This window comes from Bradyrhizobium sp. CSA112 (assembly GCF_029051645.1).
In the GTDB taxonomy this organism is placed as follows: domain Bacteria; phylum Pseudomonadota; class Alphaproteobacteria; order Rhizobiales; family Xanthobacteraceae; genus Bradyrhizobium.
In genome coordinates this window covers 77,020-132,597 of the sequence record NZ_JAACFS010000013.1, presented here as the reverse complement: position 1 = coordinate 132,597, position 55,578 = coordinate 77,020, and the positions used below count along the sequence as shown (strand labels likewise).

The 55,578-nt window shown below is 61.9% G+C and carries 56 protein-coding genes, 1 tRNA gene and 1 pseudogene (1 of these 58 only partly in view); 32 read left to right on the top strand and 26 right to left on the bottom strand.

Annotation, left to right across the window (positions count from 1 at the left end):
- Positions 1-634 precede the first annotated feature (634 nt).
- Complete coding sequence (locus tag GWE18_RS22080) at positions 635-1,306, bottom strand: helix-turn-helix domain-containing protein (protein WP_275187800.1); 672 nt, start codon at positions 1,304-1,306, stop codon at positions 635-637.
- 226 nt (positions 1,307-1,532) lie between these two features.
- Between GWE18_RS22080 and GWE18_RS22075 the strand changes: the two genes are divergently transcribed.
- The 4 genes from GWE18_RS22075 to GWE18_RS22060 all read left to right on the top strand — a co-directional run bounded on the left by GWE18_RS22075 (position 1,533) and on the right by GWE18_RS22060 (position 5,359).
- Entirely contained in the window at positions 1,533-3,443 is a 1,911-nt protein-coding gene (locus tag GWE18_RS22075) for an ABC transporter substrate binding protein (RefSeq protein ID WP_275187799.1), read from the top strand.
- A gap of 9 nt (positions 3,444-3,452) precedes the next feature.
- On the top strand, positions 3,453-4,091 hold the full coding sequence (locus GWE18_RS22070) for a response regulator (protein WP_275187798.1): 639 nt from the start codon (positions 3,453-3,455) through the stop codon (positions 4,089-4,091).
- A gap of 28 nt (positions 4,092-4,119) precedes the next feature.
- A complete protein-coding gene (locus GWE18_RS22065; protein ID WP_342804282.1) occupies positions 4,120-4,650 on the top strand; it encodes a response regulator in 531 nt (176 codons plus the stop codon).
- A 313-nt stretch (positions 4,651-4,963) separates the two neighbouring features.
- Positions 4,964-5,359 carry a hypothetical protein gene (locus tag GWE18_RS22060; RefSeq protein ID WP_275187854.1) on the top strand — a complete coding sequence of 132 codons (396 nt, stop codon included), beginning with the start codon at positions 4,964-4,966 and terminating at the stop codon, positions 5,357-5,359.
- Positions 5,360-5,464: 105 nt separating this feature from the next.
- On the opposite strand, the gene ppk2 is transcribed toward GWE18_RS22060, so the two are convergent.
- The gene (gene ppk2, locus GWE18_RS22055; RefSeq protein WP_275187797.1) at positions 5,465-6,268 is read right to left on the bottom strand and encodes a polyphosphate kinase 2; all 804 of its coding nucleotides are present in this window, start codon (positions 6,266-6,268) and stop codon (positions 5,465-5,467) included.
- Positions 6,269-6,300: 32 nt separating this feature from the next.
- Positions 6,301-6,756 carry a hypothetical protein gene (locus GWE18_RS22050; protein WP_275187796.1) on the bottom strand — a complete coding sequence of 152 codons (456 nt, stop codon included), beginning with the start codon at positions 6,754-6,756 and terminating at the stop codon, positions 6,301-6,303.
- 235 nt (positions 6,757-6,991) lie between these two features.
- Between GWE18_RS22050 and GWE18_RS22045 the strand changes: the two genes are divergently transcribed.
- The 16 genes from GWE18_RS22045 (at position 6,992) to GWE18_RS21965 (ending at position 23,085) form a co-directional block, all read left to right on the top strand.
- Positions 6,992-7,309, top strand: coding sequence for a hypothetical protein (locus tag GWE18_RS22045; protein ID WP_275187795.1), 318 nt, complete (start codon positions 6,992-6,994; stop codon positions 7,307-7,309).
- A gap of 146 nt (positions 7,310-7,455) precedes the next feature.
- Positions 7,456-7,905, top strand: a complete 450-nt coding sequence (locus GWE18_RS22040) for a hypothetical protein (protein WP_275187794.1) — start codon at positions 7,456-7,458, stop codon at positions 7,903-7,905.
- Positions 7,898-9,130 carry a biotin/lipoyl-binding protein gene (locus tag GWE18_RS22035; protein WP_275187793.1) on the top strand — a complete coding sequence of 411 codons (1,233 nt, stop codon included), beginning with the start codon at positions 7,898-7,900 and terminating at the stop codon, positions 9,128-9,130. Before GWE18_RS22040 ends, GWE18_RS22035 begins: the two co-directional genes overlap by 8 nt.
- 26 nt (positions 9,131-9,156) lie before the next feature.
- Positions 9,157-10,482: a TAXI family TRAP transporter solute-binding subunit gene (locus GWE18_RS22030; RefSeq protein WP_275187792.1), complete on the top strand. Its 1,326-nt coding sequence runs from the start codon at positions 9,157-9,159 to the stop codon at positions 10,480-10,482.
- Positions 10,483-10,605: 123 nt separating this feature from the next.
- A complete protein-coding gene (locus GWE18_RS22025) occupies positions 10,606-12,225 on the top strand; it encodes a DUF3300 domain-containing protein (protein ID WP_275187791.1) in 1,620 nt (539 codons plus the stop codon).
- Positions 12,226-12,305: 80 nt separating this feature from the next.
- Positions 12,306-13,163, top strand: coding sequence for a DUF2950 domain-containing protein (locus GWE18_RS22020; protein ID WP_342804281.1), 858 nt, complete (start codon positions 12,306-12,308; stop codon positions 13,161-13,163).
- A gap of 49 nt (positions 13,164-13,212) precedes the next feature.
- The gene (locus GWE18_RS22015; RefSeq protein ID WP_275187790.1) at positions 13,213-13,617 is read left to right on the top strand and encodes a hypothetical protein; all 405 of its coding nucleotides are present in this window, start codon (positions 13,213-13,215) and stop codon (positions 13,615-13,617) included.
- Positions 13,618-13,643: 26 nt separating this feature from the next.
- Positions 13,644-15,341 carry a SulP family inorganic anion transporter gene (locus GWE18_RS22010; protein ID WP_275187852.1) on the top strand — a complete coding sequence of 566 codons (1,698 nt, stop codon included), beginning with the start codon at positions 13,644-13,646 and terminating at the stop codon, positions 15,339-15,341.
- A 369-nt stretch (positions 15,342-15,710) separates the two neighbouring features.
- Positions 15,711-17,369, top strand: coding sequence for a cytochrome-c oxidase, cbb3-type subunit I (gene ccoN / locus GWE18_RS22005; protein WP_275187789.1), 1,659 nt, complete (start codon positions 15,711-15,713; stop codon positions 17,367-17,369).
- A 6-nt stretch (positions 17,370-17,375) separates the two neighbouring features.
- The gene (gene ccoO, locus GWE18_RS22000) at positions 17,376-18,107 is read left to right on the top strand and encodes a cytochrome-c oxidase, cbb3-type subunit II (RefSeq protein WP_275187788.1); all 732 of its coding nucleotides are present in this window, start codon (positions 17,376-17,378) and stop codon (positions 18,105-18,107) included.
- The gene (locus GWE18_RS21995; protein WP_275187787.1) at positions 18,104-18,289 is read left to right on the top strand and encodes a cbb3-type cytochrome c oxidase subunit 3; all 186 of its coding nucleotides are present in this window, start codon (positions 18,104-18,106) and stop codon (positions 18,287-18,289) included. Before ccoO ends, GWE18_RS21995 begins: the two co-directional genes overlap by 4 nt.
- Positions 18,280-19,161, top strand: a complete 882-nt coding sequence (gene ccoP, locus GWE18_RS21990; RefSeq protein ID WP_275187786.1) for a cytochrome-c oxidase, cbb3-type subunit III — start codon at positions 18,280-18,282, stop codon at positions 19,159-19,161. The genes GWE18_RS21995 and ccoP overlap by 10 nt, the downstream gene beginning before the upstream one ends.
- A 234-nt stretch (positions 19,162-19,395) precedes the next feature.
- Entirely contained in the window at positions 19,396-20,187 is a 792-nt protein-coding gene (locus tag GWE18_RS21980) for a DUF2189 domain-containing protein (RefSeq protein ID WP_275187784.1), read from the top strand.
- 25 nt (positions 20,188-20,212) lie between these two features.
- Positions 20,213-22,480, top strand: coding sequence for a heavy metal translocating P-type ATPase (locus GWE18_RS21975; RefSeq protein ID WP_275187783.1), 2,268 nt, complete (start codon positions 20,213-20,215; stop codon positions 22,478-22,480).
- Complete coding sequence (ccoS, locus tag GWE18_RS21970) at positions 22,477-22,650, top strand: cbb3-type cytochrome oxidase assembly protein CcoS (RefSeq protein ID WP_275187782.1); 174 nt, start codon at positions 22,477-22,479, stop codon at positions 22,648-22,650. Before GWE18_RS21975 ends, ccoS begins: the two co-directional genes overlap by 4 nt.
- 234 nt (positions 22,651-22,884) lie before the next feature.
- A complete protein-coding gene (locus tag GWE18_RS21965) occupies positions 22,885-23,085 on the top strand; it encodes a hypothetical protein (RefSeq protein ID WP_275187781.1) in 201 nt (66 codons plus the stop codon).
- Positions 23,086-23,227: 142 nt separating this feature from the next.
- Here the strand turns inward: GWE18_RS21965 and GWE18_RS42325 are convergent, their stop codons facing one another.
- Entirely contained in the window at positions 23,228-23,416 is a 189-nt protein-coding gene (locus GWE18_RS42325) for a transposase (protein ID WP_342804280.1), read from the bottom strand.
- A gap of 1,171 nt (positions 23,417-24,587) precedes the next feature.
- Positions 24,588-24,902: a hypothetical protein gene (locus tag GWE18_RS21955; RefSeq protein ID WP_275187779.1), complete on the bottom strand. Its 315-nt coding sequence runs from the start codon at positions 24,900-24,902 to the stop codon at positions 24,588-24,590.
- 71 nt (positions 24,903-24,973) lie between these two features.
- On the opposite strand from GWE18_RS21955, the gene GWE18_RS21950 reads away from it, so the two are divergent.
- On the top strand, positions 24,974-26,011 hold the full coding sequence (locus tag GWE18_RS21950; protein WP_275187851.1) for a DUF3363 domain-containing protein: 1,038 nt from the start codon (positions 24,974-24,976) through the stop codon (positions 26,009-26,011).
- A 765-nt stretch (positions 26,012-26,776) separates the two neighbouring features.
- On the opposite strand, the gene GWE18_RS21945 is transcribed toward GWE18_RS21950, so the two are convergent.
- Complete coding sequence (locus tag GWE18_RS21945; RefSeq protein WP_275187778.1) at positions 26,777-27,871, bottom strand: integrase arm-type DNA-binding domain-containing protein; 1,095 nt, start codon at positions 27,869-27,871, stop codon at positions 26,777-26,779.
- Positions 27,872-28,049: 178 nt separating this feature from the next.
- Positions 28,050-28,134: transfer RNA gene (locus GWE18_RS21940), tRNA-Leu, on the bottom strand.
- A 169-nt stretch (positions 28,135-28,303) separates the two neighbouring features.
- Between GWE18_RS21940 and GWE18_RS21935 the strand changes: the two genes are divergently transcribed.
- Positions 28,304-28,840: a disulfide bond formation protein B gene (locus tag GWE18_RS21935; protein WP_275187777.1), complete on the top strand. Its 537-nt coding sequence runs from the start codon at positions 28,304-28,306 to the stop codon at positions 28,838-28,840.
- A gap of 200 nt (positions 28,841-29,040) precedes the next feature.
- Here the strand turns inward: GWE18_RS21935 and GWE18_RS21930 are convergent, their stop codons facing one another.
- Positions 29,041-30,129: an AbrB family transcriptional regulator gene (locus GWE18_RS21930; RefSeq protein WP_275187776.1), complete on the bottom strand. Its 1,089-nt coding sequence runs from the start codon at positions 30,127-30,129 to the stop codon at positions 29,041-29,043.
- 247 nt (positions 30,130-30,376) lie between these two features.
- Between GWE18_RS21930 and GWE18_RS21925 the strand changes: the two genes are divergently transcribed.
- A complete protein-coding gene (locus GWE18_RS21925) occupies positions 30,377-30,871 on the top strand; it encodes a hypothetical protein (RefSeq protein WP_275187775.1) in 495 nt (164 codons plus the stop codon).
- Positions 30,872-30,912: 41 nt separating this feature from the next.
- Here GWE18_RS21925 and GWE18_RS21920 read toward each other — a convergent pair whose 3' ends face one another.
- Positions 30,913-31,503: a TetR/AcrR family transcriptional regulator gene (locus GWE18_RS21920; RefSeq protein WP_275187774.1), complete on the bottom strand. Its 591-nt coding sequence runs from the start codon at positions 31,501-31,503 to the stop codon at positions 30,913-30,915.
- A gap of 100 nt (positions 31,504-31,603) precedes the next feature.
- On the opposite strand from GWE18_RS21920, the gene GWE18_RS21915 reads away from it, so the two are divergent.
- The 3 genes from GWE18_RS21915 (at position 31,604) to GWE18_RS21905 (ending at position 33,649) form a co-directional block, all read left to right on the top strand.
- Complete coding sequence (locus tag GWE18_RS21915; RefSeq protein WP_275187773.1) at positions 31,604-32,080, top strand: PaaI family thioesterase; 477 nt, start codon at positions 31,604-31,606, stop codon at positions 32,078-32,080.
- A 90-nt stretch (positions 32,081-32,170) separates the two neighbouring features.
- Positions 32,171-32,956, top strand: coding sequence for a sulfite exporter TauE/SafE family protein (locus GWE18_RS21910; RefSeq protein ID WP_275187850.1), 786 nt, complete (start codon positions 32,171-32,173; stop codon positions 32,954-32,956).
- Positions 32,957-32,986: 30 nt separating this feature from the next.
- On the top strand, positions 32,987-33,649 hold the full coding sequence (locus GWE18_RS21905; RefSeq protein ID WP_275187772.1) for a DsbA family protein: 663 nt from the start codon (positions 32,987-32,989) through the stop codon (positions 33,647-33,649).
- A 65-nt stretch (positions 33,650-33,714) separates the two neighbouring features.
- Here GWE18_RS21905 and GWE18_RS21900 read toward each other — a convergent pair whose 3' ends face one another.
- From GWE18_RS21900 to GWE18_RS21865, 8 genes are all read right to left on the bottom strand, one after another.
- Positions 33,715-33,921: a hypothetical protein gene (locus GWE18_RS21900; RefSeq protein ID WP_057854639.1), complete on the bottom strand. Its 207-nt coding sequence runs from the start codon at positions 33,919-33,921 to the stop codon at positions 33,715-33,717.
- A gap of 55 nt (positions 33,922-33,976) precedes the next feature.
- Positions 33,977-34,831: a hypothetical protein gene (locus tag GWE18_RS21895; RefSeq protein WP_275187771.1), complete on the bottom strand. Its 855-nt coding sequence runs from the start codon at positions 34,829-34,831 to the stop codon at positions 33,977-33,979.
- Between the two features lie 8 nt (positions 34,832-34,839).
- The gene (locus tag GWE18_RS21890; protein ID WP_275187770.1) at positions 34,840-36,177 is read right to left on the bottom strand and encodes a hypothetical protein; all 1,338 of its coding nucleotides are present in this window, start codon (positions 36,175-36,177) and stop codon (positions 34,840-34,842) included.
- A 123-nt stretch (positions 36,178-36,300) separates the two neighbouring features.
- Complete coding sequence (locus GWE18_RS21885; protein WP_275187769.1) at positions 36,301-37,374, bottom strand: phospholipase; 1,074 nt, start codon at positions 37,372-37,374, stop codon at positions 36,301-36,303.
- Positions 37,375-37,469: 95 nt separating this feature from the next.
- Positions 37,470-38,441, bottom strand: coding sequence for a S1C family serine protease (locus GWE18_RS21880; protein WP_275187767.1), 972 nt, complete (start codon positions 38,439-38,441; stop codon positions 37,470-37,472).
- Positions 38,442-38,601: 160 nt separating this feature from the next.
- A complete protein-coding gene (locus GWE18_RS21875; protein ID WP_275187766.1) occupies positions 38,602-40,119 on the bottom strand; it encodes an AMP-binding protein in 1,518 nt (505 codons plus the stop codon).
- A gap of 246 nt (positions 40,120-40,365) precedes the next feature.
- On the bottom strand, positions 40,366-40,686 hold the full coding sequence (locus GWE18_RS21870) for a hypothetical protein (RefSeq protein WP_275187765.1): 321 nt from the start codon (positions 40,684-40,686) through the stop codon (positions 40,366-40,368).
- A 123-nt stretch (positions 40,687-40,809) separates the two neighbouring features.
- Positions 40,810-41,730: a division plane positioning ATPase MipZ gene (locus GWE18_RS21865; protein ID WP_275187764.1), complete on the bottom strand. Its 921-nt coding sequence runs from the start codon at positions 41,728-41,730 to the stop codon at positions 40,810-40,812.
- Positions 41,731-41,935: 205 nt separating this feature from the next.
- Here GWE18_RS21865 and GWE18_RS21860 point away from each other — a divergent pair.
- Both GWE18_RS21860 and groL read left to right on the top strand, forming a co-directional pair.
- Positions 41,936-42,087: pseudogene (locus tag GWE18_RS21860) on the top strand (co-chaperone GroES); the annotation flags it as partial.
- A gap of 56 nt (positions 42,088-42,143) precedes the next feature.
- Positions 42,144-43,784: a chaperonin GroEL gene (gene groL / locus GWE18_RS21855; protein ID WP_275187762.1), complete on the top strand. Its 1,641-nt coding sequence runs from the start codon at positions 42,144-42,146 to the stop codon at positions 43,782-43,784.
- 169 nt (positions 43,785-43,953) lie between these two features.
- Here the strand turns inward: groL and GWE18_RS21850 are convergent, their stop codons facing one another.
- From GWE18_RS21850 to GWE18_RS21840, 3 genes are all read right to left on the bottom strand, one after another.
- Positions 43,954-44,511 carry an HNH endonuclease gene (locus tag GWE18_RS21850; protein ID WP_057854648.1) on the bottom strand — a complete coding sequence of 186 codons (558 nt, stop codon included), beginning with the start codon at positions 44,509-44,511 and terminating at the stop codon, positions 43,954-43,956.
- A gap of 276 nt (positions 44,512-44,787) precedes the next feature.
- Entirely contained in the window at positions 44,788-45,444 is a 657-nt protein-coding gene (locus GWE18_RS21845) for a LysE family transporter (RefSeq protein ID WP_275187761.1), read from the bottom strand.
- Positions 45,445-45,475: 31 nt separating this feature from the next.
- A complete protein-coding gene (locus tag GWE18_RS21840) occupies positions 45,476-45,901 on the bottom strand; it encodes a nuclear transport factor 2 family protein (protein ID WP_275187760.1) in 426 nt (141 codons plus the stop codon).
- A gap of 72 nt (positions 45,902-45,973) precedes the next feature.
- On the opposite strand from GWE18_RS21840, the gene GWE18_RS21835 reads away from it, so the two are divergent.
- Positions 45,974-47,026 (top strand): LysR family transcriptional regulator, encoded by a 1,053-nt coding sequence (locus GWE18_RS21835; RefSeq protein ID WP_275187759.1) that lies wholly within the window; start codon positions 45,974-45,976, stop codon positions 47,024-47,026.
- Between the two features lie 13 nt (positions 47,027-47,039).
- On the opposite strand, the gene GWE18_RS21830 is transcribed toward GWE18_RS21835, so the two are convergent.
- The 3 genes from GWE18_RS21830 to GWE18_RS21820 all read right to left on the bottom strand — a co-directional run bounded on the left by GWE18_RS21830 (position 47,040) and on the right by GWE18_RS21820 (position 50,162).
- Complete coding sequence (locus tag GWE18_RS21830; RefSeq protein WP_275187758.1) at positions 47,040-48,008, bottom strand: peptidyl-alpha-hydroxyglycine alpha-amidating lyase family protein; 969 nt, start codon at positions 48,006-48,008, stop codon at positions 47,040-47,042.
- A 94-nt stretch (positions 48,009-48,102) separates the two neighbouring features.
- Complete coding sequence (locus GWE18_RS21825) at positions 48,103-48,768, bottom strand: response regulator transcription factor (protein ID WP_275187757.1); 666 nt, start codon at positions 48,766-48,768, stop codon at positions 48,103-48,105.
- A gap of 2 nt (positions 48,769-48,770) precedes the next feature.
- Positions 48,771-50,162, bottom strand: a complete 1,392-nt coding sequence (locus GWE18_RS21820) for a histidine kinase (protein WP_275187756.1) — start codon at positions 50,160-50,162, stop codon at positions 48,771-48,773.
- Between the two features lie 192 nt (positions 50,163-50,354).
- Here GWE18_RS21820 and GWE18_RS21815 point away from each other — a divergent pair, with 192 nt between their 5' ends.
- Complete coding sequence (locus GWE18_RS21815) at positions 50,355-50,873, top strand: DUF3280 domain-containing protein (protein ID WP_275187755.1); 519 nt, start codon at positions 50,355-50,357, stop codon at positions 50,871-50,873.
- Between the two features lie 59 nt (positions 50,874-50,932).
- A complete protein-coding gene (locus GWE18_RS21810) occupies positions 50,933-51,442 on the top strand; it encodes a DUF2380 domain-containing protein (RefSeq protein WP_275187754.1) in 510 nt (169 codons plus the stop codon).
- A gap of 15 nt (positions 51,443-51,457) precedes the next feature.
- On the opposite strand, the gene GWE18_RS21805 is transcribed toward GWE18_RS21810, so the two are convergent.
- Together GWE18_RS21805 and GWE18_RS21800 are read right to left on the bottom strand one after the other, a co-directional pair.
- Positions 51,458-53,218 carry an NAD(P)/FAD-dependent oxidoreductase gene (locus tag GWE18_RS21805; RefSeq protein ID WP_275187753.1) on the bottom strand — a complete coding sequence of 587 codons (1,761 nt, stop codon included), beginning with the start codon at positions 53,216-53,218 and terminating at the stop codon, positions 51,458-51,460.
- Between the two features lie 97 nt (positions 53,219-53,315).
- Positions 53,316-54,413 (bottom strand): DUF2855 family protein, encoded by a 1,098-nt coding sequence (locus tag GWE18_RS21800; protein WP_275187752.1) that lies wholly within the window; start codon positions 54,411-54,413, stop codon positions 53,316-53,318.
- Here GWE18_RS21800 and GWE18_RS21795 point away from each other — a divergent pair.
- Positions 54,394-54,573: a hypothetical protein gene (locus GWE18_RS21795; protein ID WP_275187751.1), complete on the top strand. Its 180-nt coding sequence runs from the start codon at positions 54,394-54,396 to the stop codon at positions 54,571-54,573. The two genes, GWE18_RS21800 and GWE18_RS21795, sit on opposite strands and share 20 nt — an antisense overlap.
- A 62-nt stretch (positions 54,574-54,635) precedes the next feature.
- Here the strand turns inward: GWE18_RS21795 and GWE18_RS21790 are convergent, their stop codons facing one another.
- A protein-coding gene (locus GWE18_RS21790) for an acyl-CoA synthetase (RefSeq protein WP_275187750.1) crosses the window boundary here: on the bottom strand, positions 54,636-55,578 show its 3' portion. Its footprint extends 590 nt past the window's final position; the window shows 943 of its 1,533 coding nt (coding positions 591-1,533); the start codon falls outside the window, past its right edge; it ends in the stop codon at positions 54,636-54,638.

Sequence of the window (55,578 nt, the reverse complement as noted above, 5' to 3'; positions counted from 1 at the left end):
GCTGGGATGCTCACTATTGAAGCTGAAGCGCGCCTAAGCCGAGGCTTTGATCTGTATCAAGGTCTCCGCTTGGTCCTCGGGATCGCCGCCCATCGGGCTTGGCTGTGATCCAAGCCAATGCCGGCGAGCATCTGGTCCCACAGTCTGCGGACCTCCGCGTGGCGGCTTTCGACAGCCGCGCCGGTGCGCTCTGCTCTTCAGGAAGAGGATTTGCGCCTGCATCATGCAGTCGCTTTCGAGTTCGATCTTCCGCGCGGCAGCGAAAAGCAACCCTGCGCCAGCACGCGCGGTCATGGCGACGGCCGCGATATCTCTCTTCGTTCCGGGAAATCTCGCGTCAAACGATGTCGCGATTTCGGGAGGGCTCGGCGAGCTCCAGGCTCTTCGACCGCATCCCAAACCGGAGGGGTGCATGGTCTAGATCGGTCATCCGTATCTGGTGCTTTGGGGCGAGAAGGCCGGATTGCTCCTGCCGATCTCAGGACCTTGGCAGCAGCCATGCCAGATTGCCGTCTAATCACGGTGCCGGGCATTGGGCCTTCGATGAATCTTGAATCGCCGTGTCTCTACGCCGGATACTTTGGCGCGTGGTTCGGCGCTCTTTCCGGAAGTGAAGTAGCAATCTAGCCTCGCGCTAAAGGTCCAGCTCCGCCAATCGCATGCGGTCCAGCAGCACGATTTGCCGCTGCGTCTGGCCGAGAAAGCCAAGAATGCCCATGCCGTGAAGATGTGACAGCGCCCGGGATACCGTTTCGAGCGTCAGGCCGAGATAGTCGGCGATATCGCGGCGAGACATCGGAAGGGCCATCACGCCGGCGGCCGTCAGGCGGGGGTCCATCTCGAGCAGGAATGCAGCGACGCGCTCAAGGGACGTCTTGCGCCCGAGGAGCAACATATGGTCCTCGGCATGCCGGAGGTTGCGCGTTGTCATATTCAGGAGATCAAGCGCCACCAGGGCGTTGGTTTCCGCAACGTGCTCCAGGCTGCACCGTTTCATCAGTCGTACTGTCGTATCGACGATCGCTTCCGCGGTAAACCGGTGGGTTGCACCGTTCTCCAGCCCAAAAATGTCTCCCGCCAGATGGAAGGCGCCGATCTGGCGACGGCCGTCGGAGAGGAGCTTGTGGGTGCGAACAGCCCCGTCCGCGACCTGGTAGATATATTCGGCAGGCTCCGCCTCTCCGAATATCTCGGTGCCCTTGTTGTACTTGAATTCGCTGAGGATTACGCGTGCTCGCGACAACTCACCGAGTTGTCCCGAGGCCTTTGGCTTGCTGCCGGGATGGGCATTGCTGTTGACAAACATAGTCTCCCCCTGTTTGAGACAATTTGTCTGCATTCCTGGGATCACCCCCACCAAGGGCCTTAAAAAATGCATGGCTGGCGACTCCCGGGAATGTGTTAAACTAGACCACGTAGGGTGGGCTATTGTATCGAGGGTCATTGTCCTATGGGACAATGTCTGGGAGGACAGAGCCTGACACGTCACGAAGAAATTTTTCGAAGATGTAGACGACGCTTCGGCGAGCATCTTGGGTTTATTTTTTGTTTCGGCGAGGATGGGGATAATCTTCATCGAGCCTAACTTCGGTTCTGATGCGATGATTGCGCGGATCAGTGCGTTGTCGATTTGCGTAGCTCTCGTCCTCACCTCGCTCCCGGTGACGGCGCAAGACGGGCGGTCGCGATCGATACTTGTTCTGGACCAATCCCAATCCACGGGAGTTTTTTTCCTTCAGATATTCTCTGGGCTTCGCGCCGGGATCGACGCCGATACCAGCGCTCACACCACGATTTTCTCAGAAAGTCTCGATCTCAGCCGTTTTGACGGCGATGCCTATCACGAAAGTCTGCGCCGTCATTTCAGCGAGAAATATCGAGATAAGGATATCGGCGCTATCGTCACGATGGGCTCCGGGGCCCTGAAGCTTGTGCTGCGCTGGAGGGATGAATTATGGCCGGGAATTCCCATCGTGTTTGGGATGGTCGATGAGGCCGACCACGCCCGGCTGAAATTGCCGAACGACTTAACGGGCAGCATTCTCAAGACGCGACTTGCCGATTCAATCGGCGTCGCGCGAGCGGTGGTGCCTGATCTCGAAACCGTCGTCTTTGTTGGCGATCATTGGGATCGCCAGAATGTATTCAGCAGTTGGGGCCTTGAGGTGCCCAAGGCCACCGCAGGACTGAATGTCATTGATCTCGTCGGCGCGACGATGGCGGAAGTGCGGAAGAGGGTCGAAGCTCTTCCCGCGCGCAGCGCCATCATCTATTCCGCAATGTATTCCGATGGCGAGGGCATCTACCTTTCGCCCGCCAAAGCGTTTGAACTGGTTGCGGAGAAGGCGAATCGACCGATTATTGTTGCGGCGGAGCCGCTTGTCGCACTGGGCAGCATTGGCGGTCCTGTCATCGTTCCCCGTTTGATTGGCGCTGACGCCGCAAAGCGGGCGCTGCGGATTCTGCACGGAGAACCAGCGTCGAGTATTCCCGTAGCGATATCCCATGCGGCGAAGCCGATCTTCAACTGGCTGCAGATGGAGCGATGGGGGGTCAGCGAGTCCAACCTGCCTTCCGGAAGTGAAATTCGTTTTCGCGAACCAAGTATGTGGGCGAAGTACCGCTGGCAGACGCTCTCTGTCGCGGCCGTGCTGTTGATACAGGCTGGGTTGATTTCGATTCTGCTGCACGAGCGGCACAGACGAGCCAATGCCGAGCGCGAATCGCGGAATCGCCTTACCGAGCTGGCCCATGCGCACCGTCAGGCGACAGCCGGGGAACTGTCGTCTACGATCGCGCACGAGCTTAATCAACCGCTCGGTGCAATTCTGACCAATACCGAGACGGCAGAACTGATACTGAACTCTCCGTCGCCAAACTTGAGCGAGGTCAAGGAAATTCTTGCCGACATCAGGCGAGATGACATTCGCGCCAGCGAGGTCATCCATCGCATGCGCAGCTTCCTGAGAAGGGCGCCGTTTGAGGACAAGGCTATCGACCTCAACGATACCGTGCGCAATGTATTCGAATTCCTCGCCATCCAGGCGTCGGCTCGAAACGTTGCACTGTACTTCGAGCCGTCTGGAGAACCGATTCAGGTGAGGGGTGATCAGGTTCAGCTTCAACAGGTTATCATGAACCTGGTCGTGAACAGCATGGATGCGATGGCCGCAATACCAAAAGGGCGGGCCGTGATTGGACGAACCGAGATGAATGGCGGATCGTCCGCAGTCGTATCGATTTTGGATTCAGGGCCCGGGATTCCGACCGAAAAGTTGAATGAAGTCTTTGATCCCTTCTTCACCACCAAGAAGCAAGGAATGGGAATTGGCCTGTCGATTTCGCGCACTATTGTTCAGGCGCATAGAGGACGTATCTGGGCGGAAAATCAAAGAGAAGGTGGCGCGGTGTTTCGCTTATCTCTGCCGCTAGCAATATCGTAGGGGGATCCATTGACGGGGCGCGTGCATATTGTTGACGACGACGATTCCTTCCGGACGGCTATCGAGCGCCGTTTGAGGAAGGCGGGATACGAGGTCGCAACTTATTCGTCGGCCCAGCATTTGCTCGATCGCTTGCCGAACGAGAGCGAATTGGGCGTTATTCTGCTTGACGTGCGGATACCCGGACTGAGCGGGCCGGAGCTGCAGGGGCGTCTGAGCGAAATCGGCTCGATCTTGCCGATCGTGTTTCTCACGGGTTACGCGGATGTACAGACCACGGTGCGGGCCATCAAGGCGGGCGCAGAAGATGTTCTCACCAAGCCGGTATCGTCGGAACAGCTTCTCACTGCAATCGAGCGGGCCCTGGCTCACCACGAGGCAATGCGGGGCCATAGAAATCAGCTCGACGTTGTGCGCGCTCATATTGCGAAGTTGACGCCGCGCGAGCGCGAAGTCTTCGAACTCGTCATTCGCGGCAAGACCAACAAGCAGGTTGCCAACGCATTGGGCGCGACCGAGCGCACGATCAAGGCCCATCGCCACCGGGTGATGGAGAAGATGCAAGTGCAGTCCCTTGCCGAATTGGTCTCCTTTGCCGAGAGGGCCGGCATTTTGAAAGATTTGTCGGGTACCGAACAAACGAACTGAAAAGTCGTCAACAGGATTTGAGTTCGCATTGTCCCATGGGACAATAGAAAATGCGGGGCTCAGCGCTTACCAAAATAGCGTGGTGAGTCGGGGGAGCCACGACCTGATCGGCTTCGGCGGACGCCGACAGGTTCCCGATCGTCTCTTGGAAAGACGTTCAAGGCGTGAGGACAGGATAACAATCTTGCGGAATCGGAATGTCGTCTTTGTCGTTGATGATGACCTTGGAACGCTCAGGGGGCTAAAGCGGCTGCTACGCGAACACGGTTACGACAGCGTCGTGTTTTCGTCCGCCGAGGAGTTCCAGAATCACGACGATTTCGAGTCGGCATGTTGCGTGGTTCTCGACATCGACCTGAACAACGAATCTGGAATCGAACTGCGATATCGTCTCAAGGCGGCGGGCATTTCCCTGCCAGTCATTTACATTACCGCCAATGACAGTCCCGCAGTTCGCATGGCCGCAATCGAATCCGACTGCATTGCATATCTTACAAAACCATTCCGTGCGAAGTCCCTGATCGAGCCGATTGATAAGGTCGTGGCCAAGGCGGCGTAGGTTGTTTGCCGTCGCAAACACTACGCGCCGCGCGCTGGCCACGCAACGCGAACTCCTGGCCGGCCGGCTTCTCGCTGCCGGGCTGTCTTCCGGCTTGCTCGACAGCGCAATGGCGGCCTCGACATTGATCTGGATCAACGGAGGTAGCGGCCTCATCTGGCATAGGCGCGTCTCACGATGACGGAGCCTAAGGACCGTCAGGAGCACTAGCCAAGTTGGCAATGTCAGCTCCGGGCCGCGGCCCGGGACTCAAACCCTCCAGGAGTGAATGATGATGTATCGCAGGCGATCGATCGTGCTAGCCCTGTTTGGAATGCTGACTTCTGCCGCCGTTGCAACGCCGGTACGGGCGGAGAACGGGACGGTTAGCGTCGTGTTCACCAAAGGCGGGTTTATCCTTGGTGTCGGAGGTGGCGAGGGTGTGCTGACATTTCGCGGCAAGCGCTACCCCTTCACGGTGTCGGGTATGAGCGTCGGGTTCACGATAGGCGCCTCGACCACGAAGTTCGTGGGCAGGGCAGTGAACCTGCGCAGCCCCGGCGATCTGGCGGGTACTTACGCGGTCGTTGGCGCCGGCGGCGCGCTTGCAGCCGGGGCCGGCGGAGTCCAGTTGCAGAACGCCAAAGGAGTCATCCTGCAGCTCAGCGGACCTAGAGTCGGTGTGGAAGCGTCGGCTGCCGTGGGCGGCGTTACCATCGCGATGCAATGATTCTCTGTGGGGGACGCGCGTCGAGCGCGTCCCAGTCACGGCCAGGCGTGATGCGCGCGAAAATTGCGCTGGAACTCAACCCTAATAGAGCTTTGTAGCGTTTGCCTAGTATTGCTCGGCGACGTGTTTCACGCCGCGCAGGTTCAACTGATCGTCATATCGGCCTTTGTCAGAACGCTTCGGCAGCCTGATCTTGTCACGATTCACTCGCTTGTACGGAATGGCCGTCAACAGATGCGCGATGCAGTTCAGCCGCGCGCGCCGTTTGTCATCGGAGCGTATGATCAGCCATGGCGCATGTTTTGAGTTCGTCTTCTTGAGCATCGAGTCGCGTGCGCGCGAGTATGCATACCATTGGCGATAGGATTCGATGTCCATAGGGCTCAATTTCCATTGCCGGAGCGGATCATCGAGCCTGGCCCTGAAGCGCCGCTCTTGCTCATCCATCCCCACTTCAAGCCAGATCTTGATCAGGATGATGCCGCCTTCCACCACATATTGCTCGATTTGCGGGCAGAGAGACAGGAAGCGGTCGTGCTCGTCTTCAGTGCAGAAGCCCATGACATATTCGACGCCCGCGCGATTGTACCAGCTGCGGTCGAAGATGACGATTTCGCCGGCGGAAGGAAAATGCTGCATGTAGCGCTGCATGAACATTTGCGTCTTCTCGCGGTCCGAAGGCGCGGGGAGCGCCACGACGCGGAACACGCGTGGGCTGACTTTCTCGGTGATCGCCTTGATCGTGCCGCCCTTGCCGGCGGCATCCCTGCCTTCGAACAGGATGATGACCCTGAGTTTCTTTTCCTTCACCCATTCCTGCAAATGGCATAACTGAACTTGGAGCTTCCGCAGCTCCTTCTCGTAATCCTTCCGCTTCAATTTTGTCGAAACCGCTTGGTCGTCAGACATGACATGACTCGTTTCGTGCGGCAGAAAGGCAATCACTCGCCCCAGGCGATCACAATGCTGATGTCACCCGGAACGCCTCCCGGAAAATCGACGATCTGGTATCGGATACGGTAGCCACGCGGCTTCAGGTAGTCCGACCAGAGCTGAAAGATTTCCTGCGCTATTCCCGTAAGCGTCTTTTCCCAGCCTGGCTCCTGCTGATTGATGGCGCGGCCGTTGTCAGTGCACAGCGTGTTGGGGAACCGATAGACCTGAACTTCGGTCAGCCCATTTCGTACCGCGCGCTGGATGACTGTCGAGGCAAGCTTGACCTTTTCGTCTTCGGTCAGGCCCGACGGCTTGCTCAGTTTTTCGATCAGCTTGCGCTTTTCAGATTCGGCCGCGGCCGCCCGGCGCGCATCTTGTTCGGCCCTTTCAGCCTCCTGGAGGGCGGCTTGCTTCTGGATTTCCCTTGCCGTCGGCAGCAGATCGTCGATTTTCGCGGGCATGGCTGATCCTTCCTCAATGACCGTCGCGCCTGAGCCGATAGCTAACGTCTGCGGCGAGAGCGTTCCTTTGATCCAAATCAAGCGTTTGCGACGCCGCACGATTTCAATTTGCGGCAGCGCCCGGGCTCAACTGAGGGCATGGCATGAACCGGTTACTTCAGTTCGCAGTGGCCGCTGCAATGGTTACGGGTCTGTGTGGTCCGAGGCAGGCAGGCGCCATCGATCTCTCCGGGGCATGGGCCACCAGCACGAATGCCCCAACGTGTTCGTCAGGAGGGGACGCGCGAAGCGGATTGAGTTCACCGCACTGTCAGATCAGCACGGAGGCGGCTTCATCGTGGAAGCCGATCGTCTCAGGGGAAAATTTGCCCGCTGCAAGATCAAGACGAAGAAGGAGGATGGCGGCACCGTGAACATCATCGCGGGCTGCGCGACCGACATCATGCTTTCCAACGTCCAGTTCAGCCTCAAGATGCTCGAGCCGAACAAGATATCGAGGATATTTCCGGGCATCGAGGACATGGCGATCAGCTACCACCGTTGTCTGATCTGATCATTGTTGCCGTCGACGAGCAGGCCGAGCGCCGGGCGGGTTGATTCATATCAAGGGTCAGGCGCGGCTGCCGCTCAGTATTGGTGGGACTTAAGGGGGGCGCCGGGTCTGGGACCAAACTCGTGGCTCAAGAAGTGGAGGGAAATTTGAGCGATCAGCTTCATCCACTAGCTCCGCACCACTTGCCCGGCTTCATCACGGCGCCCAGCGACACGGACGTTTGGATGGTCGTGATGGGTGTCTTCCTGATTGTCGCCGTCCTGTCGGTTGGCAACTTCTATCTGAAACTGCACTCGCTGCCCGAGCGAATGGCTCACAAGTCGCAGAAGTTGCAGTTCGAAATCGTTGCTGTTCTGGGGCTCTTGGCGCTGTTCACGCATGTGCACCTGTTCTGGATCGCAGCTCTGTTGCTTGCGCTGATCGACCTTCCGGACTTCAGCACGCCGTTGCGCAGCATCGCAGGTTCGGTCGAGAGGATCGCTGGTAATTCGTCAGACGATGTTGTCGCTGGCGAGGTGGGCAACGCTCCACCCCTCGCGGCGCCGGAAGAGCCGAAACCGCGCGCGCTGAAGAAGGAGGTGCACGGCCATGCTTGAGCTGATCCTCTGCTCCATGCTCACGATCCTGCCGGATTACCTGTACCGCCGCTTCGTACAGGGCAAGCGTATCGGCAAGGAGATTACCTTCTTTTCGGTCTGGTTCGAACTGAGATACGGCATCGTCGCTTGCCTGATGCTCACGATATCGCTCATTACCCTGATTTTCTACTTCCACCCCTCCAGCAACACCGCGACCCTGTTCTTCCGGACGGTGCCGATCCTCCCCGAGGCGTCTGGACGTGTCGCTGAGGTCCATTTTCAACACAGCGCCCCCGTGGCCAAGGACACCGTGATCTTCAGGCTGGATAGCTCCAAGCAGGAGGCGGCGCTGGAGACGGCCCGGCGGAAGATCGCCGAAGTCGATGCCGCGCTGGTCGCCGCACAAGTGGAAGTGCTGAAAACAGAAGGCCAGATACAGGAGGCGAAGAGCGCCGTTCAGCAGGCTCAGGATGAGCTGCAAGTGAAGAGCGAGCTGCAACGGCGCAACCCGGGGATCGTGCCGCAGCGCGACATCGAAAAGCTGCAGGTCATGGTCGACGGACGGCAGGGATCGCTGGATGCGGCCAACGCTTCAAAACAATCCGCCGAGTTGCGCGTCTCAACTCTCCTGCCGGCTGAGAAGGCGAGTGCCGAAGCCGCGCTGGCACAGGCGCAGGTCGATTATGACAAGACCTTCATCCGGGCCGGCGTAGACGGCCGCGTGGAACAGTTCTTCCTTCGCACCGGTGATATCGTCAATCCGCTGATGCGGCCCGCTGGAATCCTGATTCCGGAAGGAGCAGGGCAGCGTTCGCTGCAGGCCGGCTTCGGACAGATCGAAGCCCAGGTGATGAAGGTCGGCATGGTGGCCGAGGCGGCGTGCATCTCCAAGCCATGGACCATCGTCCCGATGGTCGTGACCGGCGTTCAGGACTATATCGCGGCAGGTCAGTTCCGCGGGGGAGAGCAACTCATCGATGCGCAGCAGGCGGCAAGGCCGGGCACGATTCTTGTGTTCCTGGAGCCGCTCTACAAGGGTGGACTCGAGGGCGTGACTGCAGGAAGCAGTTGCATCGTCAACGCGTACACCAGCAATCACGAGCTGATCTCCTCAGGCAAGCTGAGCACGGCGAAGAGCTTCGGATTGCACGCGATCGATGCGGTCGGGCTCGTTCACGCCATGCTGCTGCGAATCCAGGCTCTGTTGCTGCCGATCAAGACGCTGGTGCTGAGCGGCCACTGACAGATGCCGTGAGCAGGTGAGGCCGTATGGATTCGATCAGAATGCCGTCATGGCTTCGGATGGTCCTTGTCGCAGGCGTCGTCGTTCTGGTGACGGGAGCGTCTCTGTTCGCTTACCGCTGGTATATTCATCCGACGACGCTGACCGTTGCAGTCGGATCGCTGGACGGGGAGGCCACGAAACTGATGTCGGCTCTGGCAAGCCGGCTCACTGCCGCGAATGCGCCGGTACGTCTCAAATTGTTGGAAACGACCAGCGCGCTGGAGGCGGCCGACATGTTTTCGTCGAACAAGACCGATCTCGCCGTCGTGCGCGGCGATGTCGGCGACCTGTCGCAGGCGCAGGCCATTATTGTCCTTGCACGCGCCGTCGTATTGCTCGTTGCACCCCCGGGATCCTCGATAACAGACATTGCCGGCTTGAAGCGCGCCACCGTCGGCGTGGTCGGCGGCGAAATGAACCGGAAGGTCGTCAGCGCCCTGACGGAGGAGTACGATCTTGGCCGCGCCAATGTGTCATTCCGCAACCTCGCGCCGGCGGAGACGCGGCGCGCGCTCGAAGCCAAAGAGGTGCGCGCACTCCTGATCGTCGTTCCGCTGGCTGAGAAATACCTGGCACTGCTGCGTGGTTTCTTTCTGCAGAACCCCAAGACGGCGCCGGTCCTTATCCCTATCGATGCGGCCGGCGCCATTGCGGAGAAACACCGCGCTTACGAAAGCTTCGATGTTCCGAAAGGAACGCTGCGGGGCTCGCCGCCAATTCCTGGCGACGATCTGACCACGCTTAGGGTTTCGTTCTACGTGGTATCCGGCAAGCAGCTCGACAACGATGTGGCCGGCGCGTTGGCGGAGGCGTTGATGAAGGCGCGCAGGGACCTGCTCGGCGAATTGCCAATGCTGGCGCAGATCACCGCGCCGAGCACCGATTCCGATGCGTATCTGCCGGTTCATCCGGGTGCCGCCGCCTTCTACAACGGCACGCAGGAGAGCTTCCTCGACAAATGGGGAAACGCCATCTTTCTGGCCCCGATGATATTCGGCGCACTGGTCTCGGTGGGTGCGGCGGCGTGGAAGTTTCTTCGCGAAGGCGAACCCCGAAAGAGCGAACAAGCGCTGGATTCACTCTATGCCCTCGGTCGCCGCATAAGAACGGCGGATGGCGAGTCGGAGCTGTCTGAGATCGAGCGTGAGATCGACAAGGTCCTCCAGATGCAGCGCGTGAAGGCAGCGGCCGGGGACGAAAACGCGCTTGATGTCACCACCCTAAACGTGGCTGCGCACCGCCTTCAGAGCCTCGTTCATGATCGCCGGACGCTGCTGGCCGCGCGGTCCGGCGGCAAGGCGATGGCTTAATCAAGCGCAGCCGCCCCCAATCGACCCACGCCGTTCGCGTCGAACCCAGACCTTTGATCCTGATCAAAGGTGCGGTGCCGTTTCGGTCGTTGGCTTGTCCCGATCGGCAATGGAGACACGACTATGTTGCGTTGCGGGAAAATTCTGCTGGCATTAGCGATCATGATCGCTATTCCGGGCATGGCGGCGGCGCAGGCCACCGATATCAAATCGCCGGAGCCTGAGCAGACCTTGCTGAAACCCGAGCAGCTCGATGCGCTGGTCGCGCCGATCGCGCTTTACCCCGATGAGTTACTCGCCAATGTGCTGGCGGCTTCGACCTATCCTCTGGAGGCCGTGCAGGCCGACCGCTGGGTGAAGGCCAACAAGAACCTGAAAGGCGATGCTCTCAAAGCAGCGGTCGAAAAGCAGGCATGGGACGACAGCGTCAAGGCGCTGGCCGGTACGCCCGATGTTCTCGCGATGATGAGCGACAAGATCGACTGGACCAAGAATCTTGGCGATGCCGTGTTGGCGCAGCAGCCCGACGTGATGGACGCGGTCCAGCGGCTGCGCGCAAAGGCGCACACGCGCAACAAGCTCGTCACCAACAAGCAGCAGAAGGTCAGCGTTCAGCAGCAGGAGAACAAGGAGGTGATCGTCATCGAGCAAGCCCAAGCCGATACGGTCTACGTTCCCTACTACGATCCCGCGACGGTCTATGGCGACTGGCCCTATGCGGAATATCCGCCGTATTATTTCGGCTATCCATCCTATATCGGCGCCGGCGTGATTGCCGCAGGGCTGGCGTTTGGCGCCGGCTGGGCGATCGGACGCTGGGGCAATTACTGGGGCGGCGGCTTCAACTGGGGTAACCGCAACCTCTACGTCAATCACTACAACAGGGCGACCAACATCGGAAATAACTGGCAGCACAATCCGGCGCACCGTCAGGGCGTCCGATACAGCAATGCCGGCGTTCAGCAGAAATTCGGCAACAACAACCTGCGGGCCGGCGCCGCCGATCGGATGGATTACCGCGGCCGCGATGGCCAGAAGGTGCTCGACGCCGGAAAGGATCGTCCCGGTGCGGGTGATCGTGCCGGCGATCGCGCAGGCGCCGATCGGTCGGGGGCTGGTGACCGCGCAGCCAGTGATCGTGCCAAGGGAGGTGACCGCGCCAAAGCAGGTGATCGGGCTAAGGCAGGTGATGGTGCCAAAGGAGGTGATCGCGCCAAGACAGCCGACCGCAGCCGTGCCGGTAGCGCGGGCAACAAGGCCGGGCGCGATACGGCGATCAGGAACGTGTCGTCGGGCAGGGCAGCCAATGCTCATTCTGCCCGTGGCCAGGCAAGCTTTGCCAGCGCCGGTGTGTCACGCGCAAGCATGGCTGGCGGCGGCTTCCGCGGTGGCGGCGGCGGTGCAGCGTTTGCCGGCGGCGGCTTCCGCGGCGGAGGCGGCGGATTTGGCGGCGGTCGCGGCGGAGGTGGAGGCCGACGTTCCGATATCGCGCTGAAGCACGACGTCGTCCTGCTCGGGCATCTGGACAACGGCCTCGGCTATTACCGCTTCAGCTATCTCGGCAGCGACAAGGCCCATGTCGGCGTCATGGCGCAGGAAGTGCAGACGGTCATGCCTGGCGCGGTGACGCGCGGCGACGACGGTTATCTCCGGGTTCACTACGACAGGCTCGGAATCAAGTTCCTCACCTACAAGGATTGGCTCGCAACCGGCGCGCAGATCCCCATACGCGCGAGGATGTAACGATGAGCAAGCTTCGGTTGACACTAGGCTGTCGGACGCACGCCGCCGTTGTCATGGCAGCCGTCATTCTGCTGCTCGCGATGTCGTTCGCCAATGCTCAGCAAGTCTTCAAGACACCGGAGGATGGTGCGACAGCCCTTGCCACTGCCATCAAATCGGGAGCCACGAGAGATGTCCGCAAGGTGCTCGGCCGGGATGCGGAGGACATCATGTTCTCCGGAGATGAAGTGGCGGATCGCGAAGCGCGGGAACGGTTCGTACGGGCTTACGACGCCAAGCACAATGTGATCATCGAAGGCGACAAGGCTTTTCTGGTCGTGGGAGCCGACGACTTCCCGCTCCCGATTCCGCTTACCCGCCAGAAGGCCGGCTGGAAATTCGATACGGCTGCTGGCAGGCTTGAAATCCTGTACCGGCGTATTGGACGCAACGAACTGGACGCGATTCAGACCTGCCTCGCTTATGTCGATGCGCAGAACGAGTATGCGGAAAAGGATCGCACCGGGGCCGGTCCCGGCGTTTATGCGCAGCGCATCGTCAGTTCGTCCGGCAAGAAAGACGGTCTTTACTGGCCCGCATCTGATGGCGATGCAAGTCCGCTCGGCGAATTCGTCGCACAGGCCTCGGCCGAAGGATACAAGGCCGGGGAAGGGCGCACGCCGTATCACGGCTACTATTATCGGATCCTGACGCAGCAAGGGCCGAATGCCCCTGGCGGCACGCTGAACTACGTCGTCAAGGGCAAGATGATCGGGGGATATGCGCTTCTCGCCTATCCTGCGGAGTACGGCAACTCAGGCGTAATGACCTTCCTCGTGAATCATTCCGGCACTGTCTACCAGAAAGATTTGGGTGACTACACGATGAGGCTTGTCAGTCGCATGATGTGGTTCGATCCCGACCAGACCTGGAAAAAGGTCGACGTACCGGGTCGCTGACGAATTCGGGGGCGCGAGTGCGATGGGTAAATGTGCAGCGGGGCTTGCGATGCTGGTCCTGTTCGTCGCTGGATCGCCGACACCATCGCAAGCGCAAGCGATGGGTCAAGTTAGCGTCGTGTTCGCGAAGGCGGGCCTGATCGTCGGTGCGGGTAGAGGACGCGGAGTTTTGACATACCGCGGTCGCGACTATCCTTTCCGGGTTTCGGGCTTGAGCCTGGGCATTACGGCCGGCGTCTCAGCGATGCGACTCACGGGACATGTTTCCGGGCTACGCGAAATGAAGGATTTTGCCGGTACCTACGACGCCGTGGGCGGCAGCGGCGCATTGGTCGGTGGCGCCGGCGGGGTTCACATGACGAATGCAAAGGGCGTGACGATCTCGTTGCAGGGGCTCACAACGGGCCTGGAATTTGCGGCGAATCGGAGTGGCATCAGAATTTCGCTTCAGTAAGCCTGCGCATGGCCGGGTGCCGCATGATGGGTCTGCCAAGACGTCCGGGAATTTGGCTTTGGCGATTCCCGCCGTCCCGTTGGTTGGCTGAATACCAGCCATCCTGGCTACTCAGCGACGTCGTCGCTGGAGTAACTCTGGCCGCCTACGGAATTCCGGTGTCCCTGGCCTACGCGGGGCTCGCGGGTCTACCCCCGCAAGTTGGCGTCTATGGTTATATGCTTGGTGGTTTGGGATACGCCTTGCTCGGATCTTCGCGCCAGCTTGCGATCGGACCGACTTCCGCCATTTCACTCATGATTGCCGGGACGGTGGGGTCAATGGCTGATGGCGACGCGCAGCGCTACTTCCAGATTGCCAGCCTCGCAGGCTTCACGGTCGCGGCCCTTTGCGTGATCGCCTGGCTGTTTCGGTTGAGCACGCTGGTGAAGTTGATCAGCGACAGTGTCCTTGTAGGCTTCAAGGCTGGCGCGGGCCTAACCATCGCGATGACCCAGTTGCCAAGTCTGTTCGGCGTTGGAGGTGGGGGGCATAACTTTTTTGACAGGGCATGGGCATTCTCGGCGCAGATCGGCCAAGTGCAATACATTGTTCTCTTGGTTGGTATTATAGCGGTCGGACTAATTGTGCTCGGCGAGCGCTTGGTGCCGGGAAAGCCCGTCGCGCTCGGGGTCGTCGCGCTGGCGATTGTGGCTGCCACGATACTCGGACTTCCCGCGCTCGGGGTGCCGACGACGGGAGAAGTCCCGGCCGGTCTGCCGACCCTGGGCGGTCCAGCTTTGAGGTTGCGCGATGTCGAGGGAATTGTTCCGTTGGCCGCTGGTTGCCTGTTGCTGGCCTACATCGAAAGCGTTTCGGCTGCTCGCACCTTCGCCGCGAAGCACGGCTACGCCCTCGATCCAAGGCAAGAGCTTCTCGGCCTCGGCGCAGCCAATCTCGCAGCCGCAATGGGGCATGGCTATCCCGTGGCCGGCGGGCTTTCGCAGTCGGCGGTGAACGATAAGGCGGGTGCGCGCACACCGCTGGCCCTGGTCTTTGCCTCGATCACCCTAGCGCTTTGCCTGCTCTTTCTGACTGGCTTGCTGGAAAATCTTCCAAAGGCGGTGCTGGCGGCCGTGGTGTTGACCGCGGTGTATGGTTTGCTGGACTTCCCGGCACTGCTCCGCATGTGGCGTTTGAGCCGGCTGGACTTCTACGCAGCGGCGATCGCGCTCGGGGCCGTCCTGCTCCTTGGGATACTCCAGGGCATCCTGCTTGCTGCACTAGCTTCAATACTATTGCTGCTCGCCCGGGTGTCACGTCCGCACGTCGCCTTCCTCGGCCGTATTCCCGGTACCAACAACTTTTCCGACCTGGCGCGTCACCCCGAGAATGAACCGCTGCCCGGCGTGGTCGTTTTTCGTCCCGAAGCTTCGCTGATCTACGTCAATGCCGACGTAGTTATGGAAGCGGTCTTGACCCGTCTCGGGCAAGCGGACCCGCACACGCTCCGCCTGATTGTCTGTGATCTCTCTGCTTCGCCATACATGGACCTCGCGGGAGCGCAGATGCTGCACAAGCTCCATGGCGAACTTGTCGGGCACAAAATCGGCCTGCGTATCATCGGGGCCCATGGGGGCGTGCGCGAATTGTTGCGAGCCGACGGAGTCGAATCCAAAGTTGGCAGACTTGATCGAACAACGACGATTGAGACGGTGCTCCGCGCCGACCCTCAGCGGCGTTGACTATTCGCTCTGATCGATCGGTGCGGCCATCTGCGGCTCAATGTCAGTCAGACAAGAATAACTATTTCGGCGTCGTTCGGCGTCGGCCCGATGTGACCGGTATTGCCTGTCGCTTGTCGAGGCGTCGCTGTGCTGAGTGCGCCGCAGCGAAGTGCGTTGACACTTGATTTAGATCAAGAGTGGAAGCGGCAGAGGTGGCCTGCTGGTGACATCGCCAAAGCGTATGTGTGAATGCGCTGACGCGTCCGGATGTTGCCTCTGGGTTGTATTGCAGTGGTAGGATAATTGAAAGTTGTGAAATGGCTGTCAAGCGGCACTTCAGGGTTTTGAAGAAGACTGCTGGCATCCCCTTTCGTTTGGAGCTCCAGGATGGTCGCCCAGCTCACAAAAAACGAACGGCAACTTGCGCTAATTATCTTACTCGCGATTTCCTTTTGTGGACTAGCGATGGGAACTGCCGGGCACGGCGACCCGCTAGGCGTCCATGGCGCCATCGTGCTGCTTGCCGGCGTCGCCGGCACGTTCGGCGTCATTTCCGGCTACTATGCACCCGAGCCTGACGACAGCCGGCTCGACCGCTATTTCGACGATCCCAGCCGAATGGGGATAATCCTCGCTATGGTGTGGGTCGTCGCGGGCCTTTTTGTCGGTGACTGGATTGCATGGCAGCTTGTTAATCCGAACCTGACATTCGACGCCGCCTGGTCGAGCTTCGGCCGCCTCCGTCCGGTGCATACCTCCGGCGTGATCTTTGGCTTCGGTGGCAATGCGTTGATCGCCACGTCCTTCTATGTGTTGCAACGAACCTCGCGTGCGCGGCTCCCGGACCAGTTGAGTCCGTGGTTCGTTCTGCTTGGCTACAACCTGTTCTGCGTCATCGCCGCAACCGGCTACCTGATGGGCGTTACGCAGTCGAAGGAGTATGCCGAGCCGGAATGGTATGCCGACATTTGGCTGGTGATCGTGTGGGTGACCTATTTCATCATCTATCTGCGCACACTGGCTCGCCGGAAGGAGCCGCATATCTACGTGTCGAATTGGTACTACATGGCCTTCATCCTGGTCGTGGCGATTCTCCACATCGTCAACAACCTCGCCGTCCCGGTTTCAATCGGTCAGGCCAAGAGCTATTCGGCATTTTCTGGTGTCCAGGATGCGATGACGCAGTGGTGGTATGGGCATAACGCGGTCGCGTTCTTCCTGACCGCCGGCTTCCTCGGCATGATGTACTACTACCTTCCGGTGCGTGCCGGCCGCCCGATCTTCTCCTATCGGCTGTCGATCATCAGCTTCTGGGGCATCACTTTCATGTACATGTGGGCGGGTTCGCATCACCTGCACTACACCGCGCTTCCGCATTGGGTCCAGACTCTCGGCATGACGTTTTCGGTCATGCTGCTGGTTCCTTCATGGGCATCGGCCGGCAACGCGCTGCTGACGCTGAATGGCGCCTGGCACAAGGTGCGCGACGACGCGACCCTGCGCTTCATGATGGCCGCGGCCGCGTTCTACGGCCTGGTCACGTTCGAGGGCTCGTTCATGGCCATTCGCTCCGTCAACTCGCTGTCGCACTATACCGACTGGACCGTCGGCCACGTGCACGTTGGTGCGCTCGGCTGGGTCGCAATGATTACTTTCGGCGCGATCTATGCGTCGGTGCCGTGGCTTTGGAAGCGCAAGCGGATGTATTCGAGCAGGTTGGTGGAAGTGCACTTCTGGCTCTCACTTGCCGGAACGGTGATCTACGTTTTCGCGATGTGGAATTCCGGCATCATCCAGGGGCTGATGTGGCGGACCTACAATGAAAGCGGAACGCTTGCTTATTCCTTTGTCGACACCCTGGTTGCGATGCGTCCCTACTACATCGCTCGTGCTATCGGCGGCCTGCTGTTCCTGATCGGCGCGTTGGTCGCATGCTACAACATCTGGATGACGATACGGACGGCCGATCAGCCGGCCGACGAACGGGTTGCCGATCATCCCGTTCCCGCGCTCGCAGGCCTTTCCGCGCCTCAACCGGCGGAGTGACCCGGCATGTTCAACCTGCATTACCGGCTTGAACGCAAGACCATCGGCTTTCTGCTCGCCATCATCGGCGTTGCCAGCATCGGCGGGGCGGTGGAGATCATACCGTTGTTCACGATCCACCAGACCGTCGAGGACGCCCCGGGCATGCGGGTTTACACGCCGCTCGAGATCGCAGGCCGCAATATCTACATCCGGGAAGGCTGCTACGCCTGCCATTCGCAGATGGTCCGGACGCTACGCGACGAAGTGGAACGCTACGGCCCTTATTCGCTCGCCGTTGAATCCAAGTACGATCATCCCATGCTGTGGGGATCGAAGCGGACCGGTCCCGACCTCGCGCGCATGGGCAACAAATATTCGGACGAATGGCACGTACGGCACCTCAACAACCCCCGGGATGTCGTGCCGGAGTCAATCATGCCGCATTACTCTTGGCTCGGTCGCACTGAACTGCGTATTGACGACCTCGGCGGCCATCTGGCTGCGCTTCGCAAGGTTGGCGTGCCCTATACCGACGACATGATTGTCAACGCCAGATCCGATGCCTACGGACAGGCCGCGCCGGACACGCCTTACGCCGAAGACGTCACCAAGCGCTACGGCGCGGCGACGAACGTGCGTGCCTTCGACGGCAAGCCGGGCGTGCTGACCGAACTCGATGCCTTGGTCGCGTACCTGCAAATTCTCGGCAAGCTGACTGATGCTGCGCACAAGCCGGTCGCCGCGGCGGGAGGTTGATCATGGACAATGATTTTGTGGTCTGGTTCTCGAAGTCATTCGGTCTGTTCTATCTGATCGGGCTTTCGATCATCATCGTCGCCTACGCGTACTGGCCATCGAACAAGAAGCAGTTCGACGAGGCAGCGCAATCGATTCTCGGGCACGAGGACAAGCCGCACGGGGATCAGCCATGGCGGTAGGCGAACGCGACCCCCATACCGGCTATATGACTACCGGTCACGAATGGAACGGCATCAAGGAATTGAATTCGCCGGTACCCCGGCCGGTCTATTTCTTCCTGATTGTAACGGCCTTGTTCTCCGTCGTTTACTGGGTGCTGATGCCGGCATGGCCGCTCGGGGTGACCTATACGAAGGGCCTGCTCGGCATCGATCAGCGTACCACCGTCAGCGAAAGCCTGGCGCAGGCCGCACTGGAACGCAGCGGCTGGTCCAAACGCATTGAGGCTGAGAGCTTCAAGCAAATCCAGGCCGACCCCCGTTTGATGGAGAACGTGCGGCAGACCGGTCGGACGCTGTTCGGTGACAACTGTGCGCCATGTCATGGATCGAACGCACAGGGTGGCAAGGGCTTCCCGAGTCTGACGACGGCGTCATGGCTTTGGGGCGGTGATCCCGAAAGCATCGCCGAAACGATCCGCGTCGGCATCAATTCGGCCCACCCGCAAAGCCGGACCTCGCAAATGATGGCATTCGGGCGCGATCAGATGCTCAAGAAGGGTGAGATCGACGACGTCGTGACTTATGTGCGCAGCCTTTCCGACCCAACTGTCGCCAAAGATGTGTCCGCGGCGAAAATCGAGGCCGGCAAGGCCGTTTTCGCCGCTAATTGCGTCACCTGCCATGGCGACGACGCCAAGGGCAAAACTGATCTGGGTGGACCGGACCTGACGGACCGATCCTGGATTTACGGTGGCGACCCCGAGTCGATCTACGAGACTGTGTGGCGCGGCCGGCAAGGCCACATGCCAAGTTGGGACGGAAGGCTCTCTCCGCTCGACCGCAAAGTTCTTGCGCTCTATCTGTTCGACCTTCGCCGGGGGGAACGATGAACGGGGCCAGCGCGGCGACGAGGCATGTCACAACAAGGGCCGTTCTTTGGGTTGCGATCAGTGCCGGGCTGTTACTGGTATTGATCGCCAATTCGCACCTCGTCTATGTGGCAATCGTGTCGCAACCGGAATGCGTCGCGCATGTGCGCCAGGGCGAGGGCTCTGCGAAGGATGGAAAGTTCAGCGCGGCAAGGTCGTCATGTACACCGCGATGAGATAGCAGGGAGATCAATGATGACGCCGATACCGGCCGTTGTTCCACCTCTGCCACGCGCGCGGACCTGGAAGCGAAACGTCGCTCCCTCAGCCGCTTTTGACTGGCTCACGGCCGGCTGGCGCGACTTCACAATCGATCCGGCAGCCAGCATCAGTTACGGGCTCCTCGTGTTTCTGGTCTCCGTCGTCACCGTCGTTGGCCTATTCGCGCTTCGCTGGGACTACATCCTGCTCCCGGCGTTTGCCGGTTTCATGGTCGTTGGTCCGATCATCGGAATCGGACTGTACGAAAAGAGCCGGCGTATCGCAGAAGGCAGATCGGTCAACTTGTGGCAGATGGTCTACGTCAGGCCGGAGTCTGGCGGCCAGGTTCTATTCGCAGGCGTGCTGCTCTTTCTGCTGACGCTGTTGTGGATGCGCGCCGCTGTCATCCTGTATGCGCTGTTTTTTGGCCTGCGGCCGTTTCCCGGTCTCGACCGCATCATTCCCATGCTGTTCACGACAGAGGTCGGCTGGGCGATGTTGCTGATCGGCAGCGCCGTCGGGGGCGTGTTTGCGGCGTTTGCATTTGCCATCAGTGCCTTCTCCATCCCGATGCTGCTAACGGAGCGCACGGACGCTTTGACCGCCATGGGCACCAGCATGGCGTTGGTCTGGCACAATATGCCGGTCATGTTGACCTGGGCGGCAATCATGCTGGTGCTGATTGTTATCGGCATCGCGACCGGACTGCTGGGCATGATCGTAATTTTCCCGGTGCTGGGACATGGAAGCTGGCATGCATACCGGACGATGCGACCTGAGTCCTAGCGCGAGGCATTTGGAGTTCTCTCCGATGGGTTGTTGCGGTTCGGGAGCGGAATTGACGGCGACGCTGCCAGCTCCGCGCGCAAGCAACGAAGAGGTCCTGCTCGCGAGCCGCGTAGTCGCTGATGGCATTCGCCAGACCGACCTCGCCGTGCCGACGATTCATTGCGGCGCATGCGTCCGGACGATCGAGAAGGCGCTCGCCGGGCTTGTGGGCGTCGAAAGCGCGCGGGCCAACCTTTCGGCCAAACGCGTGACAGTCAGGTGGCAATCAAACGGCGGCCCGCCGCCGTTTGTCGAGACTTTGAAGCGGGCTGGCTTCGAGGCTCATCTGTTCGACGTTGAGTCCGACAAGGACGACGGCGCGTTGTCCGAATTGATACGGGCGCTTGCCGTCGCGGGCTTTGCCTCAAGCAATGTCATGTTACTTTCGGTGTCGATCTGGTCAGGCGCTGAAGCCGAAACCCGAGACCTCTTCCACTGGTTGTCCATGATAATTGCGCTGCCTGCGTTGGCTTATTCCGGCCGGATATTTTTTCGGTCGGGTTGGCGAGCCCTCAGGCACGGACGGACCAACATGGACGTTCCGATCTCGCTAGGTGTGCTGCTCGCCTTCGGTATGAGCGTTTACGAGACGGTACAACATGGCCCGCGCGCCTATTTTGATGCCGCTATCTCGCTGCTGTTCTTTTTGCTGATCGGGCGCACGCTTGACTACATGATGCGGGAACGAGCCCGGCTGGCCGTCAGAAGTCTGGTCCGGCTCGCGGCACGAGGTGCTTTCGTGGTGCAGGCGGATGGCACGCAAGTTTATCTTCCTGTCGAGGAGATCGTGCCCGGCATGAGCGTTACGCTTGGCGCCGGGGAACGGGTGCCCGTTGATGCGACCGTGAGCAAGGGTGATTCCGAGCTCGACGTTTCGCTGGTCTCCGGTGAGAGCGTGCCGCTGCGTGCGACTGTGGGATCGACCGTGCGCGCGGGTACGCTGAATCTCACCGGTCCGCTAACGCTTGTCGTGACGGCGAAGGCCAGCAATTCATTCCTCGCTGAAATGATCCGGATGATGGAAGCGACCGAGCAAGGTCGATCCGGCTATCGGCGTATCGCTGACCGCGCAGCCGCGCTCTACGCGCCAGTCGTGCACGTCGCGGCATTTCTTACGTTCATCGGCTGGATGGTCGCAACCGGCGATCTGCACAACGCCATCACCATCGCCATCGCTGTTCTCATCATCACGTGCCCTTGCGCGCTCGGACTTGCGGTACCGATCGTGCAGGTGATAGCCGCGCAACGGCTGTTCAAGAATGGCATCATGGTCAAGGACGGTTCCTCGATTGAGCGCCTCGCAGAGATTGACGCGGTCATATTTGACAAGACGGGAACGCTGACGTCGGCCGCGCCGCGCCTGGTCCCGGCGGAACACATTGATAGCGCGTCTTTGAAACTCGCAGCCGCTCTTGCCTTGCATTCCCGGCACCCCTATTCACAGGCGCTCGTCGAAGCTGCCGCTGGCCTTACGCCGTCGCCAGTCGTGTTCGACGATATTACCGAACAGGCGGGGTTCGGCTTGCAGGCGAAAGCAGGCGCGACAGTCTATCGGTTGGGCAAACCGTCGTGGGCGCTCGCGAGTCCGGAATCGATTGTCGGAGCTGCGTCGGTTGCTCTGACACAGAATGGCCAGTGGATGACGGGGTTCTGCTTTGAAGACAAACTGCGGACGGACGCGGCTGTTACCGTCGCAAAGCTGCAGCAAAGCGGCGTTCGAGTGGAGATCGTTTCTGGCGACCGCAAGGGACCGGTCGGACTTGTTGCCGCCGCGCTTGGCGTTCCATATCGCAGCGGGGTGACGCCCAACGAGAAGGTTGCACGCATCAAGTCGCTCTCTGCGGCTGGTCATAAGGTTCTCATGGTCGGAGACGGACTTAACGACACGCCGGCGCTCGGCGCTGCCCATGCGTCCATGGCCCCAGCCTCTGCTTCGGACGTCGGACGTTGCGCGGCGGACTTTGTCTTCCTGCGACAAAGCCTGCTCGCAGTACCTCTCGCGGTGTCCGTCGCGCGCGAGGCTAGACGTTTGATTCGGCAAAACCTGGCGCTCGCGGTTGCCTACAACGTCGTGGCGGTGCCGATCGCAATCATGGGCCTTGTGACGCCGCTGATTGCCGCCGTCGCGATGTCGGGATCATCAATTTTGGTTGTTGCCAACGCGCTTCGCTTGAAAGGCGGGGAAGGGATCGCGGCCAGCGCTGCCCCGGACACCATTTCGGCGAAAGCCATTCTGGAGGGCGCCGAATGAAAGATTACTTTTACCTGATACCGATCGCATTCGGTCTCGGCCTCACGGCTCTGACAGCGTTCATGTGGTCGCTTAAGGCCGGACAGTACGACGATCTCGACGGGGCTGCCGAACGCATTCTCCATGAAGAAACGGACGCTCCCATCCGGACTACCCAGCCGGGTCGGTGATGCTGGCGGCTATGCACAGCAAAACCAAATATCTGGCTTAACTGAACAAGGCCGTCGGAAAGCGTGGTTGCCGCACCTGATCAGCAATTTGCGTCTAGTGGCGCCGACGAGGCGGGTGGATCCAGTGACATTGTCCTTGATGACTGTTGGCACGAAACGGACGTTTCGACCGTGCTCGTGGATGACCGCTATTGGAGGTACACTATTGCACGCCGCCCTATTGAGGGTTGTGCAATGAACTTGAGAGTTGCGCTTACCGTGACCACCTGGGTCATGCTGATGATCAGCCTGCTGGCCGCGCTGCTCATTTTCGTTCAGTTGCGTACGCTCAATATCGCCGTCCAGGAGGCCGCGACCTCGACGATGGACGCCGCGAGCAAGAACGCCGTTTCGATGCTGCAGTATCAGGTTGAGATGCTCTCGCCGTCGGTGTAACCCAGCGCCAGGTGCACCTTCACGGCGGCCGGAACGATCATCATCGTGCAGCCTCGCGGTCGAGAACATGCTGGCGAACCGCATCCGGATCGCTGCCCTTCAGGTGCAAAGACGCGTCGCCCATCGGACAATCGCACGGGCGTCATCCGTCTGGGGCCTGCAACAGATCGTGCAGCACCGCGGGGGTGAACGATCCCCCAATGCGGGCTCCCGGAAGCGCAATCGTGGCCAGCTTCGCAGCCTTCTTGTCCGCAAAGCCGAGCTGGACGCGCCAGCGGAACATCGTGCTCGTGACGATGCCATGGCGGCGGCAGACCTCCGCCACACTCATGCCGGGCGGTTCCGACTCCAAGACGACTGCGAGCTTCTCTTTATCCGTGAAGCTGCGCCGGTTCGAACATCCGTCGTGCGGCGGATTCGCATCGCGTGCTGCTGTTAGCACCAGTGCTTATTTTGGGCGGGCACTCGGATGAAGATGCGCCCGCCAGTCGATCTCCACCTCGGTGCTCTCGAAACCGTCCCGCCATTTCCGCCGGCTTGTCGGCGAAAGCTGCAAACTGGGGGCATACTCGCGAACACCCATTCCGCTCCAGTTCATTGCTTCCACATGCATCGCCCAGAACGCCTGGATTGCGCGCGAACGGGTGTCTGTGCTCACCGCGTAGCGCCGCTTCTGACGCCTTTGCCGTTCTTTCCCCGCTGCCGGCGACGCTCTTCACGACGCAATTCAAGCAGGTATTCCGCATGCTTACAGACTTCTTCCTTGCTGATGAGATGCTTCATCCAGCGGCCGAACGTCTTAATCGGGAGTCCGTGCTGGCGGCAATAAACCGCGCGATCCATCCCGCTTTGACGCCACGCCTCGACGCGCAACGACCAATAAGGGCTGTGTGCTTTCTCCCCAGGACCGAGATGCTACCAGAGATCCTCCCATGTACGAGGGAACCCGATATGGAACGACGCTGCACTTTCAGAAGGTCGTGCAAGATTCGGACGCTTACACAGGTCTGGGATTGACGGCTAGATAAAGCGAACTGGCGTTCGCTGGCTCCCTTTGGTCGCAAAGGCTTGTCTGCACATTGAATTTTGCAAGTTTTCGCGGCGTCAAAACAGCGCGGTGCAAGGTGTGCAGGTGCCGCCCTGCGGACTTTCCCCATGAATTTCAATCTTCCGAGCGATGGCGCTCGCAATGTGCATCGAAGAAGAGCCCCGCTATCTCTTCGCCATCATGCGCGCTAGTGCGATTTGATGCGCTCGATGCTCGGCCTCTCTTGTGTTGGCTTTTTCCGAGGCCAATCGTCGCGTCATGGCACGTGATGATACCGAAAAGTTTTGAGTCAGGCCTGGTCGGTCGCGCAACGGTGGAGCACGCATCAATCCCCGGACGCAACCGTTCCTCAAGCAGGTCCAGATCGCAGTCCGCAAGGCGGGTGGCGATCCTCAGCGGATTGGCTCGCGAGCGGGCTCTGCCAGTGGCCGGGAAGGAAGCAGGACGGGGCGGTTCAACGCGCGTGGCCGAGGTGCGAAGGTCGCGGCCGCCTTTCCTCGGTCGAGTAAGGAGGGGGGCTGGCAAAGAGATTCCGCGGGCCGGTTTCGAGCGCGGCGGGTCGGCCAGGGTGGTCCGGCTCAATCCGCAGCAGCGGGGCGCGCGAGCTCCGAAGATGCGCGGGACGATGAGCGGGGCCGTTGACGCCCATCTCCGCTATCTCGAGCGGGATGGGGTTACGCGTGATGGCGAACGGGGCAAGGCCTATTCCGCCTTCGAGAACGAGGCCGACGGCAAGGCCTTTGTGGAGCGCGGCCGAGAAGATCGTCATCAGTTCCGTTTCATCTTGGCTCCGGAAGAGTCCACTGAGATGGCTGACCTTCGCGGCTTCACCCGCGACCTATCCACCGGGCCCTCACGAAGAACGGCCTCGCCGAGGAACGCGGCGTTGGCCAATTTGCCCTTCACGGCGAAGGGTCAGGCCAGAAGATCGTTGGTCGGGTCCTGGCCAAAGGCCTTGCCGGGGACGAGATGAGCGAGCGGGTCCACCTGATTGTCGACGGCATCGATGGCCGAGTCCGTCACATCGAGTTCAAGGACCCGAGCAGGATCGAAGAGGTGGGGCGGGACATGATCGTCGAAGCCGCTCCCGTTGTCTCGGGTCCAAGACCGGCTGACCGCAACATCGCTGCCAATGCGGCCGACGGCGATGGCATCTACCGGCCGAGCCGGCACCTGGAGCGTATCCATGACAACTTCGAACGCCAGGGCAAGGACCCCGAGGCTTATGTGCGCTCGCATGTCCGCCGTCTGGAGGCACTACGGCGGGCTGGCCATGTCGAAAGGATCGATGCCGATCATTGGAAGGTCCCCAAGGACATCGTTGAACGCGGACGGGTGTATGACCTCAGCCGGGGCGGCGATGGGCTCAGGGTTCGGACCCTATCGGCCCTCAATCTTGAGAAGCAGATCGGCAGCCATGGGGTGACTTGGCTCGACCGGGAACTGATCGCCCGCGAGCGTATGGCAGCTGCCGACAGCGGGTTTGGCCGACAGGTCAACAACGCACTCAGTCGTCGCGCTCAGCGACTTGTGGAGATGGGGCATGCGACAGCAAAGGATGGCAACATCCACATCCCCGTCGGCTCTGTGGCGACCTTGCAGCGACAGGAGGTGGAGCGCGTCGGCCAGCAGATGGCGAGAGAGCGCGGCCTAACCTACGGGCCAGCAAATGCCGGCGATTATGTTAGTGGCCGTCTCGCCGGCATCGCTAGCCTCGTCAGCGGACGCTTCGCCATGATCGAGAACGGACTGGGCTTCCAGTTGGTGCCTTGGCAGCCGATCCTCGAGAAGCGTATCGGGCAACACATCACCGGGCTCCAGCGTGACGACGGTGGCATCGAGTGGACGTTGGGAAGGAACAGTGGGCTGAGCCCGTAGCGCCGCGGTCACACGACACGGAGGCCAGGTTTGAATTGCGGAGTGCTCGGGCTCACCAAGGGGATGGGCCACCCCTCTCCGCCGCCGTCGCTCGCCAACGCTGCGCTCAGGCGAGCGAGCGACGGCGGCTCCGAGGGGATGGCTGGCCGGTCCCCATCACAACAAAATCAAAGAAAATTTTTGGCGCCGCCGACGTCCGAAACTATCCGAATGACCGTCCACGCGCGCTATCGTACGCGATAGCTCTCGGACGTCCGCATTGACGTTGCACATCGCAAAGACAAGTCTGGCCCTGCTGAGTTTATGTGCGAGCAGGAGGAGACTTCATGAGGCACAAGCGGCAAGAGAACAACGAAGCGCAAGAGTCGCAGTTTACTCCATCGGCTCTAGAATTCGGTTGACCAAAGGCGATTCCATTCGCCCAGCGGTTCACCTGTACGATTAACGAAGCATGTGAGGTGACAGGCCTCGGGCGCACGAAGCTCTACGAGCTGATAGGAGCCGGGCATCTTGCGACGACAACTGTCGGACGCCGGCGATTGGTTGTTGTGCGTTCACTTCTGTCGCTCCTTGAGGCGAAAACCTCAGTGTAATGGTGTGCGACCGAAGTGCGAGCAATTCCGCTTTCCACGTTTTCTTCGTCAGGCGCTCATTTTTATGACACGGCCGAGCTCTTTCATCCGATCGAGCTCATCCGCCCACCACCGCATCATGCGCACGCGCTCCTGCCAGAACTCAGCGGCATGGGTGTAGGCGCCACGGATTTCATTCGCCTCCTGATGGGCAAGTTGACGTTCGATAGCATCCGCATGCCATTTGCCGCTTTCGTTCAGGAGCGTTGACGCGGTGGATCGCAGACCGTGAATGGTTCAATTCGGTCTTGTCGTATCCGAGACGGCGCAAAGCCGCGTTTAGCGTATTGTCGCTGATCGGGCGATGCCAGGATCGCACCGAGGGAAAGAGATATTTTGATCCACCCGTTATTTGCTGGAGGTCGCGAAGAATAGCGAGCGCTTGATGCGCCAGCGGCACCCGGTGCGGTCGTCTCATCTTCATCTTTTTGGCGGGTATGCGCCATTCCGCGACAGTCAGGTCGAACTCGGCCCATTCGGCCTGGCGAAGCTCGCCAGGTCGCACAAAAACCAACGGTGCCAGCTTTAGGGCGTATCTCGTTACGGCGTGCCCCTCAAAGCCATCAATTGCCCGCAGCAGCGCACCGACAGCCTTGGGTTCGACAATCGTCGCCCGGTGAGTCACCGTCGGGGTGATCAGCGCGCCGCGCAGGTCTGCGGTTGGATCCCGTTCAGCGCGACCCGTTGCAATGGCGAAACGGAATACGGCACCAATAGTACCACGCGCGCGAGTGGCTGTTTCGTGCCGCCCGCGCTTCTCGATCTTCCGCAACGCATCAAGGATTTCCGGCGCCTTGATTTCCGCGATCGGCCGCTTGCCAAATTCCTTGTTGGCGAAATCCAGCAGCCACTGTTTCTTCTTCAGCGTTTTCGGGGCATCGCCCTCTGCCTCGGACTTGTCCATGAGTTCTTTGGCCACGGCTTCAAAAGTGCTCGCCCGCGCCATTCGCGCATTGCGGCGCTCTTCCTTGCGGTTGACGGAGGGGTCGATGCCTTCGGCAAGCAGCTTCTTGGCATCGTCGCGCTTGATGCGCGCGTCCGCGAGAGAAGTGACAGGATACGGGCCTAGCGCGAGCAGCTTCTGCTTGGAGTCAAAGTTGTACGCGTAGCGCCAGAGCTTTGATCCGGTCTTGGTGACGAGCATGAAGAGGCCGCCACTGTCGGATCGCTTGTAGTCTTTTTCGCCAGCTTTCAGGTGCCGAAAATAGGTGTCGTTCTTGACCGGCATCGGTTCGATTCCACCCAAAGGTCGCGATACCATGACCCCAATGATCTACCATGGAAGATACCATGAAAGTCACCGGATACCATGAGATTTGGGCGAACGGCGGCGAAGCCAAAAATGCGACTTGTGCCTGTCCTGATTGAGGAAAGTGAACGTTGGTGGATGAGGGCGGACGGTAGGATGGTGCCCCTGGCCGGAATCGAACCAGCACTCCTTGCGGAACTCGATTTTGAGTCGAGCGCGTCTACCAGTTCCGCCACAGGGGCCTTCGGTCGCGGGGCAGAAGCCCGGTGCGGCGAAGCGGGCGGAATATAGCGGGCGGCCTGCGCGGGTCAACCCGCGCGGATGTGATTGTGGCGTGGCTCGACACTCCAGGTGTGGCGGGATAGGACGCTGTTGCCTATTTGAGCATGAATTATGCTCCGGAGAGCATCCGTGACATCAGAAGCCGCCCATTCTTCGCCGACGCGCCTTGCGGCCAATCCGGCGGCCGTTGCGGCGCTGGCGATTGCGGCCGTCGCCGCGGCGACGCTGGCGGGAGCCTGGTTCTTCCAACTCGTTTTGGACATCCGCCCCTGTCCGCTCTGCCTCGAACAGCGCTACGCCTATTATCTCGCCCTGCCGCTCGGCCTCGTGGTCGCGTTTGCCGCCGCGCGCGGGGCACCGCGGCCGGTGGTGATGGCCGGGTTTGCGGTGCTGCTGCTCGCGGCGCTCGCCAATGCCTGGCTTGGCGGCTATCACGCCGGCGTCGAATGGCAATTCTGGCAGGGTCCGACCGATTGCGCCGGCTCCGTCGTCGATCTCGGCAGCGCCGGCACGCTGCTGCAGCGCCTCGACACGGTCAAGGTGGTCCGCTGCGACGAGGTGCAGTGGCGCTTCCTCGGCCTCTCGCTTGCCGGCTACAATGTACTGATCTCGCTGGCGATGGCGGCGATGGCCGTGTGGGGCATCGTGTCGGCGAGGCGGGCGTAGGCCGGGCGCTTCCAGCCGTCATTGCGAGCCACCCGGTCGGCGCGTAGCGCCGCCGGATGACAGGCTCCGCGAAGCACCTCTCCACTTGCGGCGCTATGGATTGCTTCGCTTCGCTCGCAATGGACGTGGAGAGAGCGGGCCTGCATCCTTCGAGACGCATCGCGAAGCGACGCGTCTCGAACCACGAGGGCCCCTCAGCCTCAATCGTCCACATCCTCCTGTGGCCGCCCGAACAAATGCACGATGCCCGGTGTCGTGATGGACACGAACACGAAGCGCGACAAATGATGGGCGCCGACGAAAATCGGATCGATGTGCAGCGTCAGCGCCAGCGCCAGCATGGCGTCCATCGCGCCCGGTGCAAAGGCGACCACGACGTCGGCGAAGCGCACAGAAGTGCTCAGCACGATCACCGTGACGAAAATGGCGGAGATGACAATCGCGACGGCGAACGAGCCCAGCCCGGCATTGATGTGGCTGAGCAGCGTCGACTTGCTGATCCGCGCAAAGCGGGTGCCGATCACGGCGCCGATGCCGACCAGCGCAACGCCGCGCATCCATGGCGGCAGGCCGCCCTCGATCAGGCTGGTGCCGTGCAGCACGGCGGAGGCGATCATTGCGCCGAACATCCAGCTCGCCGGAAATTTGGCGAGCCGCAGCAGCAGCGCGACGGCGACGGCAGCGGCCGCCAGCACGGCGAGTTCGAGCGGCGAGGCGACGCCGAGGCTAATCAGCTCCGTCGGCGCGCCCGGTGCCACGCCGGTGAAGGCGAGCAGCAGCGGCAGCGCCGCAGTCAGGATGATGACGCGCATGGTCTGCACCACCGCAATCGCCGCGACATCGGCGCCCTTCTCGGCAGCGAGCATCGTGATCTGCGACAGCGCGCCGGGGCTGCCGGCGAGCAGTGCCGAGGTCTGGTCCCAGCCGTGCACGCGCTGCAGGTAGAAGCTCGAGCCGAAGGTCGAGCAGAATGTCGCCAGCGCCAAGAGGCCGATGGTCAAGGGATAGGCGCTCATGTGCTGGATCAGTTGCCGCGATACCAGCGAGCCCAGCGTGATGCCGAGCAGCACCAGCACGGTCTGTGTCAGGATCGGCGGCATGGTGACCGGCCGCCCCGCGAGTGCGGCGATGCCGACGGCGGCCATCGCGCCGGAAATCAGCCCGCCCGGCAGGTTAAGCCACAGAAACAGTAGGCCGCCGGCGGTGCCGATGACGAGCGTCTCGAGCGTGCCGAGAATTTTGGCGCGGTCGGCAATAGCGGCGGAAAACGAGGTGGGGATCAGGCTCACGCCGCCTTATGGCAAATCCGTCATCGAGGGACAAATGCGTCACGCGATTGCAGCAATGCAACGGTAGCGTCTGCACAATGCCTGCACAAACGTCCCGCGGCGCTGGCTGAACGCGGGCTGAATGTGAAGGCAGAGCGTGCATCCCGGCGCGGAAAATTTTTTTACCAGAAGATCGCCCGGCGCGTTGTCGCAAGCGGGGGTTGCGCTAGGATGGCGCCCGCAGATGACTGCCCCAAGGAGACCAGGGATGACTATTCAAGCAAAAATACTGGGCGCGATTGCCGTGTCGGGTTTGGCTGCGTTTGCGATGACGTCGCAGGCGCTGGCGCTGACCGCGCAGGAATGCAGCGCCAAATACCAGGCCGCGAAAGCCGCCGGCACGCTCGGCGGCCAGAAGTGGAACGACTTCCGCAAGGCGCAGTGCGGCGCGGACGCTGCCGCTGCTCCGGCGGCTGCACCCGCTGCGGCTCCGGCCGCGGAGCCGAAGGAAGCCGCCAAGAAAGAATCCAAGAAGGAAGCTGCAAAGGAAGCTGCGGCGCCCGCGCCATCCGGCCCCGCGGTTTATCCAAGCGCAGTCGACCCGAAATATTCCAAGGAGACCCCCGGCAAGGCCCGCATGCACACTTGCGTGGATCAGTACAACGCCAACAAGGCCACCAACGCCAATGGCGGTCTGAGGTGGATCCAGAAGGGCGGCGGCTACTACAGCGAATGCACCAAGAAGCTGAAGGGCGCGGCCTAGGCAGCAACGGACACGGGCGCGGCCGGACGCTTCGGCCGCGCCTACAATTCGCGGAGCAATGTTTCGGCCGACTTCGCCACCAGTTGTGCGCGCTTGCGCGGGCCGCGGTCGAGAAACAGCAGGCTCTGGCCGAACACGAAGCAGTAGAACAGGAAGGCCTGCGCGTCGGCTTCCTCGGCCGGCAGGCCGGTGGCGCGGTAGAGATGCCCGACATTCTTCAGCCGCGCGGCATCGACGCTTGCCGCCGCGTTGGCGGCAAGCTCGTCGGACCGGGCCCATTGCCGGATCGCCAGCTCGACCGCCATGCCCTCCGTATTCATGCGCTCGGAGTAAAGCGCGATCAGCGCCTTCAGCCGGTCGCGCGCAGTGGTGCCGTCGAGGCTGGTCTGCTTTTCGATCGCGGCGATGCGGCCCGCGCTCCAATGCTGCAGCATGGCTTCCAGCAGGGCCGCGCGGTCGCGGAAGCGGCGGTAGAAGCCGCCCTTGGTGACGCCGAGGTTCTTGGCCAGCACCTCGACCCGCACCCCCTCAACGCCGGTCCGCGCGATTTCCTCAAAACCGGCCTCGACCCAGATCTCGCTGCGCACGTCTGCCTTAGTGCCTCCCTTGGCGTCTGCCTTGGCGTCGCTCATGGCGCGGTCTCACCGATTCTTGATACGGTACCGTATTGCTAACCCGCCGTGGGGCTGATACGCTACCGTATCAACATGAACCTACGATGGCGTGAACCGCATGCCGCACTTCCAGCCGAAGAACCCGGATTATCGCGCGATAGCAATCGCCACGTTCGAGCAGCAGCGCGCCATGAAGACGCTCGGCATTTCGATTGCCCGGCTGGAGCCGGGCGAGGTCGATCTCGCGATGGACTACTCCGCCGACCTCACCCAGCAGCATGGCTTCATTCATGCCGGGATCATCACCGCAGGTCTCGACAATGCCTGCGGCATCGCCGCCTTCACGCTGATGCCGGCGGGCGCGGGGATTCTCACGGTGGAATTCAAGACCAACCTGCTGGTGCCCGCGCGCGGCGAGCGGTTCGCCTTCCGCGCCACCGTCGTCAAGCCCGGCCGTACGCTGACCGTATGCGAGGCCCGCGCCTATGGCGTACATGACGGGGTCGAGACGTTGATCGCGACCATGAGCGGCACGCTGATGGCACTGCCGGCCCGCGAAGGTGCCGCGACGGACGGGGCATACGTGCCTGCCTGACCCTGCTGCAGTACATATTTATGCTATCGGCATAGCGGAACGTGAAAAATCCTTCTATGGTCCCGCCGTGCAATTGAGTCTGTCAACTTGATTATCTCTGCCGCGCAAGGCGTGCTGGGACTGGCGTCGGGGATGCTGGTCGGGTTCTCGCTCGGCCTGGTCGGCGGCGGCGGCTCGATTCTGGCGGTGCCGTTGATGGTCTATGTGGTCGGCGTGGCGGAGCCCCATGTCGCGATCGGCACCAGTGCGATCGCGGTGGCTGCCAATGCCGCCGTCAACCTGTCGAACCATGCCCGCGGCGGCACCGTGATCTGGTCCTGCGCGCTGATCTTCGCCGTAGCCGGCATGGCCGGCGCCTTCGGCGGCTCGATCCTCGGCAAGATGGTGGACGGCCAGAAGCTGCTGGCGCTGTTTGCGCTGGTCATGATCGTCATCGCGCTCTTGATGCTGAAGACGCGGTCGCGGATCGGCCTGCCTGACGTCAAGGTCTCGATGTCCAACATGCCGGCTATCGTCAGCCTTGGCCTGGCGACCGGGACGGTGTCGGGCTTCTTCGGCATCGGCGGCGGCTTCCTGATCGTGCCCGCCCTGATGCTGGCGACCGGCATGCCGATCATGAACGCGGTGTCCTCCTCGCTGGTCGCGGTCACCGCATTCGGCCTGACCACGGCCGCGAGCTATGCCTGGTCCGGGCTGGTGTCGTGGGCACTGGCGGGACTGTTCGTGGCGGGCGGCATCGCCGGCGGATTGGCCGGCACGCGTTCGGCGCGGCATCTCGCCGAGCGCCGCGGCGCACTCAATATCGTGTTCGCCGTGGTCATTATTGCCGTGGCGCTCTATATGCTGGCGCGTAACATATCCCTATCTCCAGCGTAGACAGGGAATACAGCCGTTCGCGAGACCCAGATGAAGCGATCTAACAATCGGACCAACCCGGCGCGTACCCGGCGCGAAGCGCTCGGATTGCTTGGCGGCGCCGCGTTGCTCGGCGCGACGTCGCGATCCGTATTCGCGCAACGCAGCGATGACGTGCTGACCGAAGCGCTGGTGCTGCGCGACCCTGACGCGCCCGCGACCGGCAATCCCGACGGCGACATCAACATCGTCGAATGGTTCGACTACAACTGCCCGTATTGCCGCAAGATCGCGCCTGAGATCCAGCAGGTGGTCCAGGACGACGGCAAGGTTCGGCTGGTGCTGAAGGACTGGCCGATCCTCGGCGAGGTCTCGAAATTCGGGGCGCGGATGGCGCTGGCGGCGAAGTATCAGGACAAATACATGGCCGCGCATGAGGCGATGATCGGCGTCAGCTCGAGATTGACCGAACCGCGCATCCGCGAATTGTTGGCCGGCGCCGGCATCGACATGGATCGGCTCAATCGCGACGCCGCCACCAACGCCAAGGCGATCGACACCATCCTTGCCCGCAACCACGATCAGGCGGTGGCCTTCGGATTCAAGGGCACGCCGTCCTTCATCGTCGGCAAGTTCCGCGTGCCGGGAATCCTGACCATGGCGGAATTCGAGATGGTGATTGCCGACGCGCGCAAGGCGAAGAAGAGCAACTAGCGCGCATCAAAACGCCGTCGTCCGAGACGACGGCGTTTGAATGTTGTGATGATCTCGCAGGAAATTTATCGCGACGAGATCTTGACCCAATCCTCATGGGCACGCGTTTTCAGCGCCTTCCAGTCCTCTGCCGCGACATCCCAGTTGACGAGGGTGCGGTTGGCCTGCGCGACCTGGCCGCTGGCGACGCTCGATGTCCGCATGGAATCGTAGACATAGACGCCGAGAACCAGCAACAGCGCACCCAAAATCATCCCTACAAACGTCCGCATGGCAATTCCTCCGTGACCGGCTGACAACGCAGATGTCGAGGCATGGTTCCGCGACCTACGAACGCACCCTGGCCGGCGCGGGACGGGGTGCGGTTGCGGAAGGGACCGCTGCCGTCGTCGTCGCCAGATTAAGGGACTTCAACTCATCGGGCTTGAACACGAACAGCTTGTCATGCGGCGTCTCCATCGCATGCACCCAAACCTGCAGGCTGACGCCCATGTCGCCGAGATAGCGCTGGCACCGCGCAGAAATATTCTGCGCCACGTTCATCTCGTCGCGCGGCAGGCCGCCTGCCTGGCCGATCGCCGCCACCTGATGCACACCGATGATCGCCTTGTCGCCGACGCGGCGTTCCACGCCGCCGGCGAACACCAGCGGGCAGGACGAAGCACAGTATTTTCCGGGCTCGATCTCGGTCGCGAAATTCCGCTCGCGGATCAGCCGCCCCATCGCCAGTGCGTCGGCCACCGACCCGCCCGGCGAGTTCAGCACCACCGTCTTGATGTAATCGCCACGCTTGACGACTTCGGCGGCGAACGCTTCGGAAATCCCCGGCATGATGGTGCCCGTCGCCATCAGTTTGCCGCCGCCGACCAACTCGAACATCATCGGCTGGGCCATCACGCCATCGGCTTGCGGCCGCGGCGTCAGGCGTTTGTCGCGGTCAGGCGTGAGCGGCGCCAGGATTGACGGAACGATGTCGGGGAGGCCAAGCGAAGGCGTATCGTGCCTTACCTCGGCGGCGGAATCGGTCGTGCCGATCCAGCCGTTCATGCCGGCAAGATCGGCCGCGAGCACGAGAATCGTGACGGTGACGACGCTGCGAAAGATAAAGCGCAGGATCGCCTCGTCGGGATTGGCCGCAAGGAAAGCCTGAATGCGCTGTTGAAACGTCGCGGATGGCTGCATGACGACACCTATTTGGTATGCCGTGCCGACGATAGCGAGGTGACGTTCTCCTCGACTGCCGTTGCCGCCTCGGGCGCAGGCTGGTCGCCAGAGGGTTCGACAACATCGGGCCGCGCCACGCGCCGCGCTTCCTCGACCTCGCGGGCCATCTGCAACGCCGCAACCAGTTCGCCCGCCGTCATGCCGGATGCGCTGAAGGCCGGCATCCCCTCGCGCCGGATCGCGGCGTGCACCACGCACAAGATAAGCACCAGCACCGCCGGCATCAGGTCGATCGAAATCGCGCCCGCCCAGCTCGGAATGAAGTCGCCGGCGTAACGAAGCACGGCTTCGGCGGGCGACATGGTCTGGAACCGGACCGGCTCGACGCGCGGCAGCGCCAGTATCTTGTCGGCTGCCTCAGCGAGTGAAGCCGCTTGCGTTGCGATCGAACTCTCGACCTTGCCGACGACAGCGGTCTGCCGGTCCGCGAGATCGGTGGTGCGGCCGCCCGCGGCCGGTGCGATGAAACCTGATGACAGCGATGCCGCCGCGCGCTTGACGGCGGGCGCGACCGAAGTCTGCTGCAGGTTGGTGATCACGCCGCTGAGCGCCAGCGACTCCGTGGCGAAAGCGTCGCTACGCGTCGAGATCGGCCCGCGGTCGGAAATCAGTTCGCGCATCTTTGCCAGATGCTTGCCGCCCTGTTCGAACAATGTCGAGACGCGCTTGCCTGATGCCTGCACTTCCTGGCCGAGGCTGTCGAGCTGTCCGGACATCTGGGTCAGGAGCTGCACGACGGTGCCGGATCCCGCGGTGCCCGTCAGCGACCCTGCGCGTTCCGCGTCGGCGAGTTTGGCGAAGCGCGCGGAAGCAAGCTGGATATCCGGCAACAAGCCTTGCGCTGCGATGGCGTTGCTGTTGGCGGTATCGAGATCGCGGGTGTAGTTCTGCACTGTGATGGCGAGATGCTGCTGGATCGCAGCCGCTCCCGCCAGCGCCGAGGCGTTGAGCCAGGACGACATCGCCACGATCATCAGCGATCCAAATAGCATACAGCCGAACATCAGCGCGCGCCCGGTGCGGTCGACCACATGCGGCATGAACTGCATGAGGAACACCCAGAACGCGTAGATCCCGACCGACACCGCGACCGAATAGATCACGGCGGCGAAGAACACCGTGGTCGGGCTGCCGTTGAGCAGTTCGCGAACACCGAGATAGGTGTAGACGCCGGCGGCGAGGGCGAGGATCGCGGTCGTCAGTTTCAGCGTGATTTCGAGGCGCGCAACACCCTTGGAGAGAAGCAACGAATTGGAGGTACGCGCAGAGGCCGCCGGAGCGGCAAGGCCGTTGGTCGTGGGCATGACATGTCCTGTCGCGGTTCAATGAACCGTTCTGATCAACGTCCCCCACGTTGTGTTTGCTAAGTATCTCAACTCATAGAGATAAATTCCGACGAGATTGTGTCGGCAGGACCGCAGCAGCCGTCAGGCGTCGCCGCGCAGCCATTTCAGGATCTCCGCATTCATCTCGCGCGGATAGGCGTGGCTGAGATCGAAGAGCTCGCGGTAGGTGACTTTGGCGCCCGCCGCCGACAGCGCCTGGCTGGTCTGCCGCGCCACCTGCACCGGGAACATCCAGTCGAGCCGGCCATGCACGATACAAACGGGCAGGCCACGCAGCCTGTCGGCGTCGGCCATCTCGGCCATCAGCGGATGGAAGGTCGCCGATACTGGCGCGAGGTGGGTGAAGGGCGAAGCGCTATCGAACCCCGTCACGTAGCAGAACGTGCCGCCATCGCTCATCCCGGTCAGCAGCATCTTCCCGGGATCTATGTTCCAGCGAAGCCGCACGGATTCCAGGATGCGCATCAGGTTCGGCGTATCGGTATCGTCGCCCATCAGCGCCCAGGTGCTGCCGGTGGCGGTCGGCGCGATCAGGATCGCGCCGTGGCTGCGGGCGTCGCGCAGCCAGCTCCAGAGGAAGCCGCGTCCGTTGCCGCTGCCGCCGTGCAGCGCCATTACCAGCGGCCAGGCGCGGTCGCGCGTGTAGTATTCCGGCACGTAGAGCGAGAAGCCGCCGCGGCTGCCGGGCTCGTTATGCTCGTGAAAGACGCCGGTGTTTTCGTTGGCCGGCGCCGCCAGCCGCGCCGCGAGATCGGCGTCTGCGCGCAGTGCAGGATCGACAAAGAACTGGTTCACCGGCGGCAATCTCGCCGACAGCGCATAGAGTGCTTCCTGCGCGCGCGGGGCGTGACGCAGCGCACGAAACAGGCTGGCGAAATCGCCATGGCCGTTTTGCACGACACGCAAGGCTTCGAACGCAGCGAGCGCCGCATCGCTCGCCGCTTCCAGCGGCGTCTTGATGTCAGCGAAATCCGCGGGCCATTGCTCAAGCCGCGGCCGAACCGCGCGCAGGTCTTGATCCGGCTGTCCGGCCGCTTCCATCACGCGGTTGAAATCCGGCGGGTTGAGGTAGCGCGCGACGAAGCTGAGGGCCTCCAGCGACTGCAACAGCGGCGGCAGCACGGCCACGATGTCGTCCACCACGGCCTGGCTCATCGGGCGTACTCCGCTTTCAAGGCTTAGTTCAATGTTCAATGAAGCCTTGGTTCAGTGCAGCCTTGGTTCAGTGCAGCCTTGGCTCAGGTCCTGGTTCAGTGCAGCCTTGGCGCCTTCAATAGCTTGGCGCGGTCGGTCGAACTTAGCACCACGTCGAAGGTGACGCCCTCGTGGTAGACCGTGAGCGGCACGTCGACGCCGGCAGACCCGAGCGACCAGAGCTTGCGATAGAAGCCGGTCTGGCTGGTGATCTTGTCGCCGTTGACCGCGAGGATGACGTCACCGGTCTTCAGTTCGGCGAGCGCGGCCGGACCTTTGCCGGCGATGCCGACCACCACGACGCGGTTGTCGATTTCGGTGGTATACATGCCGAGCCAGGGCCGTGCCGGCTTGTTGACGCGGCCGAATTTCCTGATGTCGTCGATCACCAGCTTCAACAGGTCGATCGGCACGATCATGTTGACGTGCTCGGCCTTGCCGTCGCGCTCGCGCTCGAGCTGCAGTGAGCCGATGCCGATCAGTTCGCCGCGGCTCGAGATCAGCCCGGTGCCGCCCCAATTGGGATGCGCGGGGTGGGTGAAGATCGCCTCGTCCAGCAGATATTCCCAATAGCCGGCGAATTCCTGCTTGGCCGCGATCTGACTGGCGACCGAGCGCGTGCGCCCGCCGGCGCCGCCGACCACCACGCGGTCGCCGATCTGCGCGGCGGCGGAAGAGCCGATCGGCAAGGGATCGAGATCGAGGTCGCCGAGCGCTTGCACCAGCCCGAAGCCGGATTCGAAATCGAAGCCGAGCGCGTGGCCTTCCACCACGCGGCCGTCGCCGCGATGCAGCCAGACCGCTTCGGCCTCGGTGATCAGATAGCCGATGGTCAGCACCAGCCCATCATCGATCAGCACGCCATTGCCGGCGCGTTCGGTGCCGAGCGTCTCCGCACTGAATGCATCGGGCGGAATGATCGAATGCAGCCCGACCACCGACGAGAGGGCCTTGTCGAGGTCGAAAGTGTAGTCGCCCGGGCGCGGCTGGTTTGCGGGCGGCACTCTCCATTCGGTCAAAGATGGCATGGATGGTCTCCTGGCGAACCGGCGCGCTTCCGGCGAGGATAGCGCCGGGAATGCACGACAATCTATGCTGCAAACGGCCGTCTTGAAAGTGTCCCCCAAAATGAGCCGCCACGCGACTCATAAGAAGGCAGTTTCACAAATGTTCCGCGGCAATTTAGGATCATTCCACGGTTGCCCGCGCATGGGCCGGCATGATCCGGAAATCGCGGTTCTCCTTCAGCCACCCGGCGCGCTCGTCGCGCAATAGAGTGCGGCGAACTTTGCCGGAATCGTCGCGCAGGCCGACGTGAACAGCCTCGAAACTTTCCGGGTGCTTGTAGCGGCTGAGCCGGTCGGCCAGGAATTCGCCCATGCCGTCGGCGACGGCTTGCGCATCAGTGTTCCCGTCAAGTTCGAGGATGGCATGCACGCGCTGCCCGAATTCCGGATCGGGCAGGCCGACGACGACGCAGGAGCGCACGTCGGGATGTTCGGTCACCGCGGCCTCGACCTCGGCCGGGTAGATGTTGGCCCCGCCGCGCAAGATCATGTCGGCGAGGCGGTCGCCGAGATAGAGATAGCCTTCGGCATCGAGCCGGCCGATATCGCCGAGCGATTCCCAGCCGTCCGCGCGGCGCTTCGGCTCGGCGCCGAGATAGTGATAGGTGCTGCCGGCGCCGTCATTGGGCAGGAAATAGATTTCGCCACTCTCGCCTGGCGCGACGTCATTGCCGTCCTCGCCGATGATCCGCAGGCGGCAGGTATCACCAATCCTGCCGACCGAACCCTTGTGCGTCAGCCATTCGGTGCCGGAAATGATCGTGGCACCCTGCCGCTCGGTGCCGCCATAGAGCTCGTAGATGCGCTCCGGCCCCAGCCACTCGATCCATCTCTCCTTCAGCCAGGGCGGCATCGGGGCTGCCATGTGAAACACGATCTGCAGGCTTGAGAGGTCGTAGGCGTTGCGCTTCTCATCCGGCAGCGTCCAGATCCGGTGCATCATGGTCGGCACGAAATTCACCCATTGCACTCGGTTTTTCTCGATCAGCCGCAGCGTCTCCTCGGCGTCGAACCTGACGAGGCCGGTGACGCGTCCGCCGTTGAACAACGCGGTGTGCGACACGATGAACGGCGCGTTGTGATAGAGCGGGCCGGGATTTAGCAGCGATCCATTCTGCGGAATGCCGAGTGGAGAGGGAAATGTCGTCTCTACCACCGCCGGCATGTGATCGAGGATCACCTTGGGTCGACCGGTTGAGCCGCCGCTGGTCATCGCTTTCCAGTAGCGCGCCACCGGGTTATCGATTGGTTCGTCGGAAAAGCCCTCCGGTACGAAATCGGCAGGCAGCGAGTTGGGCGCATTCCAGTCCGGCTGACCACCGACTACAAGCGAAGGCTTGAGGATGTCGAGCACCGCGGCGGCCTCGCCGCGCGGCAATCGCCAGGTCAGCGATGTCGGCGTGGCGCCGCACTTCCACACCGCAAAGGTGGTCTCGAAAAATACATTGCTGTTGGGCAATCCGATGGCGACGAAATCGCCGGGCTTTACGCCCTTGGCAGCGAAGGCGCGGGCGCGTCGGTTGGCGTTGCGTTCGAGTTGCTCCCAGGTGATGGCATCGGCGCCGTGGCTGACCGCGATGGTGTCCTTCGGTTTCCGTTCGGCATACCAGCGTGGCACATCGGCGATGGGAATGAGCATGGGGCGTTTCCGTTGGCGGGCATGGATGCCGCTCTTGTGTTCTGACGAGGCGGGCGCCTCAGAACTATCGTGACAGAATTGGACGGCGGAGTGAAGGCGCAGCTTGCATTGCGCGCCGCCACGTCCGGCCCAACCGCTCCTCAAGGAATTCGAGGGATCGGCGCGCTGCGAAGCAGACCGCGAAAAGAAAAGGCCCCGCCTCGGCGGGGCCTTCCTGCGCAGACGTCGGGCGTCTACGCGATCGGCTCACCAGTCAGAAACGACAATGTTGCCGTAGGATCCGTAGTCGATAGGCACCGGAGCGCCGAACGCCGGGGCCGGTGCATAGGCCCGACGGCTCACCACCACGGTGCGCGGCCGTACAATCGGCGGTGCCGCGACAACCGGCGCCGGTGCGACGTAGACGCTGCCGGGGGCCACTGCCACGGGATAGGGGTCGGCTACGGGATAGGGGTCGGCATATGAATCGACATATATTGCCTGTGCCGATGCACCGGTGACGCCGAAGGCCAACAAACCGGCGATTGCCAGGCCGGCCGTCGAGCAAATGCGCGATCTCGTTATCATGTTCCGCAATCTCCTTCTGCTTGTTACGGCTTGCAACCGAACAACCGAACCCTCACCGCGCGCGGTCGTTCCCGGCGTTCACGAGGTTTTTGACCGCAAGTTCCACCGTGATAGCTTCGCAGTTTACGGACCGGCCAGGATATCGATATCCAGCGGGCGATCGCGAGAAGCAAACCATTCGGCGCGAAGCGCTGCATGGCGGCGAGCGCGATCGTTGATCGGCAGCTTTAACCCCTCGAGCAGGCCCTCAACCTCGCTGCACGCGGGGAGGCGAGAGACCTCATCGATGCCGGGCATTGTTTCGCATAGCGCGTCCAGCGCGGTGAGCCCCCGGGGAAAAAGGTCGCGATAAATCGGGCGGTCGTGAAAGCCGGGTACAACCCGGAAACCTGCATTGAGGGCCAGCTCCTGCAGGCAGCCGCAAAGTACCTGGGCGGTAGATGATCGTTGCGGCGAAATCCGGTTGCGCACGACCACCCAATCGATGAGGGCGCCATCGACCGGCCGGCGATGGCGACGCGTCTCGCGCACCAAGTCTCCGTAGTGGCTGATCCCGGTGACGGTCAACGTCACCGGATCAAGCGTCGCCAGCACATCGAGGTCAACAAAACTGTCGCTGAGCGGCGTCACCAGGGTATCGGTGATCGAATGGGCGAGCCGCATCAGATAGCTGTCATGCGGGGGCGTATCGATCACGACGAAGTCATGGCGATCCTGTGCTGCGGCGATGGCTCGCTGGAAATCGGAGCATTCGGCGGCCTCGTTCTCCGCCACCATGGCACCTTCGACGCGTGCGATGCAGAAATGCGTCGGCAACTCCAGATCGATTTGGTTCCGCCGCGCCCAGCCGCACCGGCTTTCGACATAATGGGTGAGCGTCCGCTGCCGGCCGTCGAGATCGACGGTTGCGACGCGCTGGCCAGCCTTCAGCAGCGCAACGGCGACGTGCATCGCGATGGTGGTCTTGCCCGAGCCGCCCTTCTCATTACCGACCACGACGACATGCGGCGGGGGACGCAATTGATGTACGGGCGCGGTAAGCACGGCTGCGCCTTAACCGTCGGTTGTTTTCAAGCCTGCTCGGGGGCACACGATCCGTGTGGCGGCGGCAGTCCCTGCAGGCCAAGGGATTGAACAACTGCGCAGGCAGCCGGTTTGTTCCTGGAGCGGCCAGTCGCCCGATGCTGCCGGTCATTTTTCGGAAGCCCCTTGCAGCGCAATTCTGACCTACCTAGGTCGCATGCTGTAGGTTCCAATCGATCTTCAGGTGGGCGATCGCGTGCTGTTCGGCAAATGGTCGGGCACCGAGGTCAAGATCGACGGCACCGAATATTTGACCATTGAAGGAAAATGACATCATGGGCGTGCCTGGGTGGAGCCGGCGCCAGTCGCAAGGCCGCTTTAAAGCCCGCCCGATGTAATGAGCAACCGAAGAACAGTATCTTAGGAGCAAGACCATGGCTGCCAAGGAAGTCAAATTTTCGGTCGATGCCCGCGAGAAGATGCTGCGCGGCGTCGACATTCTCGCCAATACGGTGAAAGTCACGCTTGGTCCGAAAGGACGAAACGTCGTTATCGAAAAGTCGTTCGGTGCGCCACGCATCACCAAGGATGGCGTGACCGTCGCGAAGGAGATCGAGCTCGATGACAAGTTCGAGAACATGGGCGCGCAGATGGTGCGCGAGGTGGCGTCGAAGACATCGGATCGAGTTGGAGACGGCACCACGACTGCCACCGTGCTTGCCCAGGCGATCGTGAAAGAGGGGGCGAAGGCCGTCGCCGCAGGCGTGAATCCGATGGACCTCAAGCGCGGTATCGACCGCGCTATCGATACGCTGATCGGTGACATCGAGAAGAACTCGAAAAAGGTCACCACGAATGACGAGATCGCGCAGGTTGCAACCATTTCGGCCAACGGTGACGCCGAGATCGGCCGCTTCCTGGCCGACGCCATGAAGAAGGTCGGTAACGACGGCGTCATTACCGTGGAGGAGGCCAAGTCGCTGCAGACCGAGCTCGAAGTGGTCGAGGGAATGCAGTTCGACCGTGGCTATATCTCGCCCTACTTCGTTACCAACTCCGAGAAGATGCGGGTCGAGCTCGAAGACCCCTACATTCTGATTCACGAAAAGAAGCTGTCGGGACTGCAACCCATGCTGCCGCTGCTTGAATCGATCGTGCAGTCAGGCAAGCCGCTGCTCATCATTGCCGAGGACGTGGAGGGCGAGGCGCTTGCCACCCTTGTCGTGAACAGGCTGCGGGGCGGGCTTAAAGTCGCTGCAGTGAAAGCGCCCGGCTTCGGCGATCGCCGCAAGGCGATGCTTCAGGATATCGCCATCCTTACCGGCGGCACCATGATCTCGGAGGATCTCGGCATCAAGCTGGAGAGCGTGACCACCAATATGTTGGGCCACGCCAAGAAGGTGAGGATCGAGAAGGAGAATACGACGATCGTGGGCGGCGGTGGCAAGAAGGCCGATATCGAGGCTCGCATTGCCCAGATCAAGGCCGAGATCAAAGAGACCACCTCCGATTATGATCGTGAGAAACTCCAGGAGCGCCTCGCCAAGCTCGCGGGCGGTGTCGCGGTGATCCGCGTCGGCGGGGCCACCGAGGTCGAGGTGAGGGAGCGCAAGGATCGCGTCGACGACGCGCTGCATGCCACCCGCGCTGCAGTCGAGGAAGGCATTTTGCCCGGCGGCGGCGTTCCTCTGCTGCGCGCCGTCAAGGCGCTCGACAGGCTGAAAGCAGCCAACGAGGATGAGCGCTACGGCGTCGAGATCGTGAAGAAAGCGCTGTCCTGGCCGACGCGCCAGATCGCCATCAACGCCGGCGAGGATGGCTCGCTCGTGGTCGGACAGATCCTGGACAAGGATACATACGCCTTCGGATTTGATGCTCAGACCGGCGAGTTCTGTAACCTGATCGCAAAGGGCATTATCGATCCCACCAAGGTGGTGCGCACGGCGCTCGAGGACGCCGCTTCGGTGGCGGGCCTGCTGGTTACCACGGAGGCAATGGTCGCTGAACTCCCGAAGAAGAAAGCGCCGCCGACAGCTCCGGGCGCGAGTATGGCCGACATGGACTATCAAATCTAAATAAACTGCAAGGTGACTGGCGGGCCCGCAATGGCGCGCCAATCACCGGGAGATTCAATTTCGGTATGGCGCGTGTGCCTTCGGGGGCGGAACGCATTTGTGTTGATGTCGTTGCCGGCTTGAACCGAAGGCCAACCGATGGAAGGTGAGACAAATCCGCGCGCAACGCCTACGGATCGAGCTCGGTGTCCCAGTACAAGTAGTCCAGCCAGCTATCGTGCAGGTAGTTCGGTGGAAAGAGGCGGCCGTTCCGGTGGAGCTGGTGCACCGTCGGCGCGAACGGCGCTTGCCGCGGAAACATCTTCGCCTGCTGCGGCGTCAAATTGCCCTTGCGCAGATTGCACGGCGAACAGGCTGCGACCACATTCTCCCACGTGGTCTGGCCGCCCTTGCTGCGCGGGATGATGTGATCGAAGGTGAGGTCGTCATGCGCATGGCAATACTGGCAGGCGAAGCGGTCGCGCAGGAAGACGTTAAACCGGGTGAAGGCGGGGTGCGTGGTCGGCTTGACGAACGACTTCAGCGACACCACGCTCGGGAGCTGGATCTCGAAGGACGGGCTGTGCACCGCGCGGTCGTAGTGCTCGACGATGTTGACACGGTCGAGGAACACGGCCTTGATCGCGTCCTGCCACGACCAGAGAGACAGTGGGTAGTAGCTCAGCGGCCGGAAATCCGCGTTCAGCACCAGCACCGGCCAACCGCCTTGCGAGACATGTGCGTTCAAGTAACGCTCCTGACCCCCATGTTAGCTGCGAAGCAGCATGTGCCCTGCATACTACAGGCAGCGTGACGGGATTGTGAAGAGCGTTCCACGGCTTATCCAGCCGCGGGAACGCGTGTTCGGTCCGCCGCGCCCCCGAAAGGGCCTCGGTTCCTCGTGCCCTCAGTGCCTCGCAGTCAATCCATCGTGATAGGTCACGGGGAGGCGCTTCTTCGCCACGGGCTCTCCTTCCGGGCGGTTTCACACAAGGGCCGCGAATGACAAGCTCCGCACGCTCTTCTACGGTTTGGCAGCGCTGGTCACGAGCTTCAGGCCGAGACCGAGCATGACGGCGCCGGCCGCTCGATCAACCCAGGACTTGCAGGACAGATAAGCCCGTTGCGGCCCTGACGACGAGAAGAGAAGGGCGACCAACGCATACCAGGCCGCCTCAACAAGGAACACGGCCGCAAGCAGTACGGCCGCGAAGCCCATGGAGAAGGATGCGGGGAGAAAGGCGGCGAACACGCTCGCATAGATGATGGCCGCCTTCGGATTGCTTATCTGTGTCGTGACGCCCAGCCAGAACGCGCGGAGCGTCCCGCGGCTGCCCGGATACTTGTCTTGAGGGCTACTTCGGCCGTCAGCACCAGCGGTCGCGAGAGGCTGCTGCGCCGATCTGAATATGAGATACCCCAGGTAGCAAAGATACAGGCCTCCCACGATCTTGAGGCCTGCATAGAGCGCCGGCACAGCCAGCAGGACACTCTGTAGCCCGAGGAGCGCCGCCGCGCCGAAGACGGCGCCGCCGGCGCCCATGCCAAGCGCGCTGGCAAGTGCGCGGCTTCTGGTTGACGCCACCGCCACGCGGGCAACCATGACGAAGCTAGGCCCAGGGCTGACCACGCCAACAGCGAGCGCGGCGACGATGCTGGCGAGTGTTACGAGTTCTTGCATGGCTGATCTTCCGGCGTTGGCTGCAGCACGGCTATTCGGTGTGCGGCGGCGCGTCAATCGCCCAGTCCGGATCGGCACCGAAGGGATGATCCATGAAGAACACCCAGGTGCCGTCGGGCAGGCGGCGGTGAACCTCCATGCCGTGGTGATGGACCTCGGTCGACTTGCCGGCTTTGTCGGTGCCCTTGATCAGCCACTGCGACCGCGTCATTGCAAAGTCGCCCGAGACCGTGGTGTGATGGGTCACGACATCCATGTGCGGCTTCAATCCGACATAGGCAGCCATCGTCTTGCGGATGCCATCTGCACCCCGCGCCACGGTGCTGCCGCCGTGGACTTCATCGACCTGAACGATCGAAGCTTCAGGGTGGTACATCGCGGCCGCGGCATCGACGTCCTGCGCATTGAAGGCGCGTGCCAGCCAGAGATTGCAAAGCTCGGGGGACGGAGCACCCATTTCTCAACTCCTATGATTGAAGTTTGATCTGTTGAAGGTTTGATTGATCATCGCCCGCTGCACGGCGGTCGCATGATGCAAAGCTGGATCGGCTTCATCTTGTGGTTCCTCATCTCGCTGCCCGTTGCGCGACAGGTAGTGTCTGGCGGCACGGAAAGCACGTTGGAAGCGCGCCAGGGCCGCTTGCGAAACTGCAAGCCACTCCTATCCTATCCAGCCATGGAGGACTGGAACGAGCCTCAACTCGTGTTGGCGGTGCATCGGGCAAGCAGCCTTACCGGCGCCGCCAAAGCGCTTGATATCGACCATTCGACCGCGTTCCGGCGCCTGAATGCCCTGGAAACACGGCTCGGTGTTCGCCTGTTCGAGCGGCTTCCAGGCGGGGCGTACCAGGCGACGCCAGCAGGCGAGCGGATGGCGGCAGCGGCAGAGCGCATGGAAGATGAAACGCTCGGAATCGATCGCGACATTGCCGGCCGGGATCACCGCCTCTCCGGCCGCTTGCGCGTAACCTCCTCAGAGACTCTGGCGTATCGAAAGCTGACCGGTCACCTCGCAAGGTTCCGGCAAACCCATCCCGGCATCGTCGTCGAGCTCGTGATCGACAACCGCGTCCTCAGCCTATCGCGCCGCGAGGCTGATATCGCGCTTCGTCCGATGCGGCCAAAGGAGGGCGATCTCTGGGGCCGCAAGCTCGCCGATGTCGCGTGGACCGTCTATGGCAGTGTCCGCTATCTCGAAGAGCGAGGCGCCGCCGTTTCATCCCCGGAAGATCTCGGAGGCCATGCGCTGATCGGATGGGAAGATACGGCGGTCGGCATCATGGCTGCAGATTGGCTGAACAGAGCGGTGCCGAGTGACGCCTTCGTTTATCGGACCAATAGCCTGGTCAACCAGTTCATCGCCGCGAAGGCCGGCATCGGACTCGCGCTGCTTCCCTGCTATCTCGGCGACGAAGATTCGGGCCTCGTCCGCGCGCTGCCGGAGCCGGTGCCGGATCTGGCTGGTGAACTGTGGATCGTGACCCACGCTGACCTGAAACGGACCGCGCGGGTCCGTGCGTTCTTCGATCTCGTTGGCGAAGGCCTTGCCCGTGAGCACAGCTTGTTTAGCGGGCGGAGTTGAAGCGCCTCATGGTCTAGACCTTCTCCAGCTTCTGCAGGCAGCGGTTGACGCTGACCTCCGGCGGCATCGGCGTATCCGGAAAGCTGGTCTTCCAGTCGGTGACGCCGACTTCGCCGATATAGATGTCGCCTCTGGAATCCAGCGCGATGCCGTGGGGGGCGAGGAATTTTCCGGCCTCCAGCCCCGGGCCGTTCTCGCCGCCGAGGCGGGCGATCCGTTTGCCTTTTGAATCGACGATCGAAAGCCGCGGGCCGAGATTGGGCACCTTGCGATTGACCGCCAAGCCGGGCCCGAGCTCGCCGACGATGAAGGTCGGCTGCTTACCGCCGCAGCAACACAGCGCGCAGGGCCGGTGCAGAAAGTTCCATTGTGCCTCGTACTTGCCGTTGCCGTCGAACACCTGGACGCGGTGGTTCTCGCGGTCGGCGACGTAGACCCAGCCGTCGGCATCGGTCGCGATGTTGTGGACGATGTTGAACTGGCCGGGATCGGTGCCGGGCTCGCCCCAGGTCTTCAGCAGCTTTCCGTCCGGCGAATATTTGTGGACGCAGGCATTGCCGTAGCCGTCCGAGACGTAGATCTCGCCCTTCGGCGACAGCGCGGTATGGGTGCAGCGGTGGAACGGCTCGCCGCTCATGAACGGCGCGGGCTTGTTTGGAATGCCGATCGTCAGCAGCACCTTGCCGTCGGTCGAGCACTTGCGCACGGTGTGGTCGCCGTCGTCGGTGCAGTAGAGATTGTCGTCGGCGTCGATGTGCAGGCCGTGCGCGCGGTTGAACAGGCCTTCGCCCCAGCTCTTGATGAAATTGCCCTCGCGATCAAGCACCACCATCGGATGGTCGCCGCGGTTGAAGACGTAGATGCGGTCCTTGCTGTCGACCGCGACCGACGCGACGTCGGTCAGGCGCCAGCCGTCCGGCAACTTCGCCCAGTTTTCGACGACGCGGTATCGATGCTCGCCCGAGCCGAGAATGACCGGCATGCGCTTCTCCCAATCTGATATTTGTCGACTGTCAGTGTTGCAGAGAGCTGTCCGAAGCGCGAGGGGGATTTGCGCATGGCACATTTCTTCCAGGCTAGCCTTCCATATCCTCCGCCGCGATGATGCGCTGGCGAAGCGCCAGGCGTACCAATTCGATGTCGGACCCGACGCCGAGCTTGGCGCGGATCTGATAGCGGGTGTTGGCCGCGGTCTTCACGCTGATATGCAGCGTGTCTGCGATCTCATCCACGGATTTCTCCGCCAGCAGCATGCGCAGGATCTCGAATTCACGCGGGCTCAGCGTGTCGATTGCCGAAGGCTCGTCGGCGAGGCTGTTGATCGCCAGTTCGTGGTCGATGTCAGGGCTGAGCGCGATGCGTCCGGCCATGACCTCGGCGATCGCGCGCAGCAGAGCGTCGGGCGGGTTGCTCTTGGTGACATAGCCGCGTGCGCCGGCCTTGATCGCCTGGATCGCATAAGCGGCGCTCTGGTGCATTGAGAAGACGAGGATGCGCGCGGACTTGTCCCATTGCCGGATGCGCCTGATGGCCTCGACTCCGCCAATTCCCGGCATTGACAGGTCCATGATGACGAGGTCGGGTCTGGCTTCCTTGTAGACGCGATAGGCGTCGGCCCCATTGTCCGCTTCGGCGACGACCTGAAGGCGATCCTGCTTTTGCAACAGTGAGCGATATCCCTCGCGCACGATGGCATGATCATCCGCCAGCATGACGCGCGTGCGGCCTCCGGTGTCCGGCATGTCTAAAACTCCGCCCGCGTGGTGGGAATGCGCGCGACAAGCCGGGCGCCGCCCGTCTCTCGCCGGTCGAACTGCAAGGTCCCTCCGAGCGACACCACGCGCTCCTGCATGCCGAGCAGTCCCATGCCGGCTTTTGGCGCAGCAGCGGTGCCGTTCGCCTCGCCGTCGTCCTCGACACTCAAGATGATGTCAGCGTCTCCGACCTCGAGGCGCAGTTGCACATGCCTTGCGTGCGCGTGCTTTGCCGCGTTGGTGATCGCTTCCTGCGCAATCCGATAAAGACTGGCGCTGACGCTGGGCGGCAAATCGTCGGCCTCGCCAATGACGGCAATCTCAAACCGGGTGCGGCCCCTCTCAAAACCGTTCCAGCTTGCAACCAGGCTTTCGAGGCTGAGGGTGAGGCCGAGATCCTCGATATCGGGCGGACGCAGGCGCACCAGCGCGCCGCGCAGGGTTTCCATCATGTGCGCCGTCGTGCGCGAGATGCCCCGGCATTCCTCGTATAGGGGCGGGCACTCGCGCTCCGCGGTATGGGCGGCGGCAGCGGCCTGCGCGGCGATGGCGGAGAGCGACTGGCCGAATTCGTCGTGCAACTCGCGCGCAAGATGACGGCGCTCGTCGTCCTGCACTTCGATCAGCTTTCGCGTCAGGGCGTTGCGTTCGGCGAGGGTGGTCTGCAGCCGCTGGGCTAGGGTGTTGAAGACGTCGGAGATGACAGACAATTCCGCGAGATCGAATCTGGGCAGGCGTGCGGAAAGATCGTTCGCCGCAAGCTGGTTCAGCCCGGCGCCAATGGCCCGCGTCGGCCGCAGCGCGCGCGCCAGCGCGGCGTATACTGCAAGACAAAGCCCTGCCAGCGCGAAAGCCATGATGGAGAGCAGCCGGTTCGTCTCGCGCCAGCTTTGGCCGATCTGGGTGGCGGAGTCGAAGGTCGCAACGGCCGTGCCCCGGGCGCTGCCCGCAACCAGGACCGGCATCGAGACCGGTTCACCCGGACGAAAGATGGCGCGGTAGAGGGACGCGAATACTTCGGGCGCGACCAATTCGTCGGCGAGCGTCCCGCTGCAGACGCCCTGGCGAAACGCGCCGGTGTTGTCGCGGTAGGCGATGCAGAGGCCCGGCTCCATCAGCGCCGCGATCCCCTGCAAATCCGGCGTTGCGTTGATGGACACGGAGAGCCATTGCGCCTGCGATTGCTGCAACGAGATATCCCTGGCCACGATCTCGGCGATACGGCTCGCTTTGGCCTTCGCGACCCGGTTGCTGTCAAACAAGGCGTAGGCCGCGACAGCGATGAAGCAGATGGCCGCGAGCGCCGCGACGCGTAACGCCAGCCGCAGCTTCAGATCGATGGTGTGCGGGCGGCTCGCCCTGGAATCAGGTGCCTGTCGCAAGCTGCCTCCCATTTCCTCCCATTTAGAAACAAATTTCGCCGGGAAGAAAGCGGAGAGAATCAAGATCGGGTAATTCACCCGGTCAATCCAGGGCAAGTTACCGTTTCGCCAGTGCCGAGGGGCGGGCGAGATGGCGGTGATCTGGCAACCCCAGCCAGCAACGTTCGACTTGCCAACTTCAGGACAGACCCAATGCGCGGCATTGCATTTATCCTCGCTCCGGCATTGGTTCTTGCCGGGCTTGCGGGCGCCGGCGGCGCCGAACCACCAACTCCGGTCAAGATTGCGGTCTTTCCGTTTGAGCTGGAGGATTTCAGCGCCGCGGCGGCCCACGCTCCCCCTGATGACATCGACCGCGAGCAATTGCGGCTTTCGACCGAGGAAGCCCGGCGGCTGATCGCGGCATCGGGGCGCTACCAACTGGTGGATGTCAGCGCTGTGAACGACCAGGCGGCGAAAGCGGGCAAGCTGCGGGATTGCGACGGCTGCGAAGCCAGGATCGCGGCCGGCCTCGACGCAGATCAGTCGATGGTCGGGATCGTCACGCGCATCACCCGAACGGAATACGCGGTCACCTACAAGATTCGCGACGCCAGATCCGGGGCGATCGTCGCCGTCGAGCAGACCGACCTGCGCATGGGCGCCAACGTGGCCTGGAGCCGCGGCGCGCGATGGCTGATAGAGAACCGTCTGCTGGAACAGGCGAAATAGTTGCCAGAACGAAACGCAAGTTACGCGATGCAAAGGAACCATTTGCGATGGAAAATCTGATGAAACTACGGATGTTGAGCCTCGCTTTGACCGCCGCCGCTGCTGTCTGCGCCTGTTCTGTCCGGCAAGGTCGGGCGCAGGCGCCGACGCTCGTGCTCGCCGTCGCCGAAATCCACTATGTCGACACCTCGGGTGAGGTGATCGATCAAAGCGCCGACCATCGCCGGCGGCTGCGTGAATTCGAAGCGGCGTTGCGCACCGATCTGGTAGCGAGCGGAAAGATAGCGAATGCAGCGCTTGAATGTCCGCCAAACGCCTGCTCGGTGGGCGATATCCATGACGGTCAACTGCTGGGCAAGGCGAAGGATGCCGGCGCCACCCATCTATTGATTGGCCGCTTTCACAAGATGAGCACGCTGATACAGCAGGCAAAATTCGACGTCATCGACGTGAAAGCGCGGAAGGTTGTGTTTGATCGCTACATCAGCTTCCGCGGCGACAACGACGCGGCCTGGCGCCGGGCGGAATCCTTCCTTGCCCGGCAAATCCTCGATCACGGCGAATGGTGAACGGCAACGCTGGCGTCAGCGCGGCAGCAGCCCTTCCTCGATCGCCTTGATCTGCAGCGCAAGATGCTTTGAGCCGATGCGGCATTGCGCCAGGCCGCCGGCGATCAGCCAGAGGCCGGGCTGGCCGGTGCGGGTGTACATGTTGCGCAATTCCTGCTCCTCGCCGAACCCCCAGATGGTGCCGACGCGTTTCTCCACCGTCTCGCCGAACAGTTTTCGCACCAGCTCTTCCTGGCGCTTGTAGCCGGTCGCCAGTACGACAAGGTCGGCGGTGATCGCCTCGCCGTCCTTCATCCTTGCGCCACTGGCCGTGAACGTGTCGAGATCGGCGAATTGCCTGAGCGCGATGTCACCTTTGACGATCAGGTCGGAGCAGCCGACGTTGAAATAATAGCCGCCGCCGCGGGTGAGGTATTTGAACTGCCAGCCGGTGTTGTCTTCGCCGAAATCGAGCTTGAAGCCGACCCGCTCCAGGCCTTCGAGCAATTCCTTGTCGAGCGCCTTGGATTTCTCCGCCGTCAACGCGTGGCTCTTGCGCGCCAGTTTCAGCGGCATCGAGACAGTGATCAGATCGTTATCCTCGAGCGTGCCCTCATTGTAGGGGGCGTAGACCAGTTGCGCTGACGGTTCGATGCTGACCACCAGCGTGGACGAGCGCTGAAACAGCGTGACATGCGCGCCGCTCGAATGCAGATCCTGCGCAATGTCATGGCCGCTGTTGCCGGTGCCGATCACGATGGCGCGCTTGCCCTTCCAGTTCTCGCCATCGTCATACTGGCTGGAATGCATCACCTTGCCGGCGAAATCCTTTAACCCCGGGATCTCAGGCACGCTCGGGATGCCGCTGACGCCGGTCGCGAGCACCACATGGCGCGGATGCATGGTGCGCTTACCGCCGTCGGCACAGCGTAGTGTCACCGTCCAGCGGCCTCCCTTCGCATCATAGCTGCCGCCCTCGAACTCGGTCTCAGTCCAGAAGTTCAGCTCCATGGCCTCGACATAGGCCTCGAACCAATTGGCGAGCTTGTCCTTCGGAATGTAGGTCGGCCAGTTCGGCGGGAAATGCAGGTAGGGCAGGTGGTTGACCTGCACCTGGTTGTGCAGCGTCAGCGCGTGGTAGCGCTTGCGCCAATTGTCGCCGATGCGCTTTTCGCGATCGACGATCAGCGTATCGACGTTCAACTGCTTCAGCCGCGCGGCGATGGACAGGCCCGACTGACCACCGCCGATGACGAGAACGGTCGGATCGCGGTCGGCATAGCCGGCCGAAGCGTTGCGCAGGTCGAGCCAGTTGGGCCCGCGGAAATCACGCGAATAGGCATTGCCGCGCGGCCGATTGACGCCGAGTTGCTCCTCAAAACCCTTCAGCTCGCCAAGCTCGGTCAAGAACGTCCAGGCTTTCAGGCGGTTGCCATCGTCCACATCGGGGATCAGGCGGATGATGCCGTTACCACGCCCGGCCTTCGTCTCGAATTTGAAAATGGCCTCGATCGCGTTGGTGCCCGCACGCATCACTTTGCGCGGTGCGGCGCGACCGGGGGCAATGGCGAAGCCGCTCGGCTCCGCACTGCGGGCCAGCGACGGCAGCGCTTTCAGGATGGTGTCTCTGCCGTTCAGGGTCTGGATGTTCCAGCTCAGCGCCAGCACGTCGCGCCAATAGCTGTCGGGGTGGAACAACTGATACAGCAGGGCGCCGTCGGGTTTTCCGAGCGCTTCCTCGAACTGCGCAAGCCAATTGTCGGCGGCAACCGAACTGTCGTCCGTCCTGTCGAGCATGGGCGTTTCCCGTCACGAGCCGTCTTCGCGGCGTTTCCCTGTCTGCGAAGCCTATACCTGTTCGGTACGGTGCAGAAAGGGCGTGAGGGGATGCCGCCTATTCCGATAAAGACAGGATAAGTCCCTGATCTGGCGGGACGCGCGCGTTGAGGGTATCGAGATAGGCGCGTTGAACGGCCGCAGGCCCATGGCCTTCGCGTACATCCATCCATCGGTCCAGATTCGGGACGAATCCGGACCACGCCGCTCCAAACCGCATGTCGACGCCGCCCGGTCCCCATTCCTTGGCGCGCTTGCGGATGTGGTCCGGCGCGAAGAAAAATTGAGGTTTTGCACCTGGCAGGAGCTGCTCCGGTTCATCGGGCGATGACTTGCGGTGCGTGAGCCCAATGATTCCGCTATATTTCATCTGCTCACCGAAGTGCCGGTGCAGCGTCGCGCGTAACGGGCTATTGCCCGCCATATCGACATACGCGACCGCGGAACTCGTCGGCAGCGAGCTTACATTGTCGTAGGTCACGATCTCGTCGTAGCAGCCCAGCGATTTGACGAAGCCGGTGTTACCCGCCGACGTCAGCCCGATGACCTTGATGCCGTTACTTCTGGCGTGCAGAAGATGCGCGAGACCGTAAGCAGTCTTGCTGGAAGCGGAGGAGAGCAGCACGCTTTTCGCCCCATGGAATTTGTTCTCGGCGAGGAAGTCGTCGACCAGGAACGACAGCATGAATAGCGGCCGCAGCAGCGCCTGATAGTCGCCCTGCTTGCCTGCAAATGCCGGGTCGCCGCTGACGCGCGCATAGGCGTTGTAGACCGGCGCCACGCCCTGGCGGTGCGCGGCGGCATCGCGCAGGCCGCGCCTGCTGACATCGGCGGCTTCGATGACGAGATGCGTCGACATCGGGAAGTAGCCGAACAGGATTTCACCCTCGGCGATGCCGGGGTGCCTTGAAGCGATCACCTCGCCAAATCCCCACACCGGAACGTTGCCGAAACCTGCGGGCGCCGGGAATAGCTGCCAATACTTCAGGTGATCGCCGAGCACCGCGTAAGTAATGTTGTTGGCGGTGAAGGCAAAGCGCGTGACTTTCACCAGCAATGCTTCATCGGGCAGCGCTGCCGCATCGGGCAGTTGCGTCTCGATCACCTTGCATTGCTGCAGATCGTTGCGGGCGACGATGAAATCGGTGGATGGCATTGTTTCGATCCCTGCTTCACATGCAGCGATCTTTGCGCCGTCCAATGACCGTTTTGCAACAGCAATGATGTTTAAAACGGTGTTCGATTTGCGTGTTGCACTTACCGTCGTTCCGGGGCGACGCGTAGCGTCGAACTATGGTGCGCAATTGCGCACCTGAGAACCTCGAGATTCCGGGTTCGCGTCTGCGACGCGCCCCGGAATGACGAAGCAAACCGTTTCTCACGCCATAGCGCGCAGCCTACCTTCCGCATGGAGATCGCGCAGCTTGCGCTTGAAAATCTTTCCCGTGGCTTCGCGTGGCATGGCGTCCATGAACTGGATGTCTTTCGGCACCTTGAAATTGGCGAGGCGTCCGCGCAGGAATTCCTGCACCGCGGTCGGGGACAGGGACGCATTCGCCTCCAGCTCGATACAGGCGAACAGTCGCTCGCCGAATTCGTCGTCAGGAACGCCGAACACCGCGCAGTCGCGCACGCCGTCCATGCCGATCAGCGCGTTCTCGATTTCCGCAGGATAGATGTTGACGCCACCCGAGATCACCATGTCGCGCTTGCGGTCGCACAGGAACAGATAGCCGTCTTGGTCGAGGTAGCCGACATCGCCGACACTGACGAGGCCGTCGCGGCCGGCTTCGGCGCGCGCCTCGGCCTTGCCGTGATAGTCGAAATCCGGCACCGACATTTGCCGCATGAAGATCTCGCCGGGTTCGCCGGCGCCGCACAGCGAACCATCGGGACGGAAGATTTTGACAATGCCGCCCTCGATCGCCCGGCCGACGGTGCCGGGCTTTGCCAGTGCTTCCTCAGCCGAGTGCCACACCGGAATGCCGGTCTCGGTCGAGCCGAAATATTCGTTGATGACCGGTCCCCACCAACAGATCATGGCGCGCTTGACCTGCGGCGGGCAGGGCGCCGCGCCGTGCACGATGAAGCGCAGCGAGGACAGATCGTAGCGTCGCTTGACGTCATCCGGCAGCCGCAGCAGGCGCACGAACATCGTCGGCACCATGTGCATGTGGGTTATACGATGACGTTCGATCAGTTGCAGCATGTCTTCGGGATCGAAGCGTGGTTCGAGCACGATTTTGCAAGCACTGCGGAACGCCAGCATGCCGTAGGAGTTCGGCGCCGAATGGTACATCGGGCCGTTCATCAGGATGACC

Bases quoted from the DNA above. Each gene is read 5' to 3' on its own strand.
- ccoS (WP_275187782.1), top strand. From the start codon at position 22,477: ATGAAAGATTACTTTTACCTGATACCGATCGCATTCGGTCTCGGCCTC.
- ccoP (WP_275187786.1), top strand. From the start codon at position 18,280: ATGGCGGTAGGCGAACGCGACCCCCATACCGGCTATATGACTACCGGT.
- GWE18_RS21915 (WP_275187773.1), top strand. From the start codon at position 31,604: ATGCCGCACTTCCAGCCGAAGAACCCGGATTATCGCGCGATAGCAATC.
- GWE18_RS21895 (WP_275187771.1), bottom strand. From the start codon at position 34,831: ATGCAGCCATCCGCGACGTTTCAACAGCGCATTCAGGCTTTCCTTGCG.
- GWE18_RS21870 (WP_275187765.1), bottom strand. From the start codon at position 40,686: ATGATAACGAGATCGCGCATTTGCTCGACGGCCGGCCTGGCAATCGCC.
- GWE18_RS22060 (WP_275187854.1), top strand. From the start codon at position 4,964: ATGCTGACTTCTGCCGCCGTTGCAACGCCGGTACGGGCGGAGAACGGG.
- GWE18_RS22035 (WP_275187793.1), top strand. From the start codon at position 7,898: ATGCTTGAGCTGATCCTCTGCTCCATGCTCACGATCCTGCCGGATTAC.
- GWE18_RS22045 (WP_275187795.1), top strand. From the start codon at position 6,992: ATGGGCCACCAGCACGAATGCCCCAACGTGTTCGTCAGGAGGGGACGC.
- GWE18_RS21900 (WP_057854639.1), bottom strand. From the start codon at position 33,921: ATGCGGACGTTTGTAGGGATGATTTTGGGTGCGCTGTTGCTGGTTCTC.
- GWE18_RS22020 (WP_342804281.1), top strand. From the start codon at position 12,306: ATGTCGTTCGCCAATGCTCAGCAAGTCTTCAAGACACCGGAGGATGGT.
- GWE18_RS21845 (WP_275187761.1), bottom strand. From the start codon at position 45,444: ATGCAAGAACTCGTAACACTCGCCAGCATCGTCGCCGCGCTCGCTGTT.
- GWE18_RS22050 (WP_275187796.1), bottom strand. From the start codon at position 6,756: ATGCCCGCGAAAATCGACGATCTGCTGCCGACGGCAAGGGAAATCCAG.
- GWE18_RS42325 (WP_342804280.1), bottom strand. From the start codon at position 23,416: ATGAGTGTGGCGGAGGTCTGCCGCCGCCATGGCATCGTCACGAGCACG.
- ccoN (WP_275187789.1), top strand. From the start codon at position 15,711: ATGGTCGCCCAGCTCACAAAAAACGAACGGCAACTTGCGCTAATTATC.
- GWE18_RS21945 (WP_275187778.1), bottom strand. From the start codon at position 27,871: ATGCCGGTCAAGAACGACACCTATTTTCGGCACCTGAAAGCTGGCGAA.
- GWE18_RS21800 (WP_275187752.1), bottom strand. From the start codon at position 54,413: ATGCCATCCACCGATTTCATCGTCGCCCGCAACGATCTGCAGCAATGC.
- GWE18_RS21965 (WP_275187781.1), top strand. From the start codon at position 22,885: ATGAACTTGAGAGTTGCGCTTACCGTGACCACCTGGGTCATGCTGATG.
- GWE18_RS21795 (WP_275187751.1), top strand. From the start codon at position 54,394: ATGAAATCGGTGGATGGCATTGTTTCGATCCCTGCTTCACATGCAGCG.
- groL (WP_275187762.1), top strand. From the start codon at position 42,144: ATGGCTGCCAAGGAAGTCAAATTTTCGGTCGATGCCCGCGAGAAGATG.
- GWE18_RS21810 (WP_275187754.1), top strand. From the start codon at position 50,933: ATGAAACTACGGATGTTGAGCCTCGCTTTGACCGCCGCCGCTGCTGTC.
- GWE18_RS21890 (WP_275187770.1), bottom strand. From the start codon at position 36,177: ATGCCCACGACCAACGGCCTTGCCGCTCCGGCGGCCTCTGCGCGTACC.
- GWE18_RS21905 (WP_275187772.1), top strand. From the start codon at position 32,987: ATGAAGCGATCTAACAATCGGACCAACCCGGCGCGTACCCGGCGCGAA.
- GWE18_RS21815 (WP_275187755.1), top strand. From the start codon at position 50,355: ATGCGCGGCATTGCATTTATCCTCGCTCCGGCATTGGTTCTTGCCGGG.
- GWE18_RS21875 (WP_275187766.1), bottom strand. From the start codon at position 40,119: ATGCTCATTCCCATCGCCGATGTGCCACGCTGGTATGCCGAACGGAAA.
- GWE18_RS22010 (WP_275187852.1), top strand. From the start codon at position 13,644: ATGGGTCTGCCAAGACGTCCGGGAATTTGGCTTTGGCGATTCCCGCCG.
- GWE18_RS22025 (WP_275187791.1), top strand. From the start codon at position 10,606: ATGTTGCGTTGCGGGAAAATTCTGCTGGCATTAGCGATCATGATCGCT.
- GWE18_RS21955 (WP_275187779.1), bottom strand. From the start codon at position 24,902: ATGACGATCTTCTCGGCCGCGCTCCACAAAGGCCTTGCCGTCGGCCTC.
- GWE18_RS21980 (WP_275187784.1), top strand. From the start codon at position 19,396: ATGACGCCGATACCGGCCGTTGTTCCACCTCTGCCACGCGCGCGGACC.
- GWE18_RS21835 (WP_275187759.1), top strand. From the start codon at position 45,974: ATGATGCAAAGCTGGATCGGCTTCATCTTGTGGTTCCTCATCTCGCTG.
- GWE18_RS21920 (WP_275187774.1), bottom strand. From the start codon at position 31,503: ATGAGCGACGCCAAGGCAGACGCCAAGGGAGGCACTAAGGCAGACGTG.
- ccoO (WP_275187788.1), top strand. From the start codon at position 17,376: ATGTTCAACCTGCATTACCGGCTTGAACGCAAGACCATCGGCTTTCTG.
- GWE18_RS21805 (WP_275187753.1), bottom strand. From the start codon at position 53,218: ATGCTCGACAGGACGGACGACAGTTCGGTTGCCGCCGACAATTGGCTT.
- ppk2 (WP_275187797.1), bottom strand. From the start codon at position 6,268: ATGTCTGACGACCAAGCGGTTTCGACAAAATTGAAGCGGAAGGATTAC.
- GWE18_RS22030 (WP_275187792.1), top strand. From the start codon at position 9,157: ATGGATTCGATCAGAATGCCGTCATGGCTTCGGATGGTCCTTGTCGCA.
- GWE18_RS21975 (WP_275187783.1), top strand. From the start codon at position 20,213: ATGGGTTGTTGCGGTTCGGGAGCGGAATTGACGGCGACGCTGCCAGCT.
- GWE18_RS21825 (WP_275187757.1), bottom strand. From the start codon at position 48,768: ATGCCGGACACCGGAGGCCGCACGCGCGTCATGCTGGCGGATGATCAT.
- GWE18_RS21885 (WP_275187769.1), bottom strand. From the start codon at position 37,374: ATGAGCCAGGCCGTGGTGGACGACATCGTGGCCGTGCTGCCGCCGCTG.
- GWE18_RS22080 (WP_275187800.1), bottom strand. From the start codon at position 1,306: ATGTTTGTCAACAGCAATGCCCATCCCGGCAGCAAGCCAAAGGCCTCG.
- GWE18_RS22015 (WP_275187790.1), top strand. From the start codon at position 13,213: ATGCTGGTCCTGTTCGTCGCTGGATCGCCGACACCATCGCAAGCGCAA.
- GWE18_RS21880 (WP_275187767.1), bottom strand. From the start codon at position 38,441: ATGCCATCTTTGACCGAATGGAGAGTGCCGCCCGCAAACCAGCCGCGC.
- GWE18_RS21830 (WP_275187758.1), bottom strand. From the start codon at position 48,008: ATGCCGGTCATTCTCGGCTCGGGCGAGCATCGATACCGCGTCGTCGAA.
- GWE18_RS21925 (WP_275187775.1), top strand. From the start codon at position 30,377: ATGACTATTCAAGCAAAAATACTGGGCGCGATTGCCGTGTCGGGTTTG.
- GWE18_RS21840 (WP_275187760.1), bottom strand. From the start codon at position 45,901: ATGGGTGCTCCGTCCCCCGAGCTTTGCAATCTCTGGCTGGCACGCGCC.